This is a genomic window from Micromonospora carbonacea (genome assembly GCF_014205165.1).
Taxonomy (GTDB): Bacteria; Actinomycetota; Actinomycetes; order Mycobacteriales; family Micromonosporaceae; genus Micromonospora; species Micromonospora carbonacea.
This window is the reverse complement of the sequence record NZ_JACHMZ010000001.1, coordinates 4,829,726-4,887,396: the sequence shown is the minus strand read 5'-3', so window position 1 is coordinate 4,887,396 and position 57,671 is coordinate 4,829,726. Positions and strand designations below refer to the sequence as shown.

Sequence of the window (57,671 nt, the reverse complement as noted above, 5' to 3'; positions counted from 1 at the left end):
TTCACGCTGAAGAACGTCGCGACCGACGCCGACGGCACCGAGCACGTCCGGCTGCACCGTTACCTCGACGGGCTGCCCGTGCTCGGCGGCGACCTGGTCGTGCACCTCGGCAAGGGCGGCGCCTGGCGCGGCGCCAGCCAGACCCTGACGGCCGCCCCGCGCCGCGCCGCCCGCGCCGCCCGGCCCGCCGTCGGCGAGGCCGCCGCCGGCCGCGCCGCCCTCGCCGCCTCCACCGCCACCGCCCGCCGCGTCGACGGCACCCAGCTCGTGTACGACGCCGACGGCGCGCGCACCGCCCTCGCCTACGAGGTGGTCGTCGGCGGCGTGTACGCCGACGGCACCCCCAGCGAGCTGCACGTGCTCGTCGACGCTGCCAGCGGCGGGGTCCGCAGCTCCTGGGAGGGCGTGCAGCGCGAGGGCACCGGCAACACCCTGCACTCCGGCACCGTGCCGCTGGGCACCACCGCCTCCGGCAGCACCTACCAGCTCACCGACGGCGCCCGCGGCGGCCACAAGACGTACGACCTGAACGGCTCCACCAGCGGCACCGGCACCCTCGTCGCCAGCGCCACCAACGTCTTCGGCAACGGCACCACCTCCAACCGGCAGACCGCCGCCGCCGACGCCCACTACGGCGCGGCCGTCACCTGGGACTACTACAAGAACACGTTCGGCCGCAACGGCATCCGCAACGACGGCGTGGCCGCCTACAGCCGGGTGCACTACAGCACCAACTACGCCAACGCGTTCTGGAGCGACTCCTGCTTCTGCATGACCTACGGCGACGGCGGCTCCGGCTTCGCCCCGCTGACCTCCCTGGACGTCGCCGGCCACGAGATGACCCACGGCGTCACCAGCAACACCGCCGGCCTGGTCTACAGCGGTGAGTCCGGCGGCCTCAACGAGGCCACCAGCGACATCTTCGGCACCCTCGTGGAGTTCTCCGCCGCCAACGCCAGCGACCCCGGGGACTACCTCATCGGTGAGAAGCTGCGCAGCACGCCGCTGCGCTACATGGACAAGCCCTCGAAGGACGGCTCCTCGGCCGACTGCTGGTCGACCACCCTGCGCTTCAAGGACGTGCACTACTCCTCCGGCGTGGCCAACCACTTCTTCTACCTGCTCGCCGTCGGCAGCGGCTCGTCCTCGTACGGCAACAGCCCCACCTGCGACGGCAGCACCATCACCGGCATCGGCAACGCCAAGGCCGGCGCGATCTGGTACCGCGCGCTGACCACCTACATGACCTCGCGGACCAACTACTCGGGGGCCCGCACCGCCACCCTGTCGGCCGCCGCCGACCTGTACGGCGCCAGCAGCGTCGAGTACCGGACCGTCGCCGCCGCCTGGACGGCGGTGAAGGTCGCCTGACCTGACCGGAGCACGGCGGGGCGGACGTCCCCGCCGTGCCGGCAGCCCCGGCCCCGCGCCCCCGCCCCGCCTACGGAGCGGCGGCCGGGGCCGGGGCTGTGTCGGCGTCGGCGGTGGTGTCGGTGTTGGCCTCGCTGTCGCCGTCGCCGTCGCCGTCGCCGTCGCCGTCGGCTTCGGCTTCGGCTTCGCGGGCGTAGCGGAGCATCAGCACGCCGTCGGCGGCGGCCAGCACGTGCCGCAGCGGCAGCTCCCGGTGCCCGCCGGCGGGACCGGCGGTGATCCGCCCCGGCCCCGCCCCGGCGAGCAGCGGCGCGACCGTGAGGCAGACCTCGTCGACCAGGTCGGCGGCGGTGAGCGCGCCGAACAGGTGCGGGCCGCCCTCGCAGAGCACCTGCCCGAGCCCGCGCCGGCGCAGCGCGGCGAGCCCGGCGGCGAGATCCACTCTGTCGTCCCCGCAGCGCACCAGGTCGGCCACCCCGGCCAGGCCCGGCGGGGCCTCGGCGGCGGCGCGGGTGAGCACCACCGGGCGCACCGGCGCGTCGGCGAAGGCGGCCTGCGCCGGGTCCAGGTCCAGCGAGCCGGAGACCACCACCAGGGTCGGATACTCGGCCAGCCCGTGCGCGCGCCGCCAGGCCCGGCGCGTCGCGTCGAGCCGCACCGCGCCGTACCCCTCGTGCCGCAGCGTCCCGGCCGCCACCAGCAGCCCGTCGCAGAGCATCCGCAGCAGGCCGAAGACCCGCTTGTCCGGTGCGCCGGACAGCCCCGCCGAGTAACCGTCGAGCGAGACCGCGCCGTCGACGCTGGTCACGAAGTTGACCCGCAGGTGGGGACGGTCCGCCCGGCCGTACAGCGCGGCCAGCTCCGCGTCGTCCAGGCCGCCCGCCGACGGGGCCGGCCAGAGGCGGGAAATCGCGGCTCCGGCGCTCATTCGCCGGCCGGACCCGTGACCGGAGGGGTGGGTTCGGGGGTACGGTGCTGGCAGTCGCACCACTTCCGGCCCGGGCATTCGTCGTGCCGCCGTTCCCGGCAGGCTCGGCAGATCATGCCGGCAGCCTATGTCGTGAAGGAAGGGGCCAGCACATGCCACGTCAGATATTCCAGCTGAAGGTGTCCCTCGTCGGAGTCCACCCCCTCGTCTGGCGGCGGGTGCTGGTCCCCGCCGGATACACGCTGGACCGGCTGCACCGGGTCGTGCAGCATGCGATGGGCTGGCGCGACTGCCACCTGCACTCCTTCGAGATCGACGGCACGCAGTACGCCGAGCCCGACCCGGACGGGGAGCTGGCCGTGCGCGACGAGCTGGACGTCCGGCTGGACGCGGTCGCCGGCAAGGGCAGCCGCCTCCACTACACCTACGACTTCGGCGACTGGTGGGAGCACGACATCGTCGTCGAGGACGCCGTCACCGCCGACCCGGACGAGCGGTACCCGACCTGCCTGGCCGGCGAGCGGGCCTGCCCACCGGAGGACGTCGGCGGCCCCGCCGGGCACCAGGTGCTGCTGGCGGCGCTCGCCGACCCCGCCCACCCCGAGCACGAGCGGCTGCGCGACTGGGCCGGCGAGTCGTACGACCCGGACGCCTTCGACCCGGCCCGCGCCGCCACCCTCCTCCGCCACCTCTGCTGAGGTGCAAGGAAGGGCCCCTTGTTAACGCTTTCTGTATAGGAGGGGCCCCTTCATAACGTTCCTCGGCTGTCTGGGGATGGGGATGCCGCCGGCCGAGGCCCTGGTGTTCGGGGTCCGGCTGGTGGGTGGTGCGTGTGTGTGGGTGTGTTCAGTCTCAGCTGTTGTTCCAGTGTTGGGTGACGAGGTCGGCGGCCTGCTGTTCCCACTGGGCGTAGGCGTCGGGGTAGGCGGAGACCTGGACGGTCTGGGCGGCGTCGGTCAGGGCCATGTCCTGCCAGCCGTCGACCTGTCGGAGGCCCTTGAGGAATGCGGTGGTGGCGTACTGGGGGTCGGTGATCTGCTCCGGCGAGCCCCAGCCGCTGGAGGGGCGCTGCTGGAACAGGCCGAGGGAGTCGTGGTCGTTGCGGTCACCCAGGTGGCCCAGGTTCTCCAGCTTCGACTCCTGCAGGGCGGTGCCGATCGAGATCACCGCGGCGCGCTCGTCCAGGCCCGCCTTCTTCGTGGCGGCGATGACGGCCTTGACGTTGGCGGTCTGCTCCGGGTCGAGGTCGATGCGGGACTGCGCGCCCTGCACACCGTGGGGGATGAGCTTCCCGGCGTCCACGCCAGCGGCCTTGTCGGCCTGGACGGCGGCGACGGGCCGCGCGTCAACAGTGTCGGTGGTGGCGTGGTTCAGGGGGCCGGCGGCGAGGCCACCGGCGAAGGCGAGTCCGGCGATGCCGAGGACGCTCTTGCGCAGGATGGTCGTGTTCATGAGGGGGTGACTCCAATCCGGGGGTCGGCACACCCACCTGCGCCGGGGAAGGCTCAGGGGTGTGCGAGCACCACGTCGAGGCGCCCGAACAACGAAGCAAGAAGCGGGGAAGAAGAAGACCAGGCGAGGGGGAGGATCTCCGGGGCGGCTGCCGTGTGTGGTGCCGGGCCGGGTCCGGGTGTAACGACCGGCGACCCGTCCCCATTCCCGGCGGTTGCCTCGCCTTGGCGAGTGTGGTGCCGAGTCGGCCGGGCGGTCACCCGGGGCGATTGCGGGGCTGGTGGGGCCGGCGGCTGAGCCGGCACGTGAGCGGCCTGAGGAGGCCGGGGCCCGGGGGGTCTGCTGGATCGGGGGAGCCGGGGTGGTGCTTCGGTCGTGCGTCAGGTGTAACGACCCCGGCCCTGGCGGGATTCCGGCCCGGGAGTGCCGCCGGTCACCCCGCGCCCGGGCGGTCCGGCCTGCCTCGTCGCCCCATACCGAACCCATCCCCGGCCAGGGTCGGACAATCCTCCCATTCGGGTGGAGGGGCGACGGGATGTCGGGCAGGTGGGGGTATCCCGCGCGATTGATACCCCCACCTGCCCGACATGAAGTTGATCAAGCCGGCCGTGTCCGCCTCGGTCTGGCCCGACCCAGATCGCCTGCCTCGTCTCGTCGCCCGGCCCACATCGAACCCCACCCCGTTGCGGCGAGCGGGTGACGGGGTGTCGGGCAGGTGGGGGTGTCAGCGGCGCCGGATGCCGCCATCTCCCCGGGGTGACGTTCCGGGGAGGTGGCGGTGCGCTAGGCGGGTCGCGCCGCCTCGGACGCGCCGTAGCGATAGTTCCGACACACGGCGGTAACGATCTGGGAACGCTCCCAACGGCTTATTGACACCTTGGGGACTCTCCTCCAGTCTCATGGGAGCGCTCCCGGGGCTGTGTTGCGGATCTCTTCGTAACGGCGCCGGGCATCGACCGTGGGCTCCGGCCGTCGGCCGCGAGCGCCTGCACAGCACCCCCCACCACATGACACAGCCTCACCACCGAAAGAGGGGTCTCGGATGAGCGTCCCAATCCGTCGCCGGCGGCTCGCGGCCATCGCGCTCGCGTCCGTCGCGATGATCGCCACCACTTCCGCCTGCGGCAGCGACGACGAGGGCTCGGGCAGCAGCAACGACCCGATCAAGCTCGTCGTCGACGTCTTCGGCGACCAGGGCTTCGGCTACGACGAGCTCTACAAGCAGTTCGAGGCGGAGCACCCGAACGTCAAGATCGAGCAGCGCGGCAAGGGTCTCGGCCTCGGTGACTACAACACCCGCCTCACCCAGCAGATCACCGCTGGCGCTGGCGCCGGCGACGTGGTGGCCCTCGAAGAGGGCACGATCGTCCAGTTCTACGCCCAGGCCGGCAAGTTCGTGAACCTGGCCGACCACGGCGCGAACGACCTCAAGAGCAACTTTTTGCCGTGGAAGTGGGAGCAGGGCACCACCCCGGACGGCACCGTCCTCGGCCTCGGCACCGACGTCGGCTCGATGGCGCTGTGCTACCGCAGCGACCTGTTCAAGGCCGCCGGCCTGCCGACGGACCGCGAAGAGGTCGGCGCCCTCTGGCCGACCTGGGACCAGTTCATCGCCACCGGCCAGAAGTTCGTCGCCGCCGACAAGAAACACAAGTTCGTCGACTCGGCGACCAACTTCTACAACGTCGTGCTGATGCAGACCGCGGGCAACGGCACCGGCTACACCTACTACGACAAGAGCAACAAGCTGGTCATCGGCGAGAACCCGGACGTGCGGACCGCGTACGACCTCTCCACCAAGATGATCGCCGCCGGCCTGTCGAACAACCTCCAGTCGTTCTCGAACGAGTGGAACGCCGGCTTCAAGAACGGCACCTTCGCCACCATCGCCTGCCCCGCCTGGATGACCGGTGTCATCAAGGGCCAGGCCGGTGACTCCGCCGCCGGCAAGTGGGACGTCGCGAAGGCGCCCGGCAACGGCGGCAACTGGGGCGGTTCCTTCCTGGCCGTGCCGAAGTCCAGCAAGCACCCCAAGGAGGCCGCCGAGCTGGTGAAGTTCCTGACCAGCGCCAAGGGCCAGATCGAGGCGTTCAAGAAGGTCGGCAACCTGCCGTCGTCGCCGCAGGCCCTGACCGACCCGGCCGTCGCCGACTCGACCAACGAGTACTTCACCAACGCCCCGGTCGGCAAGATCTTCGCCGCCGGCGCGAGCGACCTGAAGCCGGTCTACCTCGGCCCGAAGAACCAGGCGGTCCGCACCGCCGTGGAGAACACCCTGCGCGCCGTCGAGCAGGGCAAGCCCGCCGCCGAGCAGTGGGAAGCAGCGCTGAAGAACGGTCAGGCCGCCGGTAAGTGACCGGCCGGACCGACCACGGGTGGCGTCGACAGGCGACTGTCGGCGCCACCCGCGGTGCCCGGTAAGCCCGGTGCGCCCGCGTGGCCGGGCCGGCAATCCTCCGGCGCCGCCCGCGCGGAAGGCCGGCAACTCCCCGGCCGCCCGCGCGGAGGGCCGGTAACCCCCCGGCGCCGCCCGCGCGGACGGGTCGCGCCGACCGACGAGAAGGACCGTCGATGAGCCTGGACCTCCACACCACAGCGCCCCCCGGCGGGGGCGGGGACCCCGCCCGCCCCGCCCGTGCCACGCACCGCCGCCCGGCCTCTTTCACCAAGCTGGACCTGAAGTTCTCCCCGTACCTGTATGTCCTGCCGTTCTTCGTGATCTTCGCGGTCTTCAGCGCGTACCCGATCATCTACACGGTCTGGATCGCGCTCACCGACCGGTCGCCGCTGAACGCCACGATCAGCTTCGTCGGCCTGGACAACTTCGTCGAGCTGCTGACCAACGACCCGCAGTTCTGGAACGCGGTCGTCAACACGTTCGGCATCTTCCTGCTCTCCACCGTGCCGCAGCTGATGCTGGCGCTGGTGCTGGCCAACGCGCTGAACCGGAAGCTGCGGGCGCAGACCTTCTTCCGGATGGCCATCGCGATGCCGATCATCACCTCCACCGCCGTGGTGGCGCTGATCTTCTCGATGATCTACGCCAAGGAGTTCGGCCTCGCCAACTGGCTGCTCGACCTGGTCGGCATGGAGCCGATCGACTGGCGGGCGAACCGCTTCGCCTCCTGGTTCGCCATCTCCACCATGGTGGACTGGCGCTGGGTGGGCTACAACGCCCTGATCTACCTGGCCGCCATGCAGTCGATCAGCAAGGACATGTACGAGGCGGCGGCGCTGGACGGCGCGTCGCGGCGTCGGCAGTTCTGGTCGATCACCATCCCGCAGCTCCGTCCGACGATCATCTTCACGCTGATCGTCTCGACCATCGGCGGGCTCCAGCTTTTCACCGAGCCGCTGATGTTCACCAGCGGCGCGGGGGCGCTCTCCGGCGGCTCGGAGGGGCAGTTCCAGACCATCACCATGTACCTGCTCGACGTGATGAACACGCGGTTCCGCTGGGGGTACGCCGGCGCGGTCGCCCTCGTGCTGTTCCTGCTCATCGCGCTGGTGTCGCTGGTGAACTACCTGCTCGCCCGCCGCATCAGTTCCGACAAGTGAGGGTTGCGCCCAGATGACGACCACGACGCTCCGCCCACCCGCGCGCCCGGCCGGCAGGCCGCCGCGTGACGCGCACAAGGCCGACCGGATCTGGAAGGCGACCCCGTTGACCTGGGTCGGCCTGGTCTTCGGCGTGATCCTCTCGCTGTTCCCGTTCTACTGGATGATCGTCATCGCGTCCCGGACGAACGACGCGGCCAACTCCTGGCCGCCGCCGTTCCTGCCCGGCGGCAAGCTCGGCGAGAACATCCAGCGGGTGCTGGAGAACGGCGACGCCAACATCGTCAAGGGGCTGATGAACTCGTTCCTGGTCTCCGGGACGATCACCATCGCCACCGTCTTCTTCGGCTCGCTGGCCGGTTTCGCGTTCGCCAAGCTGCGCTTCCGCGGCAAGAACGCGATGCTGCTGATCATCCTCGCCTCGATGATGGTCCCGATCCAGCTCGGCGTGCTGCCGCTCTACATCCTGATGGCCAAGCTCGAGTGGCTGAACACCATGCCGTCGGTCACCATACCGTTCCTCATCGGCGGCTTCGGCATCTTCATGATGCGCCAGTACGCCGAGCAGGCCGTGCCCAACGAGCTGATCGAGGCGGCCCGGGTGGACGGCTGCTCCACCTGGCGCGTCTACTGGCACGTCGTCGTTCCCGCGCTGCGGCCGGCGGCGGCGGTGCTGGGCCTGCTCACCTTCATGGAGCAGTGGAACCAGTTCTTCTGGCCCTTCGTGGTGCTCGCCGACCCGGCCAACCCGACCGTGCAGATCTCGCTGCGCAGCCTCAACACGGCCTACTTCGCCGACAATTCGCAGATCTTCGCGGGCACCCTGGTCGCCACGTTGCCGCTGTTCGTCGTGTTCGTCCTGTTCGGCCGCCAGATCATCGGCGGGATCATGGAAGGTGCCGTCAAGTCGTGAGCGATCCGACCCGTCCACCCGCCGTCGGCGTTCTCGACCAGGGCGCGGCCCTCACCTTCCCGCCGGGCTTCCTGTGGGGCGCGGCGACCGCGGCGTACCAGATCGAGGGCGCGGCCACGGCGGGCGGCCGCACCCCCTCGATCTGGGACACCTTCAGCCACACGGAGGGGCGGACCGTCGGCGGGCACACCGGCGACGTGGCCTGCGACCACTTCCACCGGATGCCCGACGACGTGCGCCTCATGGCGGAGCTGGGCCTGAAGTCCTACCGGTTCTCGGTGTCCTGGCCGCGCGTGCAGCCGGGCGGGTCGGGCGCGGCCAACGCCGAGGGCCTGGACTTCTACCGGCGGCTGGTCGACGAGCTGCTGGGCCACGGCATCGAGCCGTGGCTGACCCTCTACCACTGGGACCTGCCGCAGCCGCTGGAGGACGCCGGCGGCTGGCCGGTCCGGGACACCGCCGGCCGGTTCGCCGACTACGCCCAGCTCGTCGTGGACGCGCTCGGCGACCGGGTGCGCTACTGGACGACGCTGAACGAGCCGTGGTGCTCGGCGTTCCTGGGGTACGGCTCGGGCGCGCACGCGCCGGGGCGTACCGACGGGGCGGACGCGGTCCGGGCCGGGCACCACCTGATGCTCGGGCATGGCCTGGCGGTCCAGGCGCTGCGGGCGTCCCGGCCCGACGCCCAGCTCGGCATCACCGTCAACCTGTACCCGGTGACCCCGGCCACCGGCTCGCCGGCCGACGCGGACGCCGCCCGTCGGATCGACGCGCTGGCCAACCGGTTCTTCCTCGACCCGGTGCTGCGCGGGTCGTACCCGGCGGACCTCCGCGCCGACCTGGCGTCGGTGACGGACTTCGGGCACGTGCGCGACGGCGACCTGAAGATCATCTCGACGCCGCTGGACCTGGTCGGGATCAACTACTACAGCCGGCACGTGGTGGCCGCCCCGGTCGAGGGCGAGCAGCCGGAGGCGTACTGGCGGGCGCCGACGTGCTGGCCGGGCAGCGAGGACGTCCGGTTCGTCACCCGGGGTGTCCCGGTGACCGACATGGACTGGGAGATCGACGCCCCCGGGCTCGTCGAGACCCTGGAGCGGGTCCACCGCGACTACACGGACCTTCCGCTCTACGTGACCGAAAACGGTTCCGCTTTCGTCGACGCCGTGGTCGACGGTCAGGTCGACGACACCGACCGGTTGGCCTACTTCGACTCGCACCTGCGGGCGGCACACGCGGCGATCGGTGCAGGGGTGCCCCTGCGGGGCTACTTCGCGTGGTCGCTGATGGATAATTTCGAGTGGGCCTGGGGTTACACCAAGCGTTTCGGCATGGTGTACGTCGACTACGACAGCCAGGTCCGCATCCCCAAGTCCAGCGCCAGGTGGTACGCCGAGGTGATCCGACGCAACGGTCTGGCCGCACAATAGGGCACACGGCCAGCGAGTGACGGGTGGTCCCGGTGCCCGTCCCCCAACCCGGGGGCGCACCGGGCCACCAATGTCGGAGGAGCAGACGATGACAACGCAGCGCACCCGGTCGCTCGGGCGCCCGACCCTTGACGCGGTCGCCGCGCGCGCCGGCGTCGGGCGCGGCACCGTTTCCCGGGTGGTCAACGGCTCACCCCAGGTGAGCCCGGAGGCGCGGGCGGCCGTGCAACAGGCCATCGCCGAGCTGGGGTACGTGCCGAACCGCGCCGCCCGGGCCCTGGTGACCCAGCGGACGGACTCGGTGGCGCTGGTCGTCTCCGAGTCCGGGGACCGGGTCTTCACCGAGCCGTTCTTCGCCGGCATCGTCCGGGGGATCAGCTCGGGCCTGCTGGAGACCCCGATGCAGCTCTGGCTGGCCATGGCCCAGTCGCCGGTGGAGCGGGAACGCGTCGAGCACCACCTCACCAACCAGCACGTCGACGGCGTCCTGCTGCTGTCGCTGCACGACTCCGACCCGCTGCCCACCCTGCTGGAGGAGCGGGGCCTGCCGACCGTGCTGGGCGGCCGGCCGGCCCGGATGCTCCAGCCGGGCGCGCAGCCCGCGTACTACGTCGACGTCGACAACGTCGGCGGCGCCCGGCACGCGGTGGAATACCTGTTCGCCCGGGGGCGGCGGCGCATCGCCACCATCGCCGGGACCCAGGACATGGGCGCCGGCCTGGCCCGGTTGACCGGCTACCGGGAGGCCGTCCAGGCCACCGGGGCCGGCCTCAACCCCGACCTCATCGCGTACGGCGACTTCAGCGAGGGCAGCGGGGCGGCCTGCATGCGCCGGTTGCTGGAGGTCTGCCCGGATCTCGACGCGGTCTTCGTCGCCTCCGACCTGATGGCCTTCGGCGCGCTGCGGACGCTGCGCGAGGCCGGCCGGCGGGTGCCGGACGACGTGGCGGTGATCGGCTTCGACGACGCGCCGGTGGCCCGGCAGGCCGAGCCGCCGCTGACCACCATCTTCCAGCCGGTCGAGGAGATGGGCCGGCAGATGGCCCACCTGCTGGTGTCCCGCATCCGGGGCGAGGACATCCCGACCAACCACATCCTCCTCGACACCCACATGGTCCGCCGCGCCTCCGCCTGAGCGGTCCCGCGGCCGGGGGGAGGGCGCGCTGTCTGATTGATCCGGCCTGGCGTCATCTGGGAGTTCCCGGGTCGTCGGCCGGTATCACCGCGCCCCGCGCCGGCTCCTGCCATCAGGACCATGCCGGCGCGGGGGCTCCGTGCCGGCGTCACCGTCGATGGGAGACCCCGCATGGCAACCCTCGGAAGCCGCGCCCGCCGCCTGGCCCTTGCCCTGTGCGCCGGCCCGGTGCTCGCCGGCCTGCTGACCGGCGCCACCGCCACCGCCGCAGTCGCCGGCCCGGCGGCGGGCGCCACCTCGGCCGCGAAGCCCGCCCGGAGCATGACGGTCACCGACGTGTGGATGCGGGACACCGTCTCCGACGTCGGCATCCAGCCGCACTTGACCAACCCCCTCTGGGCCAGCCCGGACATCAAGGTGTGCCCGACGACGGTGGAGTGCGCGACCAGCACGTTCCCGGTCGCCGGCTCGACCAGCTACATCTTCGTCAAGCTGCGCAACCCCGGGCCGTACGGGTCGGGCACCGACAGCGGGACGCTGCGGTTCTACCGGACGACCCCGGGTGGCGGCCTGTCCTGGCCGCTGGACTGGGTGCCGGTCACCTCGCGGGTCCTCATCGTTCCTCCAGGCGTGACGACGGTGCGGGCCGAGTGGCCCGCGGTGCCCGGCCCGGGGCACTTCTCCCTGCTGGCCATCTGGGATTCGCTGACCGACCCGTTGCCGTTCATGAGCACCGACATCGGGACCAACGTCCGCTACAACAACAACATCGCCTGGCTCGACCTGGTGTCGGTCTGACCCCGCGCGCCGGCGGCCCGGCGCGGCCCGGTCAGGCCCAGCGGCGCAGCTCCCGCTTGGCCAGCGACGACCGGTGGACCTCGTCCGGGCCGTCGGCGAGGCGCAGGGTGCGGGCCTGGGCCCAGAGCCCGGCGAGCGGGGTGTCCTGGCTGACGCCCGCGCCGCCGTACCCCTGGATGGCCTTGTCGATCACCCACTCCGCCATCGCCGGGGTGGCGATCTTGATGGCCTGGATCTCGGTGTGCGCGCCCTTGTTGCCGACGGTGTCCATCAGCCAGGCGGTCTTGAGCACCAGCAGCCGGGCCTGCTCGATGCGGACCCGGGACTCGGCGATCCACTCCCGCACCACGCCCTGCTCGGCGAGGGGGCGGCCGAACGCGATCCGCTGGTTGGCTCGGCGGCAGAGCAGCTCCAGGGCCCGCTCGGCCATGCCCACCAGCCGCATGCAGTGGTGGATGCGCCCCGGGCCGAGGCGGGCTTGGGCGATGGCGAAGCCCGCCCCTTCCGCGCCGACCAGGTTCTCCGCCGGCACCCGGACGCCCGTGAAGTCGATCTCCGCGTGGCCGCCGTGCGGGGCGTCGCTGTAGCCGAAGACCGTCAGGCCGCGCCGCACCGTCACGCCCGGCGTGTCCCGGGGGACCAGGACCATGCTCTGCTGGCGGTGCCGGTCGGCCCCGGGGTCGGTCTTGCCCATCACGATGAAGATCTCGCAGCGCGGGTCCATCGCCCCGGACGACCACCACTTCCGCCCGTCGATCACGTAGGAGTCGCCGTCGCGGACGATCCGGGTGGCGATGTTGGTGGCGTCGGAGGAGGCGACCTCCGGCTCGGTCATGCAGAACGCCGAGCGGATCTCCCCCTCCAGCAGCGGCTTGAGCCAGCGCTCCCGCTGCGCCTCGGAGCCGAACTCGGCGAGCAGCTCCATGTTGCCGGTGTCCGGCGCGGCGCAGTTGACCGCCTCCGGGGCCAGGTGCGGGCTGCGCCCGGTCAGCTCCGCCAGCGGCGCGTACTGGAGGTTGGTCAGGCCCGCGCCGTAGCGGGGGTCGGGCAGGAAGAGGTTCCACAGGCCGCGCCGCCGCGCCTCGGCCTTCAGCTCCTCCAGCACGGGGGAGCGGGCCCACGGGTCGCCGGCCGCCGCGACCTGCTCGGCGTGCACCGCCTCCGCCGGGTGGACGCACTCCTCGAGGAACGTGCCGAGGCGCGCGCGCAGCTTCTCGGTGCGGGCGTCGAACTGGAAGTCCATCACTGCTCCCTGACTGCGCGCAGACCGTGCTCGACAAGCGGCGCGACCATGTCGCCGATCCGGTCGAAACCCCCGCCGAGCGTCTGCCCGAGGGTGTGCCGGTAGTGGATCCCCTCGCAGATCACCGCGAGCTTGAAGCAGCCGAGGGCGACGTGCCAGTGCAGCGGGCCGACGTCGACGTCGCCGCGCCCGGCGTACCGCTCGATCAGCTCGCGCCCGGCGGGGAAGCCGGCGCGCGGGCCGAGCCCGTCGGCGACGGGGTTGCCGGCGGCGACGTCGCTGTCGCCGAGCACGTCCCAGTACGTCAGCAGGAGCCCGAGGTCGGCCAGCGGATCGCCGAGGGTGGCCATCTCCCAGTCCAGCACCGCCCGCACCGCCACCGGGCCGCCGGTGTCGGCGGGACTGCCGGGGCTGGCGGGGTTGCCGGCGGTGGCGGGGTTGCCGGCGGTGGCGGGGTCGGCGTCGACCGTGGCGAGCAGATTGTCCAGCCGGTAGTCGCCGTGCACGATCCGGCCGGCGTTCGCGCCCTCGGGCACCGAGCCGGCGAGCGCGTCGCGCAGCTCGTCGATGCCGGGCAGCGGGCGGCTGCGGGACTGGTCGAGCTGGCCGGCCCAGCGCCGCACCTGCCGGCCCAGGAAGCCCTCGGGACGGCCGAAGTCGGCCAGCCCGACGGCGGCCGGATCGACCGCGTGCAGGTCGGCGAGGGTGTCCATCATCGCCATGGCCAGGCCGCGGCGCTGCCCGGCGGTCAGCGCGTCGGTCTGCGACCGGCTGCGGAACACCTCGCCGTCGACCTTCTCCATCAGGTAGAACGGCGCGCCGATCACGTCGGTGTCCGGGCAGAGCAGCAGCGCCGCCGGGACCGGCACCGCGGTCGGGGCGAGCGCCGAGATGACCCGGTGCTCCCGGGCCATGTCGTGCGCGGTGGCGAGCACGTGGCCCAACGGCGGCCGGCGCAGCACGACCTCCCGCCGGGTCGCCCCCGCGCCGGCCCGCAGGGCGTACGTCAGGTTGGACTTGCCGCCGGCGATGAGCCGGGCCCGCAGCGGCGGGGCGGCCAGCTCGGGGCGGTGCACGGCCAGGTGGGCGGCGAGCCGGTCGAGATCCAGACCTTTCGGGGCGTCCGCGTCCGCACCGGGGCCGGTGCGCGGGTCGACGACGGCCGGATCGGTCATCCGACTAGTTGATGGCAGCTCACGCACCTTGTCAAGGTGGGATTTTCCCCTGGGACACGGCGCGGCAACAGGGACGAAATGGTCAACGGGCAGGCTGGTGCCCAGCCTGCCGGCCGCCCTGCGCCGGCCTGCCGAGCGGAGGGACGATCATGTTGCTGAGAGTTCGGGTGACCCTGCCGGACCGTCCCGGCACCCTCGGCCAGGTGGCCCGCACGCTCGGCGTCTCCGGTGCCGACATCGTCCAGGTCGTCGTCCTGGAACGGCTCGGTGGGCGGGCGGTCGACGACTTCACCGTGGTGTGGCCGGGCGCCTCCCGGGTCGAGCGGCTGCTGGCCGGCCTGGCCGCCATCCCCGGCGTGCGGGTCGACGGCGTGTGGCGGGCGATCGGCGCGCCGACGACCACCGGGCAGGACGCCGAGCTGCTCGCCCAGGTCGCCGGCAACCCGGCCGACGGCCTGGCCACGCTGGTCGACGCGGTGCCGGGGCTGCTCGCTGCGGACTGGTCGGTGGCGGCGGTGGTCCCGCTGGACTGGGCCTCGCGCACCGGCGGCGGGGGCGGCGACGCCACGGTGGCGCAGGCGAGCTGGCGGGTGCCGGTCCCGCCCAGCCTGCCCGAGATCACCCCGTTGCGGGCCCGCGCGCTGACCGGGGCCGACGGCACCCACTACGCGATCGCGCCGTTCGGCCGGGCCGGCCTGGTGCTGGTGGTGTCCCGCGACCAGACCGAGGCGCTGAGCCCCGCCGCGTTCCACTCCACCGAGGTGGACCGGCTCGCCCAGCTGGTCCGGGCCAGCGCGGTGATCCTCGGTGACCGGCTGGACCTGGTGGGCGCGCCGCCGGTGGTGGCCGGCGGCTGAGACTGTCGGGCCCCGGTGCGGGGCCCGTCGGCCGGAGTCGGGCCCCGGTGCGGGGCCCGCCCGGCGGCACCAGTGCGGGCCCGGCCGATGCGGCCGGGCCCGCACTGCCGTTCTCCCGCCCGGCGCCGACAGGGCGTGGCCAGGGTCACCACCTGTGGTGATGGTCATGCGCACGGTTCCCGCGCCGTCACCACCGGGCAACGGGCCCGCAACAGCCGGCCGGCATCGTCGTAGGCGGGTGAAGGGAGACAACCATGGCGCTGTGGCGGATCCGAGCCACCGTGGACGACCGGCCGGGCTACCTGTCGGTCCTCACGGCGAGCCTTGCGTTGCGCGGGGTCAACATCCTCACCGTGCAGGTGCACACCACCGAGGTCGGCGCGGTCGACGACTTCCTCGTCGACGCGCCGGACACCCTCGACGAGGCGGAGCTGATCGCGGCCGTGGAACGGGGCCGGGGCCGGGACTGCTGGGTGGCGCGCAGCGAGGCGCGCGGCCTTGCCGACCAGCCCACCCGGGTGCTCGGCCTGGCCACCCGGCTGGTCCGCGACCCCGACGCGGCGGGGGAGGCGCTGCGCACGCTGCTCGGCGCCGACGAGGTCACCTGGCGGCCCGCCGCCGTCGCGGGGGGCATCACCGGCACGACGATGACCCTGCCCGACCCCACCGGCGGGTCGTACGAGCTGCGCCGGACCGCGCCGAGCTTCACCCCGGCCGAATACGCCCGCGCCCAGGCGCTCGCCGAACTGGCGGCGACCGTGGGCCGGCGGGAGGCCGACCAGGTCACCCTCGTCCTGCCCGACGGCGCGGAGGCGGTCGTCCGCCCGGCGACCGCCGGCGACCTCACCGCCGTGGTGGACCTGCACCGGGCCTGCTCGGCGGACACCCTGCACCGCCGCTACCTCGGCGGGGCGGCGCAGCCCGCGGCGGCCCGGCTCGGCCGGCTGCTGGAGCCGGCCCAGGGCCTGACCCTCGTCGCGGCGGTGGCCGATCCGGCGGGCGCGGTGGTGACCGGTCCGGGTTGGCCGACGTCGGCCCCGGGCGGGGCGCTGGACGGCTTCGCCGGGGCGGTTGCCGGCTCCGGCGGGGCGGTGGACGGTTTCGCCGGGGCGCTGGATGGTTCGGCCGGGGCGGTTGCCGGCTCCGGCGGGGCAGCGGGTCCGGGCGGTGCGGCGGTCGGTTCCGGCGGGGCGGCGGAACCGGTCGTCGCGATGGCGAACCTGCTCGTCGAGGGCGACGAGGCCGAGGTGGCGCTGCTGGTGCGCGACGACTGGCAGCGGCGGGGGATCGGCACGGCCCTGCTGCGCCGGCTGGTCCGGCACGCCGAGCGGGCCGGTCTGGCGGCGCTGGTGCTGCACGTCCAGGCGGAGAACACGCCGATGCTGCGCACCGTGCGCCGGCTGGCCCGGCCGACGGTGACGGAGCGGGACGGCACCCTAATCACCGTCAGCCTCGCGGTGACCGGAGCCCCGGCCGGGGTGGTGCCGGCCCAGCTGCGCCGCCGCTGACCCCGCGCCGCAACTGACCCTGAGTCCGGCCGGCGGCTGATCAGCGGGCGCGCCGTCGGCCGGCGACGCAGAACCGGTTGCCCTCGGTGTCGGCGAGCACGACGTACGGGGAGGCGCCCGGTTCGAGCTGCGCCGGGTAGTGCGGCCAGTCCACCCGCCGCGCGCCGAGCCCGACGAGGCGGTCCACCTCGTCGTCGAGGTCCCGTCCTCCGGCGGTCAGGTCCAGGTGCACCCGGGGGAACGCCTCGGCCGGGCTCTCGCTGAGGTCCATCGCGAGCGCCGTGCCGGGCACCCCGGGCGGCGGCGCGAGCACGATCCACCCGTCGCCCGGATAGCGCGGCGGCCGGCGTACGTAGCCCAGGGCGGCGGCCCAGAACCGGGCGGCCCGTTCGCAGTCGGAGACCCCCAGGGAGACCTGCGTGATCACTGCCATCCGGTGACCGTACCGCCGTGCCGGGTGCTAACAGGGGGCCCCTGCTCTACCGAATGCGTTAACAGGGGGCCCTTCCTTACCCCGCAGACCGGCCGCCGGACGGAGGTCCGGCGGCCGGTCGCGGGCGCCTGCCCGAGGGGGTGCGGGCGGGCCCGCTCGGGGTCAGCCCGTGAAGGTGATGCGGTCCCGGCGACGGCGCAGCGTCATCAGGGCGACGCCGCCGCCGATCAGCGCGACACCGGTGAGCGCCATGCCGGTGACGGCCACGCCGGTCAGCGGCAGGTCACCGCCCCCGCCGGTCCCGCCCGACGGTGAGGTCGTCGGCGACGCCGAGTCCGACGGGGTGGGCGACTCGGAGGTCGACGGGGACTCCGAGGCCGACGGCGACTCCGAGGGCTCCGGGGACTCCGACGCCGACGGGGACTCCGACGGTTCCGGCGACTCCGAGACCGACGGCGTCGGGGTGGGGGTGGGCTTGGGGACCGTGCCCTTGCAGGTGTGGCTCACGTTGAAGTCGTCGCCGGTCCCGCTGATCGTGGCGGACCCGTCGACCAGCTTCCACCCGGCCGGGGTGAACAGGTAGGCGTGGATCTGCCGGGGGTCCTTGCCTCCGGTGGAGTAGAAGAAGTCCGGGTACGCGTCCGAGCCGTCCGGGATGTTCACCGTGACGTCGTTCGTGCCGTCGGAGAAGGTCAGCGTCAGGGTCTCGAAGCTGCCGCTGTTCTTGCCGGGCAGGACGAAGTGCCAGCCGTCGTGGTCGTCCGGCAGGTTCGCGAAGCGCTCGTCGTCGCACTGCTGGGTGAAGTAGCCCGCCTTCTTGCCATGGTGGGCCGACTTGAGGCCGATGGTGGACGACGCCCACGCCGGGGTGGCGAGGGCGAGGCAGGCCGTGGCGGCGGTCGCGGAGAAGGCCGCGCGCGCCACGCGCCGACGCTGTGACATGAGGATTCCTCCGAGGGGGAGTCGAGGGGACGCCACATGATCGCCTCGGCGCGTTCCGGCGTGGCATCGGATGAACGGCCTGAGCTGGGCGGACTCCGCGCCCAATCCCCCTTCCGGGAGGGGATTACCGCCGTCGGGCGGCGTGTCGGCGTAACGCTTGCGGACGGCGCGACGCCCGGATCCGGCCGGCGAGCGGGCGCAGGCTCGCGGTAGCGGGGTCTTCCCAAGTGTGCAATCCGCTGGATACATTGTCGGACATCCATGGGAGCGCTCCCGCGCCTCCTCGGAGACCCCCACCACCCGCCTCCGCCGGCCCCGACCCCTCAGACGCCGTCCCGCGTCCGGTCGGGGCCGCCGGGCGCCATCCGTCAGGAGCTCGCAGATGCGTCACCCGAACCGGCCGTCCCGGCCGTCGCGCGGCCGCCCCTGGCTGCGCCGCCTGCTCGCCGCCGGCGCCGCCCTGGCCAGCGGCCTCGCCATGGGCGTCGTCGCGCCGCAGGCCGCGCCCGTCGCCGCCGCGCCCGCCTTCAACTACGCCGAGGCGTTGCAGAAGTCGCTGTTCTTCTACGAGGCGCAGCAGTCCGGCAAGAAGCCGGCCTGGAACCGGGTCTCCTGGCGCGGGGACTCGGCGCTCACCGACGGCGCCGACGTCGGGGTGGACCTCACCGGCGGCTGGTACGACGCCGGCGACCACGTCAAGTTCGGCTTCCCGATGGCGTTCAGCGCCACCATGCTCGCCTGGGGCGCGGTCGAGTACCGCGATGGCTACGTCGCCTCCGGGCAGCTCACCCACCTGCTCAACAACCTGCGCTTCGTCAACGACTACTTCGTCAAGGCGCACCCCGCCCCGAACGTCCTCTACGGACAGGTCGGCAAGGGCGACGACGACCACAAGTGGTGGGGCCCGGCCGAGGTGATGCCGATGGCGCGTCCCGCGTACAAGATCGATTCAAGCTGTGGCGGCGCGGACCTGGCGGGGGAGACGGCGGCGGCGATGGCCGCGTCGTCGATGGTGTTCCGGCCCACCGACGCCGCCTACGCCGACAAGCTGCTCACCCACGCCAAGCAGCTCTACACGTTCGCCGACACGGTGCGCAAGAGCTACCACGAGTGCATCACCGACGCGACGAGCTTCTACAAGTCGTGGAGCGGGTGGCAGGACGAGCTGGTCTGGGGCGCGATCTGGCTCTACCGCGCCACCGGCGACGCCGCCTACCTCACCAAGGCCGAGAGCGAGTACGACAAGCTCGGCACCGAGCCGCAGTCCACCACCCGGTCCTACAAGTGGACGATCGCCTGGGACAACAAGCAGTTCGGCGCGTACGTGCTGCTGGCCAACCTGACCGGCAAGCAGAAGTACGTCGACGACGCCAACCGGTGGCTCGACTACTGGACCGTGGGCGTCAACGGCGCGAAGGTGACCTACTCGCCGGGCGGGATGGCGGTGCTCGACTCGTGGGGCGCGCTGCGCTACGCGTCCAACACCGCGTTCGCCGCGCTGGTCTACAGCGACAAGACCACCGACGCCACCCGCAAGACCCGCTACCACGACTTCGCCGTCCGGCAGATCAACTACGCGCTCGGCGACAACCCGCGCAAGTCCAGCTACCAGATCGGCTTCGGGGCCAACGCCCCGAAGAATCCGCACCACCGCACGGCGCACGGCTCCTGGTGGGACAGCCAGACCGTGCCCACCGAGACCCGGCACGTGCTCTACGGCGCGCTCGTCGGCGGCCCGTCGTCGGCCAACGACGCCTACACCGACAGCCGGTCCGACTACGTGATGAACGAGGTCGCCACCGACTACAACGCCGGCTTCACCTCCGCCCTGGCCCGGCTGTCCTCCGAGTACGGCGGCACCCCGCTCGCCGGCTTCCCGGGCACCGAGACGCCGGACATCGACGAGCTGACCGTGGAGACCACGGTGATGCAGGCCGAGCCCCGCGCCACCGGCCTCAAGGCGATCGTCTACAACAAGTCCGCGTTCCCGGCCCGCGCGCTGACCAACGGGAAGTTCCGCTACTACTTCCGCCCCGAGGGCAGCACCGCCGTCCAGGTCACCCCCGGCTACACCCAGGGCTGCCCGTCGCCGTCGGCGGCCAAGCAGCTCAGCGGCGACATCTGGTACGTCGAGGTCGACTGCACCGGTTACACCATCGCCCCCGCCGGGCAGTCGCAGCACCGGATGGAGGTGCAGTTCAAGATCGGTGTGCCGGAGGGCGGCACCTGGGACCCGACCAACGACCCGTCGTACCAGGCCACCGCCGGGCCGAACAAGAAGGTGCCGCTGTACGCCGGCAGCACCCTCGTCTGGGGCGCGGAGCCGACCTCGACGCCCACCGACACCACCCCGCCGACCGTCCCCGGCGCGCCGACCGTCTCCGCCGTCAGCCCCACCTCGGTCACGCTGACCTGGCCCGCGTCCACCGACACCGGGGGCAGCGGCCTGGCCGGCTACGACGTCACCCAGGAGATGATCGGCAGCGACGCGCTCATGCTGCACCGCACCGCCACCAACAGCGTGACCGTGGCCAACCTCTCGCCGGCCCGCAACTACCGGTTCTGGGTGCGCGCCCGCGACGGCGCGGGCAACAACTCGCTGTCCTCGCCGGTGCTGCCGGTGGCCACGCCGGCCGGGACCGGGTCGGACACCACCGGGCCGACCGCGCCCGGCACCCCGACCGCGTCCGACATCACCTCGACCGGGGTGAAGCTGTCCTGGTCGCCGTCGACCGACAACGTCGGCGTCGTCGGCTACCAGGTCTGGAAGGTCACCTGGCCGCTGCACTCCGTCGTCGCCACGGTCACCGGCACCAGCCACACGGTGACGGGGCTGACCCCGGACACGTCGTACCCGTTCTACATCGTTGCGCTGGACGCCGCCGGCAACCCGTCGGTGGTGTCCCCCAGCATCTCGGTGCGCACGCTCCCCGGGACCGACCCGACCCCGACCCCGACGCCCACCCCGACCCCGACGACCCCGGCCGGGGCCTGCAAGGTCGCGTACACCACCAGCGACTGGAGCACCGGCTTCAGCGCGAACATCACCATCACCAACACCGGCTCGACGGCGCTCAACGGCTGGAGCCTCGCGTTCACCTTCGGAAACGCCGGGCAGAAGGTCACCCAGGGCTGGTCGGCCAACTTCACCCAGACCGGCACCGCCGTGACCGCGTCGAACGCCCCCTACAACGCGGCGCTCGCGCCGGGCGCGTCGGCGACCCTGGGCTTCAACGGCACCCACACCGGCGCCAACCCGAAGCCCACCGCCTTCACGCTGAACGGCTCCGCCTGCACCGTCTCCTGACGTCGATGCGGCGTGGCGTGGCCGGTGCCGCACCCGGGCGACCGGCCACGCCACGCCCCGCTCGGCCAGACCTTTTCAGAAACGTTTCCGAAACACCATTGTCCGGATCGACGGGTGATGGAAACATTGACGAAGTTAGATTCCCCAACTTAGACGTCCAGCCGTCCCGCCCCGACGTCCTGGGTGTTGGCCAGCAAGGAGGCCACGATGGCAACGAGCCCATCCCTCTATCGCGGCGGGAGTCGGCAACGGCGATCGCCCGCCGTCCGAGCGCTGCTCGCCGGTGCGCTCAGCGCTGTGACGGTGGCCGCCGTCGCGGTGGTGATGCCGGCGGCGAACGCCGCCGCGTCCACGCTCGGCGCGGCCGCGGCGCAGTCGGGTCGCTACTTCGGCACCGCCATCGCCGGGGGCCGGCTGAACGACTCCACGTACAGCACCATCGCGGCGCGTGAGTTCAACATGATCACCGCCGAGAACGAGATGAAGCCGGACGCGACGGAGCCCAACCAGGGCCAGTTCAACTTCTCGGCCGGAGACCAGATCTACAACTGGGCCACCCAGCGTGGCCTGAAGGTCCGGGGGCACACCCTGGCCTGGCACGCCCAGCAGCCGGGCTGGATGGAGCGCATGAGCGGCAGCGCGCTGCGCAGCGCCATGATCAACCACATCAACGGCGTGATGGCCCACTACAAGGGCAAGCTCGCCGCGTGGGACGTGGTCAACGAGGCGTTCAACGAGGACGGCAGCCGCCGCCAGTCGAACCTCCAGGGCACCGGCAACGACTGGATCGAGGTGGCGTTCCGCACCGCCCGGGCCGCCGACCCGTCGGTCAAGCTCTGCTACAACGACTACAACATCGAGAACTGGAGCTACGGCAAGACGCAGGGCGTCTACCGGATGATCCAGGACTTTAAGTCCCGCGGCGTGCCGATCGACTGCGTCGGCCTCCAGACCCACTTCACCGGCGGCAGCTCCCTGCCGAGCAACTTCCAGACCACGCTGTCGAGCTTCGCCGCGCTCGGTGTCGACGTGGCGCTGACCGAGGTCGACGTCACCAACGCGTCCACCACCCAGTACGCCGGGCTCACCCAGGCCTGCCTGAACGTGCCCCGCTGCATCGGCATCACCGTCTGGGGCGTCCGCGACAGCGACTCCTGGCGCTCCAACGAGAACCCGCTGCTGTTCGACGGCGGGGGCAACAAGAAGGCCGCGTACACCTCGGTCCTCAACGCCCTCAACGCGGCGCCCCCGACCTCCGGGCCGACCACGGGCCCGCCCACCACGCCCCCGCCCACCACGACCCCGCCGCCGAGCGGCGGCGCCGGCCGGATCGTCGGCGTGCAGTCGGGCCGGTGCATCGACGTGCCGAACTCCACCCAGACCAACGGCACCCGGGTGCAGCTCTACGACTGCAACGGCCAGACCAACCAGCAGTGGACGTACACCGCGAGCAAGCAGTTGATGGTCTATGGCACCAAGTGCCTGGACGCCAACGGCGCGGCCACCGCGAACGGCACCGGGATCATCATCTGGGACTGCAACAACGGGCCGAACCAGCAGTGGAACGTCAACTCCAACGGCACCATCTCCGGCGTCCAGTCCGGCCGCTGCCTCGACGTGTGGGGCACCGGCAACGGGCAGCAGGTCCAGCTCTACGACTGCCACGGGCAGGCCAACCAGCAGTGGCGGACCGACTTCGGTGGTGGCACGCCGCCCACGTCGACCCCGCCGACCACCACGCCGCCGCCGACGGGCGGCTGCGCGCTCCCGTCGACCTACCGGTGGTCGTCGACCGGCGCGCTGACGAGCCCGAAGAACGGCTGGGTCTCGCTCAAGGACTTCACCAACGTCGTCTACAACGGCAAGCACCTGGTCTACGGCTCGTACGTCAACAGCAGCGGCCAGTACAGCTCGATGAACTTCAGCACGTTCACCAACTGGTCCGACATGGCCTCGGCCAGCCAGAACGGGATGAGCCAGGGCACCGTGGCGCCCACGCTGCTGTACTTCGCCCCGAAGAACATCTGGGTGCTGGCGTACCAGTGGGGACCGACCTCGTTCAGCTACAAGACGTCGAGCGACCCGACGAACGCCAACGGCTGGTCCTCGGCGCAGACGCTGTCCACCGCCACCCTCCCGGACGCCCCGTACGGCGTGATCGACCAGACCCTCATCGGCGACGACCAGAACATGTACCTGTTCTTCGCCGGGGACAACGGCAAGATCTACCGGTCGAGCATGCCGATCGGGAACTTCCCGGGCAGCTTCGGCTCGAGCTACACGACGATCATGACCGACTCGACGAACAACCTGTTCGAGGGCGTCGAGGTCTACAAGGTGGCCGGACAGAACCAGTACCTCATGATCGTCGAGGCGATCGGGAGCCAGGGGCAGCGCTACTTCCGGTCGTTCACGTCCAACAGCCTGAGCGGCTCGTGGACCCCGCAGGCCGCCAGCGAGAGCAACCCCTTCGCCGGCAAGGCCAACAGCGGCGCGACGTGGACCAACGACATCAGCCACGGTGACCTGGTCCGCACCAACCCCGACCAGACCAAGACCGTCGACGCCTGCAACCTGCAGTTGCTGTACCAGGGCAAGGACCCCAACGCGAACACCGACTACAACCTGCTGCCGTGGCGGCCGGGTGTGCTGACCCTCCAGCGCTAGGCAGCACCGCACTCGCGCAGAACCGAAGCGTGCCCGGCACCGCACGGTGCCGGGCACGCCTGTCGGCGGACCCTGCCCGAGCCCGGCAACAACCTGCTGGGGGCCGGCTGACTCAGCCGGACAGGTCCTCCGCGAGCAGGTCCATCAGCAGCGCGTCGTGCCAGCTCCCGTCCGCGCCACGCTCGTAGCGGCGCATGATGCCCACCGGACGGAACCCCACCTTCGCGTACGCCCGGATGGCCGCCGTGTTCGCCGCCGCCGGGTCGATGGTGAACCGGTGATGGCCGTACTCGTCGATCAGGTGCCGGGCCAGCGTGCGGATCGCGTCCCCGCCCAGCCCGACGCCGCGTACCGCCGGGTCGAGGAAGACGTCCAGGCTGGCGTGGCGGTAGTCCGGGTCGGTCTCGGCGTACCACTGGATCGCTCCGACCAGCCGCCCGTCGTGCTCGACGGCATAGATCGTCAGCGCGTCGTCGGCCAGATCGGCCCGCATCGACTCGGCCAGGTCGTCGCCGCCCCGCCACCACCGGCGTACCTCGGGGGTGGCCCGGATCGCGGCCAGGGCGGGCACGTCGTCGTCGGTCACCGGTCGCAGTGTCACCGCTTGCCCGCGCAGCACGCCTCAGCCCCGCCGCTCGCCGTGCTCGACGCAGACCGCCGACCAGCCGACCGGCACGACCTGCACCTTCATCCGCCGCCGGCAGGACGCGCACCAGCGTGGCGGCTCCCATGCGCGGGCCGCCTCGCACGCCGGGTGCGCGCCGGCCGCGACCGACTTGCCGCACCTGTCACACCAGCGCGCGGCGGACGGCGCCGTGGTGGGGATGAATCCGGTCACCGCTGCCTCACAGGGTCGCCGAGAGCGCCTTCACCGGCATCTTCAGGTCTTCCAGCAGCTCCAGGTCGGCCGTCGCCGGCCGGCCCAGCGTGGTGAGGTAGTTGCCGACGATGACCGCGTTGATGCCGCCGAGCAGGCCGTCGCGGGTGCCCAGGTCGCCGAGGGTGATCTCCCGGCCGCCGGCGTACCGGAGGATGGTGCGCGGCATGGCCAGCCGGAACGCGGCGATGGCCCGCAGCGCGTCCTTGCCCTCGACCACCGGGCGGTCGCCCAGCGGGGTGCCCGGCCGGGGGTTGAGGAAGTTCAGCGGCACCTCGTGCGGGTCCAGCTCGGCCAGTTGCGCGGCGAACTCGGCCCGCTGCTCCACGGTCTCGCCGAGGCCGAGGATGCCGCCGCAGCAGACCTCCATGCCGGACTCGCGGACCATCCGCAGCGTCTCCCAGCGCTCCTCCCACGAGTGCGTGGTGACCACGTTGGGGAAGTAGGAGCGGCAGGTCTCCAGATTGTGGTTGTAGCGGTGCACGCCCATGTCGACCAGCTCGTCGACCTGCTCCTGGCTGAGCATGCCGAGCGACGCGGCGACCTGGATGTCGACCTCGGCCCGGATCGCGGCGACGCCCTCGCGCATCTGCGTCATCAGCCGGGCGTCGGGGCCGCGCACGGCGGCCACGATGCAGAACTCGGTCGCCCCGGTCGCCGCCGTCTGCTTGGCCGCCTCCACCAGGGAGGGGATGTCCAGCCAGACCGAGCGGACCGGCGAGGCGAACAGCCCGGACTGCGAGCAGAAGTGGCAGTCCTCCGGGCAGCCGCCGGTCTTCAGCGACACGATGCCCTCGACCTCGACCTCCGGCCCGCACCAGCGCATCCGCACCTCGTGGGCCAGCTGGAGGGCGGCCGGGAGGTGCTCGTCGGGCAGGTTCAGCACCGCGAGAACTCCGGCCTGGTCGAGGCCGACGCCGTTCTCCAGCACCTGCTTGCGGGCCTGGTCGAGGATCTCTGGCATGGCTCGTACCCTACAAGGCGCCCGGCGACGAAGAAACGCCCGAGCGCGCGGCCGGGCCACCCGCGCCCGGGTGCGGCCCGACCCCCGCGTCCGACCGGCGGCGGCGTCGCGCGCCGGCCCGCGCCACGCCGCGGCGCGGCCGACTGGTGGTAACTTCGCCCGGCGGAGACGGAGGGGGAGGGGAGCGTGGCGGTGGCGGACTGGCTGGCGGCGCTGCACCGCCGCGCCGAGCTGCGGGCGAAGGCGGGGCTGACCCGCCGGCTGCGCCCCCGCGCCGCGGGCGACGCCGTGGTCGACCTGGCCGGCAACGACTACCTCGGCCTGGCCGCCCACCCCGAGGTCACGGCCGCGGCCGGGCGGGCCCTCTCGGCGTACGGGCTGGGCGCGACCGGTTCCCGGCTGGTGCGCGGCTCCACCGACGCCCACCACGGGCTCGAGGCGGCCCTCGCCGACTGGCTCGGCGTCGACGGCAGCCTCGTCTTCTCCTCCGGCTACCTGGCCAACCTCGGCGCGGTCCGGGCGCTGACGCGGCCGCGTACCCTGCTCGTCTCCGACGCCCACAACCACGCCTCGCTGATCGACGGCTGCCGCATCTCCGGCGCGGAGACCGTGGTGACCCCGCACGCCGACCCGGCGGCGGTCGCCGCCGCGCTGGCCGCCGCGCCGGGCCGGCCGGCGGTGGTGGTCACCGAGTCGGTCTTCTCCGTCGACGGCGACCTCGCGCCGCTGGCCGAGCTGCACGCCGTGGCCCGCCGGCACGGCGCGCTGCTGCTCGTCGACGACGCGCACGCGCTCGGCGTGCTGGGGCCCGCCGGCGCGGGCGGGGTGGCCGCCGCGGGGCTGGCCGGCGAGCCGGACGTGGTGGTCACCGCCACCCTCTCCAAGGCGCTCGGGGGCGCGGGGGGTGTGGTCGCCGGCCCGGCCGAGTTCGTCCGGCACCTGGTCGAGACAGGCCGGACCTTCATCTTCGACACCGCCCTGCCGCCCGCCGTCGCCGCCGGGGTGCGCGCCGCGCTCGACCTGGCCCGCGTCGGCGACGACCTGCGCGCCGAGCTGGCCGGGCGGACCGCGCTGGCCGTCCGCCGGCTGCGCGCCGCCGGGCTTGAGGTCTCCGCGCCGGACGCCGCGGTGGTCTCGGTGACCGCGCCGGGCCCCGAGGCGGCCACGGCCTGGGCCGCCGACTGCGCCGACCGGGGGGTGGCCGTGGGCTGCTTCCGCCCGCCGTCGACGCCGGACAGCCGGTCCCGGCTGCGGCTGACCGTCAACGCCGGGGTCGGCCGGGCGGACTTCGAGCGGGCCCTCGACGTGATCGTGGAATGCGCGCCGTGACCGGCGGCGCGCACGGGTGGACGGGCGGAGGTGACGCCGTGGGCGCGGCGTGGACCGGGCCGGTGCTGATCACCGGCACCGACACGGGGGTCGGCAAGACGGTGGTGACCGCGGCGGTGACCGCCGCCGCCCAGGCGGCCGGGTTGCGGGTCGCCGTGGTCAAGCCCGGCCAGACCGGCACGGCCACCGGCGACCCGGGCGACGTCGACACGGTGACCCGGCTGGCCGCCCCGCTCACCGGCCGCACCCTGGCCAGCTATCCCGACCCGCTGGCCCCGCTGGCGGCGGCCCGGGTGGCCCAGCTGGAGCCGCTGGAGCTGTACGCCGCCGTCGACGCGATCCGCGAGGAGGCCGACAAGCACGACCTCGTGCTGGTCGAGGGGGCCGGCGGGCTGCTCGTGCCGATGGGGCTGCGCCCCTCCGGCGAGGCGTGGACGCTGGCCGACCTGGCGGTGTCGCTCGGCGCGCCCGCCGTGGTGGTGGCCCGTGCCGGCCTGGGCACCCTCAACCACACCGCGCTCACCCTGGAGGCCCTCGACCGGCGCGCCGTGCCGGCCGGCGTGGTGATCGGCGCGTGGCCGGCGGAGCCGGAGCTGGTGCACTGGGCCAACCTGACCGAGCTGGTGCCGCACCTGATCGGCGCGCTGCCGGCGGGCGCCGGGGCGATGGACCCGGGGGTGTTCCGCCGGTCCGCGTCGGGCTGGCTCACCCCCGCCCTCTACGGGGTGCTCGACGACTGGCGATCCTGGGCCGAGGACGCCGGCTGACCGCCCGCGAGCAAGGAAGGGCCCCCTCTTAACGCCTGGGGTAGAGAAGGGGACCCTTCTATACCGTATGCGTTAACAAGGGGCCCTTCCTTACCGGGCGACCACGAAGGCGTCGGGCATCCGGAAGGTGAGGTTGTCCGGGCACCACGGCGGCCGGAGCACGCGTACGCCGTCGAGCAGCGGCGCGGCCTCGGCGACGACCACGGCGGCCTCCAGCCGGGCGAGCTGCGCGCCGACGCAGCGGTGCGCGCCCGCCCCGAACGCGAGGTGCCGGCGCGAGCCGGGCTGCCCGGGGCGGAACTCGTCGGGGGCGGCCACGACCTGCGGGTCGCGGCCGGCGCGAGCCAGCCACAGCACGACGCTGGCGCCCGCCGCCACGGGCCTGCCGCCGAGCGTGGTGTCGACGGCGGCGACGCGCCGCCAGGTGACGATCGGCGGTTCCAGCCGCAGCCCCTCCTCGACCACGTCGGCGACGTCGACGGTGCCGGCGCGCAGCCCGGCGCGTACGGCCGGCTCGGCGGTGAGCCGGTGCAGCAGCAGGGTGAGGAACTGCGAGGTGGTCTCCTGGCCGGCGACGAGCAGGAAGAACAGCGCGCCCACGACCACGTCGTGGGAGTGGCCGGCGGCGCGCAGCCGGGCCGCGAGCCCGCCGCCGGTGGCGGCGAACGCCCGCAGCACCCGGTGGAACCGGCCCACCTCGGCGGCGAGGGCGGCCTGCCGGTCGGCGTCGAGCGGGGCCCAGAACAGCTCCAGGGCCGCGCGGGCGAACTCCTTCACCGCGCCGACCGGCGCGTCGGGCAGCTCGACGAGCCGGGCCAGCACGAGCAGCGGCAGGTCCGCGGCCAGGCCAGCGTACAGATCGACGGGTACGCCCGCGTCCAGCTCCGCCCGCAGCCGGGCGACCCGGTCGCGGACGAGGTCGGTGAGCCAGGGCCGCTGGGCGGCGACCCGGCCCGGGTGCAGGGCGTCGGCGACGATGCCCCGGATCTGCGGGTGGCTGGCCCCGCCGTTGTTGGCCAGGGTCGGCGGCAGCCGGAACCGGTGCCCGGCGAGCACCCGCAGGGCGGCCACCGGGATCGGGGTGACCGCGTCGAGGGCGTTGTCGGGCCGGAAGGTCACCGGGTCGGCGAGCACCCGCCGCACCAGCGCGTGCCGGGTCACCACCAGGTGCGCCGCGCCCACGTGGTCGGTCACGGTCGCGATGTCGGGCCACGGCCCGTCGACGGCATCGCCCCAACCCCGGAACAGCACCGGGTCAACCTAGCGGGCGGCCCCGGGCGGCGCGGGGTCCAGTTCCCACACGGTGGTGTGCTTCACCCGGACGCTCTCCAGGGCCTCGGGCACCGGCACGTCGTAGGCGGCCAGCTCGCGGAACCGCTCGCGGGGCAGGAACGCCCGGCCCGGGTCGCCGACCAGCACCCGCGCGCCGGAGCGGGCGGCCCGCAGCAGGAAGCGCAGCATCCGCCGGGCCATCGCCTCGCTGTAGAAGACGTCCCCGGCGAGCACCACCTCGGCGTCGCCGGCGTCGCCGTCGAGGACGTCGCCGAGCGCGGCGTCGACGCGTACCCCGTTGGCCTCGGCGTTGAGCGCGACGGCGGCCACGGCCCGCTCGTCGATCTCGGCGGCCCGCACGGCCGCAGCGCCCGCGCGGGCGGCGGCGACGGCGACCAGGCCGGAGCCGGAGGCGAGGTCGAGCACCCGGCGGCCGGCGACGACCTCGGGGTGGTCGGTGACGTACCGGGCGAGCGCCTGCCCGCCGGCCCAGGCGAACGCCCAGAACGGCGGCGGCTGGGAGCTGCGGAACTCGCCCTCGGTGAGCTCCCACAGCCCGATCGGCTCGTCGGCCTGGTGCAGCCGGACCTCGGGGACGAAGGCCACCGGGGCGAGCCGCGCGTGCAGCCTCACGAAGGCCGCGGAGAGATCGGACACGCCACCGATTGTCCCTGTCCCGCGATCCCGGGCGTGTCGCGGGTGGGCGGTCACCGGTTCACCACTGTCGGTGAGATGACCCCCCAGGGTTGGCGGTCCGTGCGAACACGCCCGTCTACCCGGTTGTCCGGTTCGCCCATAGCGTTGCCGGATGGATGGATCCGACGGGAGGCGAGGGCGGTGGTGACGGTGGTGCGGTACGCGCTAAGGGTCGGGGTGGTGCTGGCCTGCCTGTCCGGAGCGGGGGTCGGCGTCGCCGCGCCGGCTCGGGCGGCGGCGGCCGGGTTCGCCACCGAGTTGAGTGGCCTGCCGACGGAGTTCACGGCGGGCGACGGGGTGCAGACGGTCTCGGCGGTGGTGTCGCGCCGCGACGGCGGCTGCGTGAAGGTCCGCTGGTCGATGGTGCTCACCGTGCAGGGGATGCGGCTGGACCAGGTGAAGATGGACCGGATCGAGGAGACCGGGCTGTTTCCCCTGGAGATCCGCACCCAGGGCAGCACGGCCCGGCTGACCGACCGGCAGCTCGACCCGGGCACGCTCTGCCCGGGCCGCACGGTGACCGCCCGCTACCGGGTGGCCTTCGCCGAGGACGTCGCCCGGGGGCGGGTGACGCTGGCCGCCGAGGCGTACGACGCGCAGTCGCGGCTGCTGGCCCGGCAGGCGGCGACCCGGGAGGTGATCGGGACGGAGGTCGAGGCGACCCCGACCGCCGCGGCCCCGACGGCCGGGCCGTCGGCGGCCCCGACGGACGAGCCGCTGGAGCCGGCCGGGGTGGACGAGGAGGTCGAGCCGAGCGAGGAGGTGGTGGCCGAGGTGCCGCCGGCCGCGTCGGGCGGGCGTCCGGTGTCGTCGTCGGGCGGCTTCGGGGTGGTGCAGGCGGCGTTCCTGCTCGGCGCGCTGCTGTTGTCGCTCGGGGTGGGGCTGCTGCTGCGGCTGCGGCACCTCACGAAGGCGGCCGACGAGGGCGAGCCGGCTGTGGGGCTGGACTTCGAGCGGGCCGCCCCGCCGCAGCGGGGGTGGGGGCTGCTCCGCCGCTGATGGACTTTACAAAACTCCGTCTCTTGTAAAACGCCGTGACGCGTGCCACAGTCAGGGCGTACCCGGGAGATCGGAGACCGGCGATGACCGCTGACGCGCCCGCGACCGCCCCGCCCGCCGCCTGGCGCGACCCGCGCCGGGCGCTCTGGCCGCTCGCCCTGCTGGTGCCGGCGCTGCCCTTCGCCTCCTGGCTGGCCTGGCGGGGCGGCGCCGGCTCGTGGGCGTGGTGGCTCGCCCCGGCGGTGGTCTTCGGGGTGATCCCGGTGGTCGACCTGCTCGTCGGCGACGACCGGCGCAACCCGCCGGACGAGGCGGTGCCGCGCCTGGCCCGCGACGGCTACTACCGCTGGCTGACCTACCTCTACCTGCCCGCCCAGTACGCCGGCCTGGCGCTCGGCTGCGCCGTGTGGGCCTCGGGCGGGCTGCGCCCGCTCGGCGCGGCCGGGCTGGTCGCCACCCTCGCCGTGGTCGACGGCATCGCCATCAACACGGCACACGAGCTGGGGCACAAGCGGGAGAAGCTGGAGCGCTGGCTGTCGAAGGTGGCCCTCGCCCCGACCGGTTACGGGCACTTCCACGTCGAGCACAACCGGGGCCACCACGTCCGGGTCGCCACCCCGGCCGACCCGGCCAGCTCCCGGCTCGGGGAGAGCTTCTACGCCTTCTGGCCGCGTACCGTGGCCGGCAGCCTGCGCTCGGCGTGGCGGCTGGAGGCCGGCCGGTTCCGCGTCCGGGGCCGCAGCCCGTGGACGCACCGCAACGAGATCCTCACCGCCTGGGCGATGACGGTGGCGCTGTTCGCCGCCCTGGCCGCCGCGTACGGGCCGGGGGTGCTGCCGTTCCTGCTGCTCCAGGCCGTGTTCGGCTTCTCCCTGCTGGAGGTGGTCAACTACCTGGAGCACTACGGCCTGGCGCGGCGGCGCACCCCCGCCGGCCGGTACGAGAAGGTGGACGCCCGGCACAGCTGGAACAGCGACCGGACGGTCACCAACGTCTTCCTGTTCCAGCTCCAGCGGCACAGCGACCACCACGCCAACCCCCTGCGCCGCTATCAGACGCTGCGCAGCTTCGACTGCTCGCCGCAACTGCCCGCCGGGTACGCCACGATGGTCGTGGCGGCCCTCGTGCCGCCCGTGTGGCGGCGGATGATGGACCACCGGGTGCTCGCCCACTACGGCGGCGACCTGGAGGCGGCGAACGTCCACCCGCCGGCGCGGGCCCGGCTGCGCCGGCTAGCCGGCTGACGAGGCCGGGCCGGCGGGGCTGGGCCGTGGGAAAGCGGGTCAGCTCACCGCGTCGGGCTGTGGCTCGGGCTGTGCGGCGCGGCGCGAGCGGTCCTGTGCCGGGGCGGACCAGTCGAGTTGGGCCGGCTCCAGGCCGAGCTCGCGGGCGGCGGCCAGGCGGATCCACTCGGCGAACTGGCGGCGCGAGATCACCCGTTCGTGCACGGCGAACTGCACGGCGAGGCCGTCCATCATGGCGTTGATCCGCCACGCCGCCCCCGCCGGGTCGGCGCACTCGAAGACCCCCTCGCGCACCCCGTCGGCGATCACCGCGGCGAGATCCTCCCGCCAGCGCAGGTCGAGCCGGCGGGAGACCTTCTCCAGCTCCGGGACGCGCAGCGACTCCGACCATCCGTCGATCCACATGGACCACGAGGTCGGCCGGCCGGTCGGCGCGTAGAGCTTGAGCATCCGGCGGAGCTTGACCAGGGGCGAGGCGGCGGACCGGACCACGGCGTCGAGCCGGGCGAGGTCCTGCTCCACCGCGTAGGCGAAGGCCTGGGAGAGGAGTCGCTCCTTGGTGGCGAAGTGGTAGAAGACCAGCGCCTGGCTGACCCCCGCGGCCTGCGCCACGTCGGCCGTGCGGGTGTTTGCCAAGCCCCGTTCCGCGATCACGTCACAGGCCGTGCGCAAGAGGGCATCCAGGCGGATCTCGGCGGCACGTCTCGTCACGTCGCTACCGTAACCTATCCGTTCGTGCACAAACAGTTACCGCTCCGGCGGATTCGGCCCCCCAGAGTCGGAAGTAAGACAATTTCCCCGTCATTGTCGGCCATGTCCCCCGTGTGGTGGGCAGTCCTGTCCAGTCTCCTAGGATGATCTGCGCGGTGTGCCGGAGCCTGCGTCGGGGCCGGGCGGGGGCGCGCCGCCTCGTGCCGGGGTCGCGCGGGCGGGGCGCGACGGAGTCCAGTCAGAGCGGGGGCTGGCCGGGGCCGGGTCGGGACGTCGCGCCGCCATGCCGGCGACATGGTGGTGTCCCCGAGGTGGGGAAGGCCCCATGCCGGCGACACGGTGCGGCGGGGGCTGCGGCCTCGGCGGACGCGCCGGGCGGACCCCGATTTGGCAACCGCTCGCGGGCTCGGCTAAAGTTCTCATCCGTCACCGGGAAACGCCGGGGGCGTGCGGACGTAGCGCAGCTGGTAGCGCATCACCTTGCCAAGGTGAGGGTCGCGGGTTCGAATCCCGTCGTCCGCTCGGATCTGCCGCCACGCATGTCGGGGGCAACCTCGGTGGAGTGGCCGAGAGGCGAGGCAACGGCCTGCAAAGCCGTGTACACGGGTTCAAATCCCGTCTCCACCTCGGCAGTTGACGAGGGCGATTGGCGCAGTGGGAGCGCGCTTCCTTGACACGGAAGAGGTCACTGGTTCAAACCCAGTATCGCCCACCACGGGTAACGGCCCGGCACCGCACAGGTGCCGGGCCGTTTCGCCATCGAGTCCGCCGCCCGGTTCGCCGTGCGGAAGCGTGCGCGGCGGAGAGGGCGAGATCTCGGCGGGCTCGCCTACAGCGGCGGCGCGACGTCCCGACGCTCCTCGACGCGGCGGTACTCGACCGGCTCGGTGGTGGTGACCACCTCGCGACGGCGGCCCCAGACCAGCGTGGTCATGACGAGGCCGAGCGCGCCGGCGGCCATCAGGATCCAGCCGACGACGTCCAGGTCGACGCCGCCGACGGTGGCGTCCATGGCGAACGTGAGGATCGCGCCGACCGCGATCAGGAAGATGCTCGTACCGATACCCACGACAGCCTCCTTCGGGGGATGCAGTGTGCTGTCGAGGTGGACAAGTACCCCGCCGGTGAACTGCGTAATCGGCGGCGCTCGCCGCGTACGCGAGGGGAGTTTGTTCGGCGATCTTGCCATCGGGTACAGTTCACCCCGTCGCCGGCGAACGCCTGCGGCACGCGGACGTAGCGCAGCTGGTAGCGCATCACCTTGCCAAGGTGAGGGTCGCGGGTTCGAATCCCGTCGTCCGCTCGCGATCCGCCCTCCGGGGCCGACCGCAGCCGGGCCGGCATCTGCCGCGGGCCGGTGAGCGCGGGCGATTGGCGCAGTGGGAGCGCGCTTCCTTGACACGGAAGAGGTCACTGGTTCAAACCCAGTATCGCCCACCATCCACGTGTGCTGCGCAGTTGGTCCGTTGCCGGATGCCCGGCAACGGACCTTGGTGTTTCTTGCTCCTTACGTTGCGGGCGGGTGGGAGCACATGATCGTTCAGCTTCCCGCGGGGACCGGTCTGCGGTGTGGGTGGGGACCGGACGCCGGGGTCGCCAACCGTCCATGGCGTCGAACCAGCATCGACGTTACTCAATGGGCAGGCCGCTGACCTGCGGAAATTGTCGCTCCCGTAGTTCGTGGGATTGGCATGGACCGTATTGCCGCAGAGAAATCCCATGTACGGACGTCAATAGAGATCTCTTGCGATTCGCTCTACACCGGTGTAGGAAATGTAGTGCCGCTGGTGTGGATGTGGGCCGTCGTGGCTGTCGGGAGCGTCTCGATAGTCGATCTCGATGGTGAGGCGCGTGCCTTCGCTGCGGCAGGCCTTGACGCTCTGAGAGGAGCAGCAACGCGATGTCACACAGCAGTGGCCCCCGAATGACCAGCCTTGTCGCAGCCGCGGCTTTGGTGACGTCGGCAATCGCGGCCGCCCCGGCGGCTGCCGCGACCGACACATGGCATTCGCACGACGACGTCTATCACTACTTCAAGGTGCCGCAGTCGCAGGTCAGCAGCATCGTCGGCGGCACGCCGGCGACGCTCGAACTGGAGGCGAACATCGGCCCGAGCGGCACCTGGTCGGCGCTCGTGCTCGACCCGAGTGGCTCGGACTACGCCGCGAACGTCGGTCCGCTGGAGCCCGGGCTGTACTACTACCAGTACACCGCGACCATGCAGGACAGGTCGAAGGTGTCCTTCCGCCAGCCTGGCAGCCCGGTGGCGGTGACGTCGAAGCCGAACTGGAACACCTTCTTCGTGCCGGGTGAGTCGGTCGAGTGGATGGACGACGTCGCCGCGGGCGGGACGGTGGAGGAACTGCCCTACCCGGGCGCGACGGCGGCGCAGCACCGCACCGCCCTGGTGTGGACGCCGCCCGGCTACGACGCCGCCCGGGCCGAGGCGTACCCGGTCCTGTACCTGCTGAGCGGCGAGGGCCAGACCGCTCGTGAGTGGCTGGAACTCGGCCGGGCGAAGCAGATCCTCGACAACCTGGTCGCCGGCAGGGACGCCAAGCCGATGGTGGTCGTGATGGCCGACGCCGGTTCCGCCGACCCCCGCGCCGAGCTGCTCGACGCCATCGTCCCCGCAGCGCGGGCCGGCTACAACGTCTCGTCTCGGGCCCAGGGCCAGGCGCTGGCCGGGGTCGCCACGGGTGCCGAGCAGGCGATGAGCATCCTCCGCAGCGATCCCGGCGCATTCGCCTACGTCGGCTCCTTCTCCGGCTCCGTCGACGGCTCGATCACCAGGGCGGAGGCCAGAGCGATCAACAAGGGCACCGAGCTGCTCCGGGTATACGTCGGCGACACGCTCGACCCGTCCTACAACGACAACTACGACCTGCTGGTGGACCTGAAGAGGTCCGGAGTGAAGTTCGAGTTCGACGGCGTCAACCCCGACGACGGCGCCACCTGGGACGCGTGGCGGGAGAACCTGCGAGACTTCGCCGCTCGGCTCTTCGGGCAGAAGGTCGTCTCCCACGGCGCCAGCAAGGGACACCGTGCGCTGACCCGGCCGTACGCGCCCCCTCCGGCCGGGTCGATCACGACCCCGCACATCGACCCGCACGGCATCGTCACGTTCGAGACCGGCACCCAGTGGGCCGGTGCCAGGGACGTCACGATCTGGGGCAACTGGGCCCCGAACGGCCAGTGGTTCCGGATCCCGATGGACAAGCAGCCCGACGGCCGCTGGCGCAGCACGATCGGGCCGCTCGACGGCTACCACTACTACCGGTACGTGGTCGACGGCGTCGACAAGAAGGACCCCGCCGACACCGTCAACACCCATGTGATGGAGTCGCAGCTCTTCGTGCCGGGCAAGTCCGACGCGATGCTGGCCGACGTCCCCGAAGGCAGGGGCGGCACGGTCTCGCTGATGACCTACGACGGCGGCCAGGGCGCAGAGCGCTACGCGTACGTCTGGACGCCGCCCGGCTACGATGCCGACCGCGCAGCTGCCTACCCGGTGCTGTACCTGTACCACGGCGGGGGCCAGAACTACGGCAGCTGGATCGAGACCGGGCGTGCCCGGCAGATCCTCGACAACAATTACCTCAACGGAACAATGGCGCCGATGGTCGTGGTCATGCCCGACCAGAATGGCGTCGACTTCTGGACCGACCTCAGCCAGCACGTGATGCCGACCGCGGCGGAAAAGTACAACATCTCGACTGATTCGGATGAGCAGGCGCTCGCCGGTCTGTCGTGGGGGGCCATGAACACCCTCGGCACGTGGCTCAATCACCCGGGCGAGTTCGCCTACATCGGTGCCTTCTCCGGGGGCCTGCTCTCCTATCCCACCGTCGACGCCCGGGCGGTCAACGAAAGCACCAAGCTGGCAAGGCTGTACTCCGGTGACGTCGACTTCACGTACTCGTTCACGCAGGAGGCGATGAAGTGGCTGACCGCCCAGGGCATCGAGTACGAGTACGCCGGCACCTGGGTCGGACCGCATGGCTTCGACATCTGGATGGCGAATCTGATCGACTTCGTGCCGCGGCTCTTCGCGCCTGAGTACCGGTTCGGCGGGGTGCGGCCACCGCTGGCCGGCGACGGCTCCGACGTCGTCGAGGCCGGACGCCCCGTGCCGGTCAAGTTCACCGTGACCGACGCAGCCGGCGAGGCGGTCACCGACGCGGAGCCGCGCATCTACCTCGTGAAGAAGACCGACGGCGTGGCCGGCCACCGGGTTCCGGCCACACCTGTCCGGGAGAGGGCGGACAACACCGCACGCTACAGCGCCGCGAGAGACCAGTACGTCTTCGACTGGGACACCACCGGGCTCGCCCGGGGCGCCTACGAGCTGCAGATCGACCTGGTCCGCGGCTCCGTGCACACCATCGCCCTGACCGTCAGCTGACCTTGCGTCATGCGGCCGGCCCGCCCCGGAGCGGGTGGGTCGGTCGCTGCGTCCGGGGTCGTGAAGGGGGCAGGCGGCCGACGATTCGAGGAGCGGCGGGAGGGGCTGTGGCACGCAAGACCAACGGGTCGGCGACGATGCGCGACGTCGCCCGACTCGCCGGTGTGTCGATCAAGACGGTGTCCAACATCCTCAACGGCTATCAGTACGTGCGCCCGGAGACCCGCGAGCGGGTGGACGACGCGATCCGTGAGCTGGGCTACCACGTGAACGTGTCGGCGCGGAACCTGAGCCGAGGCCGGACGGGGGCGATCGCTCTGGTGCTGCCGGCGCTGCGCGGTGTCTACTTCGCCGAGCTCGCGGACGCCGTCATGCGAGAGGCGTCCAGGCGGGGCCTGACCGTCTTCATCGAGCAGACCAACGCCGAGCGCGACCGCGAGTTGCGGGTCCTGGACGGCAGCTACCGGTCACGCTTCGACGGCGTGCTGTACTCGCCGCTCGCGCTGGGCCAGCACGACCTCCCGCTGTTCGACGTCGACTTCCCCCTCGTGCTCCTGGGTGAGCGGGTGTTCGATGGCGGCGTCGACCACGTCACGATGAGCAACGTCGAGGGAGCGCGTGCGGCGACCGAGCACGTCCTGGACCGCGGGGCGACCACGGTGGTTCCCCTGGGAGTCAAGGACGACCCGTCGCCGAGCAGCGGGACGCTGCGGTTCCAGGGCTTCCGGGACGCCCTCCGGTCGCGGGGGTTGGACGTCGACCCACGCGCGGTCATCGGTGTGCCCGACTACTTCCACGCCACCGGCGCCGCGGCGATCGCTCGTATCCTGGACAGCGGCGTCGAACCCGACGCGGTCGTGGCGTTCACCGACACACTCGCGCTGGGCGCGCTCGCCGCCCTTCAGGACCGCGGTCTACGGGTTCCCGAGGACGTCCTGTTGATCGGCTTCGACAACATCGACGAGGCGAACTACTCCCGTCCTCCGCTGAGCACCATCGATCCCGGACGCGACGTGATCGCACACCGGGCGGTCGCGCTGATGGAGGAGCGGATCCAGCTCCAGTTCGACGGCGTGCCGCGAGAGGAGCGGCCGGCGCCCCGGCGGATAGTCATCGACTTCGAACTGATTCAGAGGCAGTCGACGCTGCGCTGAGGCCGTCCCGCCACGCTCCCTGCGGTGACGGTATGGGGCATCGACCCCGCGAAGTCATCGATAGATTCGAGCTCTTCAACGTGAAGGGGAGGGGACCCTCGATGGTGAAGACCAGTTTCGCGCCCTCGCGCGCAAGGGGGCACGGCAGAGGCGTCAGGAGCCCAGGACGCAGGTCCTTGGCGTTCGGGCTGGCGTGTGCGGTGGCGGCGAGCGGGCTCGCCGCGTTCACGCGGCCGGCTTCGGCCTCGGCCGAGGACCCGCCGGCGTACCGGAACACCTCGCTTCCATTCAGTGTCCGGGCGGCGGACCTGGTGTCGCGCATGACGCTGGAGGAGAAGTACGACCAGCTCATAGCGATGCAGCCGCATGCGACCTGGCGTCCGAAGCCGAAGGCGATCGACCGGCTCGGCGTGAAGTCGTACGGATACTGGGGAGAGGCGAACCACGGGATCTACTTCCCGACCGTCCCCGGCAACAGCAACTACACGCAGTACCCACAGAGCACCTCCATCGCATCGACGTGGAATCCGGGCATCACCCGGGAGATCGCCGGCGGTATCGCTGACGAGGCCCGCGTGACCTACAACACGTCCTGCCCGCCGGGCGTGCCGAACCCCGACCCCGCCGGTGGTGCCTGTCACGGCCTCACCTACTGGTCGCCGAACCAGAACCTCAACCGCGACCCCCGGTGGGGGCGGGCGGACGAGTCCTACACCGAGGATCCCTTCCTGGCAGGCCAGGTGGCCGGCGCCTTCGTGACCGGTCTACAGGGCGACACCGCGTCACGTCCCGACACGGTTCCCACCGGTGCGGCCGACTACATCCAGGCGGTCGCCACGCCCAAGCACTACCTGGCGAACAACTCCGAGGCGAACCGCGACTTCGGCACGTCGAACATCACCGAGCGTTCGATGCACGAGTATTTCCTGCCGCCCTTCGCGGCCTCGGCCGGCGAGGCGGGTGCGCGGTCGCTGATGGCCGCCTACAACGCCTTCTCCGTGGTGGAGGACTACACCACGGACTACCCGTCCGCATCGAGCTACCCCACCCTGTGGAGCCCCCGCGACGATGTCACACCCGGCGGTACGCCCGGGACGCCGGCCGCGGCGAGCCGGTACGCCATCGAGACCATGCTGCGCAGGTCGTACGGCTTCGACGGTTTCGTCGTCTCCGACTGCGATGCGATCACCCGCGTGCACGGAACCGGGACGTCAGGACACTCGTGGCACCCCGTCCAACTCGGCGGGCAGACGCAGATCAGCAAGACCCTCGGCAACGCCTGGGCGCTCAAGGCCGGCACCGATCTCGACTGCTCGGGCGGCGACTACCCGACGGCGAGCGGACTCCCGGCAGCTCAGAGCCAGGGCTTCGTCAGCGAGGCCGACGTCGACATCGCGCTCGTGCGCGCCTTCACCGCGCGGTTCCAGCTGGGCGAGTTCGATCCCGTCGCCTCGGTCCCGTGGAACAGCGATTCCTACTCGCTGTCGGAGGCCGGCGACCCCGATGTGAAGCTGGCCTCGCCGGCGCACCGTGCGGTCGCGCACGAGTCCGCCCTCGAGGCACCCGTGCTGCTCAAGAACGCCGGCGGGGCGCTCCCGTTCGCGGGCGCGGCGTCCGGCAAGACGGTCGCCCTCGGGCACGTGGACACCCTCAACAACTTCCAGTCGGGCTCCTACTCCGGGCCCACGGCGGTCGACACCACCTTCGCCCAGGCGTTGGCCGAGCGGACGGGGTCGGCTCCCTCGGCCGTGACCGCGGGCTCCACGACGCCGTTCCTGTCCAGCCACCTTGCGGTGTTCCCCGACGTCCTCGACGCCGACGGCACCGCGATCACCACCTCCGGGTGCGCCAGCAGCCCCTGCGATCCCGTGGCGGACGCGGCGACCGCCGAATACCAGATCTCACAGGCTGACAACGTCGTGGTCGTCGTCGGTCACCGGAACAACGACGGCGGAGAGGGCACGGACCGCTCGACGGTCGTTCTGCCGCGCATGCAGGCCGAGCTGATCCGGGACTCGATCGCCCCGCTCGCACAGAAGTACGGCAAGAAGATCGCGGTGTGGATCCAGGCCAAGACCATGGTCGACGTCAGCGCGTTCAAGGACCTGCCGAGCGTGGGGGCGATCGTCTGGTCGTCCTTCAACGGCATGTACCAGGGCAAGGCGATGGCCGAGTTGCTGTTCAACGACGCGGTGGCGCTGGAGGACGGGCGTACCGCGGTGGCCAACTTCTCCGGCAAGCTGCCGCTGACCTGGTACTCCGACGTCGACGCGCAACTCGGGCCGGCGGCCGCTCCGGACCGCGCGGTCGAGGACTACCGGATGACCAGGGCGGAGGGCGCCAGGTGCGGCCGGACCTACCTCTACTACCAGGTCGGTCCTGGTTGCGCGGCTCCCCACTACGTGTTCGGTCAGGGCCTGTCCTACTCGCCCTTCGGCTACGGCACGCCGAGACTGTCGTCGTCGAAGATCACTCCCGACGAGTCGGTGACGGTCTCGGTGCCCGTGTCGAACCGGGCCGCCGATCGCCCGGGCAAGGCTGTCGTGGAGGTCTACGCCAGGGCCCCGCAGGGCGCCGACGGTAGCCAGCGCCCGCTCAAGCAGCTGAAGGGTTTCGTCAAGAGCGACCTGGTCGCTGCGAAGACCACGACGGTGAAGGTCACCATCGACGCCGGTGACCTGTGGTTCTGGGACGACGTGAAGCACAGGAAGGTGTTTCCCACGGGCGACTGGACCATCCTGGCCGGGCCGAGCTCGGCCGACGCCGACCTGAAGTCGGTGAAGCTGCGGGTGACCGGACGCCGGACGCCCGGCGTCGAGGTGGTCTCGGCCCAGCCGGACGCCACCGAGTTGAGCCTGGACACCCCCGACAACCGGATCAATGCGCGACTGTCGGTCACCAGGCACGACATGACGTTCTGGAAGCTGTCCGATCGGGCGCTCAAGGTGACGTACGCCTCCTCCGACCCGTCGGTCGCGACGGTCGACGCCCGCGGCTCGGTCAGGCCGGTGTCCACCGGCGCCGTCCTGATCACGGCCAGGGCCACCGCCAACGGGGAGAGCAGGTCGACCACGTTCCCGGTCGTGGTGACCTCCGGCGCACCGGACGCCACCGGCTCGGCGTTCCCGAACGCCTACCTGTCGCGGGTCGACTTCGGCGACCGGGCAGTCAGGCTCGACCAGGCATCCTCGGGGACGCAGCTGTCCGCGCGGGTGTTCCCGGCGGACCCGACGGCGACGTACAGCTACCAGATCGCCCCGATGGACACCAACACCGCCGGTGCGAGCGTCACCCCGGCGGGAGTCCTGACCGCGGCGAGGACCGGGCACGTGCGGGTGACCGTCACGGCAACCGGTGCCGGCGTGCAGACGTCGGAGTCCGCCCTGATGACGATCACACCCGGGCGCCGGTGGGACACCACCGGGGTGGCCCCGGCCCCTACGAGTTGGAGATCGACCCGGGCGACGGCTCCGTTCACGCCGTCGCCCTGACCATCGACCGACCTCGCGTCACGCGGCCGGCCCGCCCGATCCGGGGCGGGCCGGCCGGGTCCGGCGACGGTGTCGGGGCGCCCTCGTAGACTCGCCGGATGACTTCCCCCAGCGACACGCTCGCCGAGACTCCGCTGGGCGTGCTCCGGCGGGTCTTCGGCTACGACGCCTTCCGGGGCGAGCAGCAGGAGATCATCGACCACGTGGTCGGCGGCGGCGACGCCCTGGTCCTCATGCCCACCGGCGGCGGCAAGTCGCTGTGTTACCAGATCCCCGCGCTGGTGCGCGACGGCGTCGCGGTGGTCGTCTCCCCGCTGATCGCCCTCATGCAGGACCAGGTGGACGCGCTCACCGCCGTCGGGGCGCGCGCCGGCTTCCTCAACTCCACCCTCGACCCCGACGCCCGCCGCCTCGTCGAGGCGCAGTTCGTCGCCGGGGAGCTGGACCTGCTCTACCTCGCCCCCGAGGCGCTGGGCAGCGCGGGCACGCTGCGACTGCTCGACCGGGGCCGCATCGCGCTGTTCGCCATCGACGAGGCGCACTGCGTGGCGCAGTGGGGCCACGACTTCCGCCCCGACTATCTCGCGTTGTCGATGCTGCACGAGCGCTGGCCCGACGTGCCGCGCATCGCGCTGACCGCCACCGCCACCGCCGAGACCGCGAAGGAGATCGCCACCCGGCTCGACCTCACCGGGGCGCGGCACTTCGTGGCCAGCTTCGACCGGCCCAACATCCAGTACCGGATCGTGGCCAAGCGGGAGCCCCGCAAGCAACTGCTCGACCTGATCCGCGCCGAGCACCCGGGCGACGCCGGGATCGTCTACTGCCTGTCCCGCGCCTCGGTCGACAAGACCGCCGAGTTCCTCGTCGCCAACGGCGTCGCCGCGCTGCCCTACCACGCGGGGCTCGACGCGGCGACCCGCGCCGACCACCAGAAGCGGTTCCTGCGCGACGACGGCCTGGTCATGGTCGCCACCATTGCCTTCGGCATGGGCATCGACAAGCCCGACGTGCGGTTCGTCGCCCACCTCGACCTGCCGCGCTCCGTGGAGGGCTACTACCAGGAGACCGGCCGCGCCGGCCGCGACGGCCTGCCGTCGACGGCCTGGCTGGCGTACGGGTTGCAGGACGTGGTGCAGCAGCGCAAGATGATCGACTCCTCGGAGGGCGACGCGGCGCACCGGCGGGTGCTCGCCGCCCACCTCGACGCCATGCTCGCCCTCTGCGAGACCGTCGAGTGCCGCCGGGTGCGGCTGCTCAGCTACTTCGGGCAGGCGAGCGGGCCGTGCGGCAACTGCGACACCTGCCTGGAGCCGCCCGAGTCGTGGGACGGCACGATCGCCGCCCAGAAGCTGCTGTCGACGGTGCTGCGGCTGCACCGCGAACGCAACCAGAAGTTCGGCGCGGGCCAGTGCATCGACATCCTGCTCGGCCGGCGCACCGAGAAGGTCGTCCAGCACCGGCACGACTCGCTGACCGTGTTCGGCATCGGCGAGGAGCTGAGCGAGGCCGAGTGGCGGGGCGTCGTGCGGCAGCTCCTCGCGCAGGGCCTGCTGGCCGTCGAGGGCGACTACGGCACGCTCGTGCTCACCGACGCCAGCGCCGAGGTGCTGGGCCGCCGCCGGCCGGTGCCGATGCGCCGGGAGACCGTCCGGCCGCCGAAGGCGCGGTCGGCGGCGAAGGCCCGCCCCGGCGCGGCGGCGGTCGTCGAGCTGTCCGCCGAGGCCGAGCCCGTGTTCGAGCGGCTGCGCGCCTGGCGGGCGGCCACGGCCAAGGAGCAGGGCGTGCCCGCGTACGTGGTGTTCCACGACGCCACGCTGCGGCAGATCGCCGCCGATCCGCCGTCGACGCTGGACGAGCTGGCCCGGGTCAACGGCGTCGGCGAGGCCAAGCTCGCCCGCTACGGCGAGCAGCTCCTCGCCGCGCTGGGGTAAGGAAGGGCACCCTGTTAACGCATTCTGTAGAGCAGGGGCCCCCTATTAACGCTCGCTTCTAGCTGGGCTCAGCCCCGCCACCGCCAGGCGGAACAGCCGATCCGCCTGGGCGGCGGGGTCGGGGTGGTGCTCGGTGGCCAGGGCGATGCCGACGGCGAGCGCGATCAGATCGGCGGCGGTGACGTCGGGCGCCACCGCGCCGTCCTGCGCGGCGCGGCGCAGCAGCGGGTCCACCGCCTCCTGGATCGCCGTCGCACACGTGTTTCCGTGCACCGGGTCCGGCGGGACGTCGCCGTAGGCCAGCGTGGCCGCCAGCCCTCGGGCGGTGACGCAGTAGGCGACGACGTCGGACAGCCAGTCCAGGAGGGCGTCCCGGCTGTCGCCCCTGTCGGCCAGGTCGCGGGCGCGGGCGCTCAGGGCGTCGATCCGGCTGCGGGAGACGGCTTCCAGCAGCGCGCGGCGGGTGGGGAAGTGCCGGCGCACGGTCGCCGAGCCGACGCCGGCGGTGCGGGCGATCTGCTCCAGGGACGCGCCACCGCCGTGGGCGGCGACCTCCTGCTCGGCCACGGCGAGGATGCGCGCGTAGTTGCGCCGGGCGTCGGCGCGCTGGTGATCGACGCGCTGGGCGTGGACGCGGCGGGTATCGGCGGCGTGCTGGTGGTCGGGCATGGCGTCAGCTCCGAGCTTGCTAAGTGGCGGGCCCCGCCGTATCGTACCGGCTTATAAACGGCGGGCCCCGCCGTTTAAGGTCGAGCGTTCAGGAGCGACATGTCCGCAGATTCCGCACCCGTCCTGGTCACCGGCGCCACCGGCCGGCAGGGCGGCGCGACCGTCCGTGCCCTGCGCGCGGCAGGCGTGCCCGTGCGCGCACTGGTGCGCGACCCGCACACCGACCGGGCCAGGGCCGTCGAGGCGCTCGGCGTCGAACTGGTCACCGGTGACCTGCGCGACCGCGACTCCGTGACCCGCGCCGCGCAGGGCACCCGCGCCGTCTTCTCCGTGCAGATGCCCGACATGAGCACCGGGGTCCCCGACTTCGCCGGGGAGGTCGTCCAGGGCGTCAACCTCGTCGAGGGCGCGAGAGTCGCCAGGGTGCCGCAGTTCGTGCACACCTCCGTCACCGGCGCCGGCCAGCACACCGAGGCCCCCGGCTGGGCCGAGGGGCGCTGGGCCATGATGGAACCCGTCCTGGGCGCCAAGAGCGAGATCCAGGATCGGGTACGCGAGGCCGGCTTCCCCCACTGGACGCTGCTCAAGCCAGGCTTCTTCATGGAGAACTTCCTGCCGTCCATGGCGTACCTGTTCCCGCGCGGCATCGCGGGCGGCCTGGTCAGCGTCCTGCGCCCCGAGACCCGGCTGTCCCTGGTCGCGGTGGACGACATCGGCCGGGCCGCCGCGGCGGCCATCGCCGACCCGGAGCGCTTCGACGGGGTCGAGCTGGAGCTGGCCAGCGACCACCTGTCGATGACGGAGATCGCGCAGACCCTCTCCCGTGTGCTGGGCACGCCGCTCGCCGCGCCGGACATGACCGAGGAGGAGGCCATCGCCGCCGGCATGCCGCCGATGGGCGTCACGCACGAGTGGATGAACGCGGTCGGCCAGCCGGGCCGACCGGAGTACGCGAGGGACCTCGGTATCCCGCTCACCAGCTTCGCCGCCTGGGCGCGGGAGCACCTGGGCTTCCACGGGTGACCTGGACGGCCCGGGTTCTGCCGTCGGCAGATCCGCCGGGAGTGAACACCCGTCGCGGCCGGGCCCCCGACCGGGGCAGGGTGGAGCGATGAGACTCCTGGTGCTGGGCGGGACGGGTTTCGTGGGCGGTGCGACGGTCGCCGAGGCGGTGCGCCGCGGCTGGTCGGTGACGGTGTTCAACCGGGGGGTGAGCGGCGCGCTGCCGGCGGGCGTACACCGGTTGCGGGGCGACCGGGACGCGCCCGGCGGCCTCGCCGCGCTGGCCGGCGGCGAGTGGGACCTCGTCGTCGACACCTGGGACGGCACGCCCCGCGCGGTCGGCGACGCCGCCCGCGCCCTGCGCGACCGGGCCGGCTGGTTCGGGTACGTCTCCAGCGGCTCCGTCTACGCCCGGCCGGTCCCGCACGGCGTCGGCGAGGACGCGCCCACCGTCGCCGCGGAGCCCGACGCCGTCGACGGCTCCTACGCGCAGTTCAAGGCCGGCGGGGAACGGGCCGCGACGGCGGTGTTCGGCGACCGGGCGTTGCTGGCCCGCGCCGGGCTGATCCTCGGCCCCGGGGAGGACATCGGCCGGCTGCCCTGGTGGCTGCACCGGGTCGCCCGGGGCGGCGACGTGCTCGCCCCCGGCCCGGTCGACCTGCCCCTGCAGTACGTCGACGTCCGCGACCTGGCGGCGTGGCTGCTGGACCGGGGCGTGGCGGGCGACGGTGGGGCGTACAACGTGCTGTCGCGGACCGGGCACGCGACGATGGGTGAGCTGCTCGACGCCTGCGTCGCCGCCACCGGCTCGACCGCCCGGCTGCGCTGGACCGACCCGGACACGATCCTCGCCGCCGGGGTGGAACCGTGGAACGACCTGCCGATCTGGGTCCCCCTCGGGCACGAGTACCGCTGGTTGCAGGAGCGCGGGGTGCAGCGGGCGCACGCGACGGGGCTGACCTGCCGGCCGGTGGCCGAGACCGTCGCCGACACCTGGGCCTGGCTGCGCGCGGTCGGTGGCGTGCCGCCGCGCGCCGGTCGTCCGGCCCGCCCGCCGGTGGGCCTGGACCCGCAGCGGGAGGCCGCCCTGCTCGCCGCCGCCGGCTGATCCCGGAGGCCGAGGGCCCTGCGCGTCGGCGGAGGGCCGCTACCTCTCGTACCGGGCCGGCTGACCGGTGCTTCCGGTGGTCGTTCGCGGCGCGACGATCTGGAATGCTCCGGCCATGCCTTCCTTTCCACCCACCTTCGCCGACCAGGTCATCGCACAGCCGGCCCGGGCCCAGTTCGAGGCGTTCATCGACGAGCACCGCAGTGCGCTCCACCACTGCCTGGACGGGCTGACGGAGGAACAGGCGCGCCGGTCGCTGGTGCCCTCCCGGACCACGCTGCTGGGCCTGGTGAAGCACGCGACCTTCGTCGAGAGGGTCTGGTTCGACGAGGCCGTCACGTGCCGGCCGCGCGTCGAGCTCGGCCTCCCCGCGGCCTCGGAGGACTCGTTCCTCCTCGACGACGGTGACACGATCGCCAGCGTCCAGCAGGCGCACCGCGAGGCCTGCGAGGCGGCCCGCCGGGCGACGTCGTCCCTGGACCTGGACGACGTCCTGCGCGGCAACCGGCGGGGCCCGCTGCCGCTGCGGTGGGTCTATCTGCACGTGCTGCGCGAGCTGGCCCAGCACTGCGGCCACGCCGACATCCTCCGGGAGCAGATTCTCGACGACTAGGGCACGAACGCCGCCGGGGGCGTCGGCGGGTCGCGGCCGTCCCACACCGACGGCCGCGACCCGCCGCACCCGGGGCGGGGCCGGTCCCGGTGACCCCGCCACGGGTGCCGCCGCACCACGGACCGGGGCCCGCCGCAGGCCGACTCCGCCCCCGGGTGCCGCCGCGCCACGGACCGGGGCCCGCCGCAGGCCGACTCCGCCCCCGGGTGCCGCCGCGCCACGGACCGGGGCCCGCCGCAGGCCGACTCCGCAACGTCAGCCGCCGGCGGCGCACCCCGGTCCGGGCGGTCAGGGGTGGGTGCCGATCTGGTCGGCCTCGCCCTCGCCGATGCCGTACTGCCGCTCGGCGGGCGGGATGCCGTAGAAGCAGACGCTGTCGATCTGCCCGGCGGTCTCGTTCGCCACCGACGAGCCGAAGCTCACGTAGCGGTAGCCCCGGTCGGACTTCGCGCCGTCGATCCCGGCCTCGGTGACCTTCATGCTGATCCGGTTGTTCCAGCCCCGCACGTAGTCGATCATCTTGTACGGGTTGCGCTCGCCGCCGCCGTCCGCGCCGCGCGTGAGGTACGTCGAGCTGTAGCAGTGCACCGTCACCACGTCCGGCTGGTACGGGCCGGAGAGCATCCCGCCCAGCCCGTCGCCGGTGTCCCGGACGAACGAGTCGAAGTAGCCGCCGGAGCTGCCGGTGAAGCCGGTGCCGTCGCCGGCCCACCGCCCCGCCGGCATGTTGATCGCCCAGAGCAGGTTGCCCCGGTCCTGCGACGGCTTGTTGTCCCGGATCGTCGCCAGCCGGTTCCACCGGGCCAGCCACGGGTTGGTCGGCTGGTGCCAGTCCGGCTCGTTGCCGAGCTCCCACACGAACAGGGTGTTCGGGTGCGCGTCGATGTAGGGCAGCAGCAGGCTGAGCTGGTGGCGGGCCAGGTTCGGGTCGGGGTCCTCCGACGACTGGATGATCATCTCGGTGAGCCCGGTGCCGCGCAGCGCGTCGAGCTGCGAGTCGCTGAACCGCCGGTTGTACGGGTCGCCCCAGAACATCGAGATCCGGGCGGTCTGCGGGCGCATCCGGCGCAGGATGTCGACCTTGCGGCTGAAGTCGATGTTGTTGCTGGCGTCGCCGGGCGAGACGACGGCCCCCCACTTCATGTAGTAGGCGGCCGAGGCGGGCTGGGCGTCGCCGAGGACGCCGCCGACGGTCAGCGCGGCGGCGGACGCCCCGACGCCACCGAGGAAGCCGCGCCGGGACAGCCCCGGGCGGTCCCCGGCGGGGATGGAATGGTCGGTCATTGGAGCCTCCCCAGGTCCGGTGGGCACGACACGCGCCCGCCGTCCACCCTCCCCGGCGGACGGTCCCCGGCCCTCTCAGCCCGCTCTCACCCCGCTCGCACGGCCCCCCGCCCGGGCGAGAGCCCCCGGCCCGCAGGACAGCCCCCGCCTCAGCCGGCCCGTACTTCGCCGAGCAGGCGCAGCGCCCGCTCCCGTTCGCCGTCCTCGCCGTGCTCGCGGCACAGGGCGAGGCAGTAGCGCAGCGCCGACCGGGCCGCCGGCAACCGGCCCAACGCCAGGTACGCCGCGCCGAGGCGGCGCAGCGCGATCAGCTCGCCGATGCCGTCGCCGACCTCCCGGGCCCCGGCGACCGCCTCCGTCAGCTCCGCCACCGCCCGCTCGTGCGCGCCCGTACGCAGGTGCAGCTCGCCCAGGTGCCCCAGGGAGATCGCCTCGCCCCGCCGGTAGCCCAGCTCCCGGCACAGCCCGAGGGCCCGCGCCAGCAGCGCCTCGGCGTCGGCGTCCGCGCCGCGCCCGCCGAGCACCAGGGCCAGGCTCGTCGACGTGTACGCCTCCCCGAACCGGTCGCCCAGCTCCCCGAAGATCGCCAGCGCCTGCCGGAACGCCGCCTCCGCCGGCCCGGGCCGCCCGGCCACCCGGTGCGCCGCGCCGACGCCGAACAGCACCTGCGCCTGGCCGGCCCGGTCGCCGAGCTCCACCGTGATCGCCTTCGCCCGGCTCAGCGCGGCCATCGCCTCGGCGTCGCGCCGCTGGAGCCGGTAGGCGGTGCCCGCCGCGCGCAGCGCCAGCGCCTGCCCCCTGCGCTCGCCGAGCCGCTCGAAGCGGGCCAGCGCCGCGTCGAAGCAGGCCAGCGCGTCGTCGAGGCGGTCGAGGTTGAGGTGCCGCTCGCCGAGGGACCGCAGCAGCCAGGCCCGGCCCGCGTCGGCGTCGGCGGCCACGCAGGCGTCCAGGGCCGCCGTCGTCGCGCCGGCCCAGTCGTCGAGGTGTTCGCGCAGCTCGAACAGCCGGCCCAGGGTGTTGGCGAGGTTCCACGCCGGCTCGACCAGCCCGGCCGCCGCGGCCCGCCGCACCGTCCCGACCAGCATCCCTCGGGACGCCTCGAACCAGGCCACCGGGTCGCCGAGCACGGCGTCGCGTTCGGCCGCCGTCCACCGCGACCAGCGCGGGGCGGCGCCGGCCACGCCCCGCCGGAAACCCCCGCCGGTACGCCGGTACGCCTCGTCGGCCAGCGTCAGCCACCCGCCGGTGAGCCGTCCCAGCGCCGCCGTCCGCTCACCGGGCGCGCCGTCGGCGTCCAGCAGCTCCCGCGCGTACGCCCGGACCAGGTCGTGCAGCCGGTAGCCGCCGCCGTCGGCATCCACCAGGCGGGCCTCGACGAGCCGCTCGGTCAGCTCCTCGCCCTCGGTCGGCGAGCGGTCCAGCAGCGCGGCGGCCGCCCAGCCCGGCACCCGGGGCAGGTCCACCCCGCCGAGCAGCCGCAGCAGCCGCCGCTCGGTCGGGTCCAGCTCGTGGTAGCTGGTGGCGAGGCTGGAGCGCACCGCCAGGTCCCCGGTGCGCAGCACGTCGAGGCGGGCCCGCTCGTCGGCGAGCTGCCCGGCCAGCTTCGCCACCGGCCAGTGCGGCCGGGCGGCCAGCCGCGCCCCGGCGATCCGGATGGCCAGCGGCAGGTATCCGCAGCGTTCGGCGACCCGCAGGCAGTCGGCGTGCTCGGCGGCGACCCGGCCGTCGCCGATCGCGTGCCGCAGCAGGTCCACGGCCTCGTCGGCGGCGAACACGCCCAGGTCGACGTGGTGCGCGCCGGGCAGCGCGGTGAGCCGGCGACGGGCGGTCACCAGCACCGCGCAGCCCGGCTCGGCCGGCAGCAGCGGCCGGAGCTGGTTCTCCCCGGCGGCGTTGTCCAGCACCACGAGCAGCCGTCGCCCGGCCGTGCGGGCCCGGAACAGCGCCGCCCGCTCGTCGGTGTCGGCCGGCACCGCCCGGGGGTCCTCGCCGAGCGCGTGCAGGAACCGGCCCAGCACGGTCGACGGGTCGTGCGGCTCGCCGCCGCCGCGCAGGTCGACGAAGAGCTGCCCGTCGCCGAACCGGTCCCGCACCAGGTGCGCGACGTGGACCGCGAGGGTCGTCTTGCCGCTCCCGGCCGCGCCGGACACCACCACGACCGGCGGCGCGGCCGCCTGCCCGGCGTCCGCGGCGGGGCCGCCGGCCGGTGGCGCGGCCAGCAGGGCGGCCAGCCGGGACGCGAGGTCGTGCCGGCCGACGAAGTCGGCGGCGTCCATCGGCAACTGGGCCGCCGGGGGCGCGGGCGGGGACGCCGCCGGGGCGGGTTCGGCGGCGTCCAGCAGCGGGTCGCCGTCGAGGATGCGCCGGTGCAGCTCCCGCAGCCCCCGACCGGGTTCCAGGCCCAGCTCTGCCACGGTCGCCGCCCGGCCCCGCCGGTACGTCTCCAGCGCCTCGGCCCGCCGGCCGGTGCGGTGCAGCGCGAGCATCAGCCGTTCCCGCAGCTCCTCCCGCAGCGGCTCGGCGTCGACCATCCGGTGCAGGGCGGGGATCAGCTCGGCGTGCCGGCCGAGGGCGAACTCGACGTCCACCCGGTCGCGCTCCACGGCCAGGCGCAGCTCGGTCAGCTCCGCCACGGCGGCGGGGAACCCGGCGGCGTGCGGGTCGCCCGGCAGGCGCACGTCGGCCAGGACCGGGCCGCGCCACAGGGCCAGCGCCTCGCCGTAGCGGCGGGCCGCCTCGGCCGCCCGGCCCGACCGGGCCAGCGCGGCGGCCTCGGCCGCGCCGGCGGCGAACACCCGCGCGTCGAGGTCGGCGTCGGCGACGGTGAGCCGGTACCCGCCCGGGCGGGTGGCGATGGCGTCGTCGCCGAGCACCCCGCGCAGCCGCCAGATCAGCGTCTGCACCTGCCCGACGGCCGTGTCGGGCGGCGCGTCGCCCCACAGCGCGCCGAGGATCTGCGCCAGCCCGGTGTCCCGGCCGGCGTTGACCAGCAGGACGGCCAGCAGCGCCCGCTGCCTGCCGCTGCGCGGGGTGACCGTCCGCCCGGCCACGGCCACCTCGAGCGGCCCGAGTATCGCGAAGCTGGCCATCGGCCGGCACCGTACCACCGCCGGCCCAGCCGGGGGTGGGGGTCGCCGGCGGGCGGCGCACGCCCCCGGCGACCCCGGCCTCAGGCCCGGACGACCGGCACGTCCAGCACCTCGTCGACGCTGCGGCGGGGGGTCGGCGAGCCCGGCTGGCCGTAGCCGACCCGCATCACCATCTGCGGGGTGCCGAACCGGCCCAGGGACAGCCGCAGGGCCTCCCGCGCCCCCGGCACCTCGATCGGCTGGGACATCATCGACACGCCCAGCCCGGCGTCGGTGGCGGTGAGCAGCACCCGTTGCAGGGCCTGCCCGGCCACGACCTGATCGGTGGTGGTGTTGCCGGCGGTGCCGAGCACCGCCACCAGCGGCTCCGGCTCGAAGTCGCGCCCCGGCGCGCGGCTGCGCCCGCCGAAGCCGCGGCTGGGCAGCAGGTCCTGCGGCTCGCCCAGCGGGCCGCCGGCGGCGGCCGGGATCCCGTCGGACGCGGGCGCGCTGCGCACCCACTCGGCCAGCTCGGCCCGGTAGGCGGGGTCGCGCTCCAGCACCCGGTTGGCGCTGCGGGCGACCTCGGCGAACGCGTTGACCGCGCTCACCCCGATCACCAGCTCCAGCCAGCCCTGCTCGGCGCGGGCCGCCTCGCCGAGCCGCCACCGCACGTCGGCCGGCACCGGGTCGGGCCAGAACGGGGCCCGGTTGCTGAACCGGTGCGGGATGACGCCGTACAGGGTCTGCTCGGCCGGGGTGGGCCGGCGCGGCACGTCCGGGACCAACCGGGCCAGCACGTCGGGTTCCGCCGGGTACGGGCGCAGCCGCACCGTCGCCGGGGTGCCCGCGACGGCCAGCGCCAGCCGCAGGTTGAACAGGGCCGCCCCGCAGGCGATCCGGGCGCCCCAGCCGCTCGGGTCGGTCGCCGGCAGCCGGCGCTCGCGGTCCAGCAGCACCTCGATGCCGCCGTCGCGCAGCCGGAACCGCCACGGCTGGCTGTTGTGCAGCGACGGCGCCCGCACGGCGTCGGTGGCGGCGGTCCTGAGCTGCTCGACGGTGAAGCCGGTCTCCATCATGATCCCCTCCCGTGGCAGTCGTGCCGCCCCGTCTGGTCCTCCTCCACGGTGCGTGACCAGGGCGGTCGGCGGGCAGGGCCGGACGTCCCGTCTGCGCCGGGACCCCCAGCCCACCGCCGCGCGGCGGCGGTAGGGACCTTCGGCCCGTGCGGGCACCCGGCCCGAGGGGGTAGAAACGAGGGATGATCCGGGTGTTCCTGCTCGACGACCACGAGGTCGTCCGTCGTGGCCTTGCCGACCTGCTCACCAACAGCGGCGACATCGAGGTGGTGGGGGAGTCGGGCTCCGCCCAGGAGGCGGCCCGCCGCATCCCCGCGCTGCGGCCCGACGTGGCGATCCTCGACGCCCGGCTGCCCGACGGCAACGGCATCGACGTGTGCCGCGACGTCCGCGCCGTCGACTCGTCGATCAAGGGCCTGATCCTCACCTCGTACGAGGACGACGAGGCGCTGTTCGCGGCGATCATGGCCGGCGCGTCCGGTTACGTGCTCAAGCAGATCCGCGGCACCGACCTGGTCGACGCGGTGCGCCGGGTCGCCGCCGGCCAGTCCCTGCTCGACCCGGCGATCACCACCCGGGTGCTGGAGCGCATCCGTAGCGGCGTGGAGCAGCCCCGCGAGCTGAAGACCCTCACCGAGCAGGAGCGGCGCATCCTGGAGTACGTCGCGGAGGGCCTGACCAACCGGGAGATCGCCGGCAAGATGTTCCTCGCCGAGAAGACGGTGAAGAACTACGTCTCCAGCGTGCTGGCCAAGCTGGGCCTGGAGCGGCGCACCCAGGCGGCCGTGCTGGCCACCCGCCTCCTCGGCAAGGCGCACTGACCGGACGCCGGCACCCGTCGGGCCGGCCGTCGCGCAGCGGCCGCGCCGTCGGACAGGCAGCCCGGGCCAGCGGTCGCGCAGCGGCGCCGCCGCCCGGCAGGGCAGCGCGAACCGGTCGTCGCGCCGGGTCAGTCGTCGCGCAGCGGGGCCGTCCAACGCAGCTCGGTGCCGTGCGGGGTCACCGGGCGCACCTCGAACTCGCCGCCGTGGCGTTCGGCGCGCTCGCGCAGGTTGACCAGACCGCCCCGCGCGGCGGCCGGGTCGCAGCCCCGGCCGTCGTCGGCGACCGTGACCGTGACCCAGCCGCCCTCCACCCGCACGCCCACCGCGACCCGGCTCGCCTCGGCGTGGCGTACGGCGTTGGACAGCGCCTCGCGGAGCACGGCCGTGAGGTCGGGGCGGACCGGCTCGGGCACGGCGCTGTCGATCGGGCCGGTCAGCTCCAGCGACGGCCGGAAGCCCAGCGACTCGGCGGCCAGGTCGACGGCCTCGCGGATCTCGGTGCGCAGCGCCGCGCTCATCGGGGTGCGCAGCTCGAAGATCGTGCGCCGGATGTCCCGGATGGTGGCGTCGAGGTCGTCGACGGCCGCGTTGATCCGCTTGGCCACCTCGGGGCGGGCGTTCATCGCGCCGCTCTGTAGTTGCAGGCCGGTGGCGAACAGCCGCTGGATCACCACGTCGTGCAGGTCCCGGGCGATGCGCTCGCGGTCCTCCAGGACCACCAGCAGCTCCCGCTCCTCCTGCCCCCGGGCCCGCTCCATGGCCAGCGCCGCCTGCCCGGCGAAGCTGCCGAGCAGCGCCACGTCGTCGTCGGTGGCCCCGCCCCGGTCCGGCGGGTAGGCGATCACCAGGACCCCGTGCAGCGTGTCGGCGGCGGCCAGCGGGGAGACCACCGCCGGCCCGGCGGTCACCGGCGTCGGCCACGGCGCCGACTCGGCCAGGTTCTCCACCAGCGTGTGCCGCCGGTCGGTGACCGACTCGGCGAAGCTGGTCTCGCCGGCGGGCAGCAGCGCGCCGACCAGCCCCCGGGTGGACCCGTCGGCCCCGCCCGGCGCGTCGACGCCGTCGACCACCTCGACGGTGAACTGGCCGGCGTCCTCGTCGTAGAGCAGCACCACGGCCAGCTCCGCCTCGGCGACCTCCCGGGCCCGCCGGGCCACCAGCGCCAGCGCGTCGGTGCGCCGCACCTCGCCCAGCAGCACCGAGGTGATCTCGGCGGTGGCCGCCAGCCAGCGTTCCCGGCGGTGGGCCAGCGCGTAGAGCCGGGCGTTCTCGATCGCGACGCCGGCCGCGGCGGCCAACGCCACCACGATCTCCTCGTCGTCCTCGGTGAACTCGGGCGCGCCCTGCTTCTCGGCCAGGTAGAGGTTGCCGAAGACCTGCTCGCGGATGCGCACCGGCACCCCGAGGAAGCTGTGCATCGGCGGGTGGTGCGGCGGGAAACCGTACGACTTGGGATGCTTGGTGATGTCGGGCATCCGCACCGGGCGGGGCTCGTCGATGAGCAGGCCGAGCACGCCGCGGCCGTGCGGCAGGTCGCCGATCTTCGCGTGCAGCTCGGCGTCGATGCCGTGGGTGATGAAGTCGTGCAGCAGCCGGTCGGGGCCGATCACCCCGAGCGCGCCGTACTTCGCGCCGACCAGCTCGCATGCCGCCGCCACGATCCGTTGCAGCGTGCTGCGCAGGTCGAGGTCGGTGCCGATGCCGACCACCGCGTCGAGCAGGGCCCGCAGCCGCTCCCGGCTGGTCACCACCTCGCCGACCCGGTCCAGCATCTCCTGGAGCAGCTCGTCGAGGCGGACCCGGGACAGCGGGCTCAACCCCAACGACGGCGCGACCGGCTCATTTCTCGGGTTCGGTGCGTTCACCCGGCGATGCTATCGCCCGGCAGACGCACCGGCCCAGCCTCGCTCACGCATCCTGTCCGCTTGTTCACCCACCCTGTCCGCGGACCGCGGACGTGTCGACGACCTGCTCCGCGGGGAGCCGGGGGGTGTGCGGCGGGCCGGCGTGCGCCGGGTCCGCGATCCCCATCCGCAGCACGAGGTACGGGTAGCCGAGGCCGGCGAGCACCTGCCGCAGGGTCTGCCGGGTGCCCTCCACCTCGACGACGCCCGACAGCGGCACCATCGACACACCCAGCCGGGTCGCCGTCAGCCACCCCGCCGACAGCGCCTCGCCGGCCCGCAGCCAGCTGTCCGGCTCGTCCTCGTCGCCGAAGAGCACCCCGTAGGCCGCGGCCCGGTCGTGGCCCGCCCCGATCGGCAGGGTGCCCGGGCGGCCGAAGTCCCGGCCCGGCACGGTGGTCTGCTGCGCCTGCTCGGGCAGCACCTCCGGCGGCAGGCCCGTGCCGGTGCCCGCCCGGCTCGTCCAGTAGTCCAGCTCCTCGCTCAGCTGCGAATCCTCCGCCTCCACCGTCGCGGCGTGCGAGGCCGCGGCGGCCAGCTCCATCACCTGATCGAAGTTGAGCACCTGGAGCCGCGCGCCCTCGGCGGAGACCGCCGCGGCGATGTCGCCGAGCGCGGCCGTCGGCACCGGCTCGTCGCTGACCGGGCGGCGGTCGGTGTGCCGCACCTGCATGCACTGCACCACCCGCATGGCGTCGGGGTCGGCCTCGACGCGCTTGAGGTCGCCGATCCGGGCCAGCAGCTCCGCGTCGCCCGGGTCGGGCAGCCGCTCCACCACGAACGCCCAGCCCTCGGCGGCGAGGGCCACCCGGGCGTGGTGCAGCGCCGCGCCGCAGCTCACCGCCAGCAGCCGGCCCTCCGGGTCGGTGGCGGCGAGCTGACGGTCCCGCACCACGCGCAGCTCCAACGCGTCGGGCAGCACCCGCCAGCGCCACGGCTGCGTGTTGTGCACCGAGGGCGCGTGGCCGGCCGTCGCGGCGGCCTCCGCCAGCGCGGTGGTCAGCGGGCGGTCCGTCGCCGGCGTCTCGTGGCTCATCGTCACGACCTTTCGTCTCAGCCCATCGTGCCCCACCGCGCGGTGCCCCGGGCGGGGTTGCCGCTCCATCCTGCGGCACCGGCACCCCCGGACGCACGGTACGCAGGTCCCGTCGCGCCCAGGTCGTTCGCCTCCAACGATCATGACAGGTGGCGGGCGCGATTCGGTCGTTGGCCGCCTCGCCGACCCCGCCCGTTGAGAGGATCCGCAGGTGGGCACCGAGGCGCGGGAGTGCGTACCGCAGCGGCCGGTGCGGCAGCGCTGGGCGCGCGGGCTCCAGTGGGCGCCGCTGGCCGCGCTGACGCTGGCCGTGCCGGCCGGGGCGGGGCTGTGGCTCGCCGGCCGCCGCACCTGGGCGGACTGGCTGTGGGCGGCGGCGACCGTGGCCGCGCTGGCCCCGGCGGCCTGGTCCATGCTGCGTCGGCTGTGGGCGCGGCAGTTCGGGGTGGACGTCATCGCCGTCCTCGCGCTGGCCGGCGCGCTCGTCGTCGGGGAGTACCTGGCCGGCGCGGTGATCGCGCTGATGCTCGCCACCGGCCGCGCGCTGGAGGCGTACGCCCAGCGCCGGGCGACCCGCGACCTGCGCGCCCTGCTGGAACGGGCCCCGCGCACCGCGCGGCGGCGGGTCCCCGGCGGCGGCATCGAGACGGTCCCGCTGGACCGGGTCGCGGCCGGCGACCGGCTCGTCGTCGGCCCCGGCGACGTGGTGCCCGTCGACGGGACCGTCGAGGAGCCCGCCACCCTCGACGAGTCGGTCGTCACCGGCGAGTCCCGGCTCGTGCAGCGGGCGGCCGGCGAGCAGGTGGCCAGCGGCGTGGCCAACGCCGGGGCCGGGTTCGGGCTGCGGGCGACGAGGAGCGCGGCGGCCAGCACGTACGCGGGGATCGTCCGGCTCGCCGAGGAGGCCACCGCGCGCAAGGCCCCGATGGTGCGGATGGCCGACCGGTACGCGGCGGCGTTCGTGCCGTTCACGCTGGTGCTGGCCGGGCTGGGCTGGTGGCTCTCCGGCGAGTTCGTGCGGGCCGTGGCGGTGCTGGTGGTGGCCACCCCCTGCCCGCTGCTGCTGGCCACCCCCATCGCGATCGTCTCCGGGCTGTCCCGGGTGGCCCGGCGGGGGGTGCTGGTGCGCGACGGCGGCTCGCTGGAGGCGCTGGGCCGGGCCCGGACCCTGCTGGTCGACAAGACCGGCACGCTCACCGCCGGTCGACCCCGGGCCGCCGAGACGGTGGTCGCCCCCGGCGGCGACCGGGACGAGGTGCTGCGGCTGGCCGCCTCCGTGGAGCAGCTCTCCCCGCACGTGCTGGCCGCCGCCCTGGTCCGGCAGGCCCGGGGGCGGGGCCTGGCGCTGGCCGACCCGACCGACGTCACCGAGGAACCGGGGCGCGGCGTCACCGGCCGGGTCGACGGGCGGCTGGTGCGGGTCGGCCAGCTCGGCGGGGAGCTGCCGCAGTGGGCGGCCCGGGCCGCCGAACGCGCCGAACTGGCCGGCCGGTCGGCCGTCTGGGTCAGCGACGAGCGGGAGCC

At 73.5% G+C, this 57,671-nt stretch carries 43 protein-coding genes, 5 tRNA genes and 1 pseudogene (2 of these 49 running past the window's edge); 30 read left to right on the top strand and 19 right to left on the bottom strand.

Going from position 1 to position 57,671, the window contains the following annotated elements; genetic code table 11:
• A protein-coding gene (locus HDA31_RS33095) for a M4 family metallopeptidase (protein WP_074479407.1) crosses the window boundary here: on the top strand, nt 1–1,371 show its 3' portion. It extends 174 nt beyond the left edge of the window; only the last 1,371 of its 1,545 coding nucleotides appear in the window; its start codon lies beyond the left edge, outside the window; its stop codon occupies nt 1,369–1,371.
• Between the two features lie 184 nt (nt 1,372–1,555).
• Here the strand turns inward: HDA31_RS33095 and HDA31_RS20275 are convergent.
• A pseudogene (locus HDA31_RS20275) lies at nt 1,556–2,299 on the bottom strand (pyrimidine reductase family protein); the annotation flags it as partial.
• Nucleotides 2,300–2,451: 152 nt separating this feature from the next.
• Between HDA31_RS20275 and HDA31_RS20270 the strand changes: the two are divergent.
• Nucleotides 2,452–2,997 carry a plasmid pRiA4b ORF-3 family protein gene (locus HDA31_RS20270; RefSeq protein ID WP_178063967.1) on the top strand — a complete coding sequence of 182 codons (546 nt, stop codon included), beginning with the start codon at nt 2,452–2,454 and terminating at the stop codon, nt 2,995–2,997.
• 154 nt (nt 2,998–3,151) lie between these two features.
• Here the strand turns inward: HDA31_RS20270 and HDA31_RS20265 are convergent, their stop codons facing one another.
• Entirely contained in the window at nt 3,152–3,751 is a 600-nt protein-coding gene (locus tag HDA31_RS20265) for a hypothetical protein (RefSeq protein WP_178063968.1), read from the bottom strand.
• 1,042 nt (nt 3,752–4,793) lie between these two features.
• Here HDA31_RS20265 and HDA31_RS20260 point away from each other — a divergent pair.
• The 6 genes from HDA31_RS20260 (at nt 4,794) to HDA31_RS20235 (ending at nt 11,585) form a co-directional block, all read left to right on the top strand.
• On the top strand, nt 4,794–6,107 hold the full coding sequence (locus tag HDA31_RS20260) for an ABC transporter substrate-binding protein (protein WP_178063969.1): 1,314 nt from the start codon (nt 4,794–4,796) through the stop codon (nt 6,105–6,107).
• 215 nt (nt 6,108–6,322) lie between these two features.
• A complete protein-coding gene (locus tag HDA31_RS20255; protein ID WP_178063970.1) occupies nt 6,323–7,309 on the top strand; it encodes a carbohydrate ABC transporter permease in 987 nt (328 codons plus the stop codon).
• Between the two features lie 13 nt (nt 7,310–7,322).
• On the top strand, nt 7,323–8,222 hold the full coding sequence (locus HDA31_RS20250) for a carbohydrate ABC transporter permease (protein ID WP_178063971.1): 900 nt from the start codon (nt 7,323–7,325) through the stop codon (nt 8,220–8,222).
• The gene (locus HDA31_RS20245; RefSeq protein WP_178063972.1) at nt 8,219–9,652 is read left to right on the top strand and encodes a GH1 family beta-glucosidase; all 1,434 of its coding nucleotides are present in this window, start codon (nt 8,219–8,221) and stop codon (nt 9,650–9,652) included. Before HDA31_RS20250 ends, HDA31_RS20245 begins: the two co-directional genes overlap by 4 nt.
• Before the next feature lie 88 nt (nt 9,653–9,740).
• Complete coding sequence (locus HDA31_RS20240; protein ID WP_074479427.1) at nt 9,741–10,787, top strand: LacI family DNA-binding transcriptional regulator; 1,047 nt, start codon at nt 9,741–9,743, stop codon at nt 10,785–10,787.
• Nucleotides 10,788–10,958: 171 nt separating this feature from the next.
• The gene (locus HDA31_RS20235; RefSeq protein ID WP_178063973.1) at nt 10,959–11,585 is read left to right on the top strand and encodes a hypothetical protein; all 627 of its coding nucleotides are present in this window, start codon (nt 10,959–10,961) and stop codon (nt 11,583–11,585) included.
• Between the two features lie 31 nt (nt 11,586–11,616).
• Here HDA31_RS20235 and HDA31_RS20230 read toward each other — a convergent pair whose 3' ends face one another.
• Nucleotides 11,617–12,828 (bottom strand): acyl-CoA dehydrogenase family protein, encoded by a 1,212-nt coding sequence (locus HDA31_RS20230; protein WP_178063974.1) that lies wholly within the window; start codon nt 12,826–12,828, stop codon nt 11,617–11,619.
• Complete coding sequence (locus HDA31_RS20225; protein ID WP_178063975.1) at nt 12,828–14,003, bottom strand: phosphotransferase family protein; 1,176 nt, start codon at nt 14,001–14,003, stop codon at nt 12,828–12,830. The genes HDA31_RS20230 and HDA31_RS20225 overlap by 1 nt, the downstream gene beginning before the upstream one ends.
• A gap of 149 nt (nt 14,004–14,152) precedes the next feature.
• On the opposite strand from HDA31_RS20225, the gene HDA31_RS20220 reads away from it, so the two are divergent.
• Both HDA31_RS20220 and HDA31_RS32380 read left to right on the top strand, forming a co-directional pair.
• Nucleotides 14,153–14,860 carry an ACT domain-containing protein gene (locus HDA31_RS20220; protein WP_178063976.1) on the top strand — a complete coding sequence of 236 codons (708 nt, stop codon included), beginning with the start codon at nt 14,153–14,155 and terminating at the stop codon, nt 14,858–14,860.
• A gap of 254 nt (nt 14,861–15,114) precedes the next feature.
• Nucleotides 15,115–16,368: a GNAT family N-acetyltransferase gene (locus tag HDA31_RS32380; RefSeq protein WP_246384510.1), complete on the top strand. Its 1,254-nt coding sequence runs from the start codon at nt 15,115–15,117 to the stop codon at nt 16,366–16,368.
• A 40-nt stretch (nt 16,369–16,408) separates the two neighbouring features.
• Here the strand turns inward: HDA31_RS32380 and HDA31_RS20205 are convergent, their stop codons facing one another.
• Nucleotides 16,409–16,801 (bottom strand): VOC family protein, encoded by a 393-nt coding sequence (locus HDA31_RS20205; RefSeq protein WP_178063977.1) that lies wholly within the window; start codon nt 16,799–16,801, stop codon nt 16,409–16,411.
• Nucleotides 16,802–16,963: 162 nt separating this feature from the next.
• The gene (locus tag HDA31_RS20200; protein ID WP_311774366.1) at nt 16,964–17,725 is read right to left on the bottom strand and encodes an LPXTG cell wall anchor domain-containing protein; all 762 of its coding nucleotides are present in this window, start codon (nt 17,723–17,725) and stop codon (nt 16,964–16,966) included.
• A gap of 400 nt (nt 17,726–18,125) precedes the next feature.
• Here HDA31_RS20200 and HDA31_RS20195 point away from each other — a divergent pair, with 400 nt between their 5' ends.
• Together HDA31_RS20195 and HDA31_RS20190 are read left to right on the top strand one after the other, a co-directional pair.
• Complete coding sequence (locus HDA31_RS20195) at nt 18,126–21,050, top strand: glycoside hydrolase family 9 protein (RefSeq protein ID WP_178063979.1); 2,925 nt, start codon at nt 18,126–18,128, stop codon at nt 21,048–21,050.
• A gap of 207 nt (nt 21,051–21,257) precedes the next feature.
• Nucleotides 21,258–23,717, top strand: a complete 2,460-nt coding sequence (locus HDA31_RS20190; protein ID WP_178063980.1) for a non-reducing end alpha-L-arabinofuranosidase family hydrolase — start codon at nt 21,258–21,260, stop codon at nt 23,715–23,717.
• A gap of 112 nt (nt 23,718–23,829) precedes the next feature.
• Here HDA31_RS20190 and HDA31_RS20185 read toward each other — a convergent pair whose 3' ends face one another.
• Genes HDA31_RS20185 through bioB form a run of 3 tightly spaced genes read right to left on the bottom strand, consistent with a single transcriptional unit; the run spans nt 23,830 to nt 25,558 of the window.
• On the bottom strand, nt 23,830–24,336 hold the full coding sequence (locus HDA31_RS20185) for a GNAT family N-acetyltransferase (protein ID WP_074479143.1): 507 nt from the start codon (nt 24,334–24,336) through the stop codon (nt 23,830–23,832).
• A 3-nt stretch (nt 24,337–24,339) separates the two neighbouring features.
• Complete coding sequence (gene bsaP, locus HDA31_RS20180) at nt 24,340–24,555, bottom strand: biotin synthase auxiliary protein BsaP (protein ID WP_178063981.1); 216 nt, start codon at nt 24,553–24,555, stop codon at nt 24,340–24,342.
• Nucleotides 24,556–24,562: 7 nt separating this feature from the next.
• Nucleotides 24,563–25,558 carry a biotin synthase BioB gene (gene bioB / locus HDA31_RS20175; RefSeq protein WP_074479145.1) on the bottom strand — a complete coding sequence of 332 codons (996 nt, stop codon included), beginning with the start codon at nt 25,556–25,558 and terminating at the stop codon, nt 24,563–24,565.
• Between the two features lie 192 nt (nt 25,559–25,750).
• Between bioB and HDA31_RS20170 the strand changes: the two genes are divergently transcribed.
• Nucleotides 25,751–26,887 (top strand): 8-amino-7-oxononanoate synthase, encoded by a 1,137-nt coding sequence (locus HDA31_RS20170; RefSeq protein ID WP_178067210.1) that lies wholly within the window; start codon nt 25,751–25,753, stop codon nt 26,885–26,887.
• 62 nt (nt 26,888–26,949) lie between these two features.
• Complete coding sequence (bioD, locus tag HDA31_RS20165; RefSeq protein ID WP_178067208.1) at nt 26,950–27,654, top strand: dethiobiotin synthase; 705 nt, start codon at nt 26,950–26,952, stop codon at nt 27,652–27,654.
• A gap of 90 nt (nt 27,655–27,744) precedes the next feature.
• On the opposite strand, the gene HDA31_RS20160 is transcribed toward bioD, so the two are convergent.
• Both HDA31_RS20160 and HDA31_RS20155 read right to left on the bottom strand, forming a co-directional pair.
• Nucleotides 27,745–28,905, bottom strand: coding sequence for a cytochrome P450 (locus HDA31_RS20160; RefSeq protein WP_178063982.1), 1,161 nt, complete (start codon nt 28,903–28,905; stop codon nt 27,745–27,747).
• Nucleotides 28,906–28,914: 9 nt separating this feature from the next.
• Nucleotides 28,915–29,583, bottom strand: coding sequence for a class I SAM-dependent methyltransferase (locus HDA31_RS20155; protein WP_074479147.1), 669 nt, complete (start codon nt 29,581–29,583; stop codon nt 28,915–28,917).
• A gap of 180 nt (nt 29,584–29,763) precedes the next feature.
• On the opposite strand from HDA31_RS20155, the gene HDA31_RS20150 reads away from it, so the two are divergent.
• Nucleotides 29,764–30,621 (top strand): hypothetical protein, encoded by an 858-nt coding sequence (locus tag HDA31_RS20150; RefSeq protein WP_246384511.1) that lies wholly within the window; start codon nt 29,764–29,766, stop codon nt 30,619–30,621.
• A gap of 83 nt (nt 30,622–30,704) precedes the next feature.
• Nucleotides 30,705–31,865: an alkane 1-monooxygenase gene (locus tag HDA31_RS20145; RefSeq protein WP_178063984.1), complete on the top strand. Its 1,161-nt coding sequence runs from the start codon at nt 30,705–30,707 to the stop codon at nt 31,863–31,865.
• Nucleotides 31,866–31,904: 39 nt separating this feature from the next.
• On the opposite strand, the gene HDA31_RS20140 is transcribed toward HDA31_RS20145, so the two are convergent.
• Nucleotides 31,905–32,576, bottom strand: coding sequence for a TetR/AcrR family transcriptional regulator (locus HDA31_RS20140; protein WP_178063985.1), 672 nt, complete (start codon nt 32,574–32,576; stop codon nt 31,905–31,907).
• A gap of 449 nt (nt 32,577–33,025) precedes the next feature.
• Between HDA31_RS20140 and HDA31_RS20135 the strand changes: the two genes are divergently transcribed.
• The 3 genes from HDA31_RS20135 (at nt 33,026) to HDA31_RS20125 (ending at nt 33,291) form a co-directional block, all read left to right on the top strand.
• Nucleotides 33,026–33,098 (top strand) — tRNA-Gly (locus tag HDA31_RS20135).
• A 34-nt stretch (nt 33,099–33,132) separates the two neighbouring features.
• Nucleotides 33,133–33,203 (top strand) — tRNA-Cys (locus tag HDA31_RS20130).
• A 13-nt stretch (nt 33,204–33,216) separates the two neighbouring features.
• A tRNA-Val gene (locus HDA31_RS20125) sits at nt 33,217–33,291 on the top strand.
• 114 nt (nt 33,292–33,405) lie between these two features.
• On the opposite strand, the gene HDA31_RS20120 is transcribed toward HDA31_RS20125, so the two are convergent.
• Nucleotides 33,406–33,645 (bottom strand): DUF6458 family protein, encoded by a 240-nt coding sequence (locus HDA31_RS20120; protein WP_043962588.1) that lies wholly within the window; start codon nt 33,643–33,645, stop codon nt 33,406–33,408.
• Between the two features lie 161 nt (nt 33,646–33,806).
• On the opposite strand from HDA31_RS20120, the gene HDA31_RS20115 reads away from it, so the two are divergent.
• The 6 genes from HDA31_RS20115 (at nt 33,807) to recQ (ending at nt 43,560) form a co-directional block, all read left to right on the top strand.
• Nucleotides 33,807–33,879, top strand: a tRNA-Gly gene (locus tag HDA31_RS20115).
• A 62-nt stretch (nt 33,880–33,941) separates the two neighbouring features.
• Nucleotides 33,942–34,016 (top strand) — tRNA-Val (locus HDA31_RS20110).
• Nucleotides 34,017–34,530: 514 nt separating this feature from the next.
• Nucleotides 34,531–36,981, top strand: a complete 2,451-nt coding sequence (locus HDA31_RS20105; RefSeq protein ID WP_178063986.1) for an alpha/beta hydrolase-fold protein — start codon at nt 34,531–34,533, stop codon at nt 36,979–36,981.
• Nucleotides 36,982–37,118: 137 nt separating this feature from the next.
• Nucleotides 37,119–38,135: a LacI family DNA-binding transcriptional regulator gene (locus HDA31_RS20100; RefSeq protein ID WP_178063987.1), complete on the top strand. Its 1,017-nt coding sequence runs from the start codon at nt 37,119–37,121 to the stop codon at nt 38,133–38,135.
• A gap of 176 nt (nt 38,136–38,311) precedes the next feature.
• On the top strand, nt 38,312–41,626 hold the full coding sequence (locus HDA31_RS20095) for a glycoside hydrolase family 3 C-terminal domain-containing protein (RefSeq protein WP_178063988.1): 3,315 nt from the start codon (nt 38,312–38,314) through the stop codon (nt 41,624–41,626).
• Nucleotides 41,627–41,724: 98 nt separating this feature from the next.
• Nucleotides 41,725–43,560 carry a DNA helicase RecQ gene (recQ, locus tag HDA31_RS20090; RefSeq protein ID WP_178063989.1) on the top strand — a complete coding sequence of 612 codons (1,836 nt, stop codon included), beginning with the start codon at nt 41,725–41,727 and terminating at the stop codon, nt 43,558–43,560.
• A 45-nt stretch (nt 43,561–43,605) separates the two neighbouring features.
• Here recQ and HDA31_RS20085 read toward each other — a convergent pair whose 3' ends face one another.
• Nucleotides 43,606–44,229: a TetR/AcrR family transcriptional regulator gene (locus HDA31_RS20085; RefSeq protein WP_178063990.1), complete on the bottom strand. Its 624-nt coding sequence runs from the start codon at nt 44,227–44,229 to the stop codon at nt 43,606–43,608.
• Between the two features lie 99 nt (nt 44,230–44,328).
• Here HDA31_RS20085 and HDA31_RS20080 point away from each other — a divergent pair, with 99 nt between their 5' ends.
• The 3 genes from HDA31_RS20080 to HDA31_RS20070 all read left to right on the top strand — a co-directional run bounded on the left by HDA31_RS20080 (nt 44,329) and on the right by HDA31_RS20070 (nt 46,952).
• Nucleotides 44,329–45,252 (top strand): NmrA/HSCARG family protein, encoded by a 924-nt coding sequence (locus HDA31_RS20080; protein ID WP_178063991.1) that lies wholly within the window; start codon nt 44,329–44,331, stop codon nt 45,250–45,252.
• Nucleotides 45,253–45,340: 88 nt separating this feature from the next.
• Complete coding sequence (locus tag HDA31_RS20075; protein ID WP_178063992.1) at nt 45,341–46,339, top strand: Rossmann-fold NAD(P)-binding domain-containing protein; 999 nt, start codon at nt 45,341–45,343, stop codon at nt 46,337–46,339.
• A gap of 115 nt (nt 46,340–46,454) precedes the next feature.
• A complete protein-coding gene (locus tag HDA31_RS20070) occupies nt 46,455–46,952 on the top strand; it encodes a DinB family protein (protein WP_178063993.1) in 498 nt (165 codons plus the stop codon).
• Between the two features lie 288 nt (nt 46,953–47,240).
• On the opposite strand, the gene HDA31_RS20065 is transcribed toward HDA31_RS20070, so the two are convergent.
• The 3 genes from HDA31_RS20065 to HDA31_RS20055 all read right to left on the bottom strand — a co-directional run bounded on the left by HDA31_RS20065 (nt 47,241) and on the right by HDA31_RS20055 (nt 52,380).
• The gene (locus HDA31_RS20065) at nt 47,241–48,236 is read right to left on the bottom strand and encodes a twin-arginine translocation signal domain-containing protein (protein WP_178063994.1); all 996 of its coding nucleotides are present in this window, start codon (nt 48,234–48,236) and stop codon (nt 47,241–47,243) included.
• A 149-nt stretch (nt 48,237–48,385) separates the two neighbouring features.
• The gene (locus HDA31_RS20060; RefSeq protein WP_178063995.1) at nt 48,386–51,325 is read right to left on the bottom strand and encodes an AfsR/SARP family transcriptional regulator; all 2,940 of its coding nucleotides are present in this window, start codon (nt 51,323–51,325) and stop codon (nt 48,386–48,388) included.
• An 80-nt stretch (nt 51,326–51,405) separates the two neighbouring features.
• The gene (locus HDA31_RS20055) at nt 51,406–52,380 is read right to left on the bottom strand and encodes an Acg family FMN-binding oxidoreductase (protein ID WP_178067212.1); all 975 of its coding nucleotides are present in this window, start codon (nt 52,378–52,380) and stop codon (nt 51,406–51,408) included.
• Between the two features lie 185 nt (nt 52,381–52,565).
• Between HDA31_RS20055 and HDA31_RS20050 the strand changes: the two genes are divergently transcribed.
• Nucleotides 52,566–53,204, top strand: coding sequence for a response regulator (locus HDA31_RS20050; protein WP_178063996.1), 639 nt, complete (start codon nt 52,566–52,568; stop codon nt 53,202–53,204).
• A gap of 128 nt (nt 53,205–53,332) precedes the next feature.
• On the opposite strand, the gene HDA31_RS20045 is transcribed toward HDA31_RS20050, so the two are convergent.
• Complete coding sequence (locus HDA31_RS20045; RefSeq protein ID WP_178067213.1) at nt 53,333–55,024, bottom strand: sensor histidine kinase; 1,692 nt, start codon at nt 55,022–55,024, stop codon at nt 53,333–53,335.
• A gap of 112 nt (nt 55,025–55,136) precedes the next feature.
• A complete protein-coding gene (locus tag HDA31_RS20040) occupies nt 55,137–56,147 on the bottom strand; it encodes an Acg family FMN-binding oxidoreductase (RefSeq protein ID WP_178063997.1) in 1,011 nt (336 codons plus the stop codon).
• A gap of 211 nt (nt 56,148–56,358) precedes the next feature.
• Here HDA31_RS20040 and HDA31_RS20035 point away from each other — a divergent pair, with 211 nt between their 5' ends.
• Nucleotides 56,359–57,671: the 5' portion of a heavy metal translocating P-type ATPase gene (locus HDA31_RS20035; protein WP_178063998.1), read on the top strand. 1,009 nt of this gene lie beyond the right edge of the window; only the first 1,313 of its 2,322 coding nucleotides appear in the window; the start codon lies at nt 56,359–56,361; its stop codon lies off the right edge, out of view.

Bases quoted from the DNA above. Each gene is read 5' to 3' on its own strand.
- HDA31_RS20270 (WP_178063967.1), top strand. From the start codon at position 2,452: ATGCCACGTCAGATATTCCAGCTGAAGGTGTCCCTCGTCGGAGTCCAC.
- HDA31_RS20265 (WP_178063968.1), bottom strand. From the start codon at position 3,751: ATGAACACGACCATCCTGCGCAAGAGCGTCCTCGGCATCGCCGGACTC.
- HDA31_RS20260 (WP_178063969.1), top strand. From the start codon at position 4,794: ATGAGCGTCCCAATCCGTCGCCGGCGGCTCGCGGCCATCGCGCTCGCG.
- HDA31_RS20255 (WP_178063970.1), top strand. From the start codon at position 6,323: ATGAGCCTGGACCTCCACACCACAGCGCCCCCCGGCGGGGGCGGGGAC.
- HDA31_RS20250 (WP_178063971.1), top strand. From the start codon at position 7,323: ATGACGACCACGACGCTCCGCCCACCCGCGCGCCCGGCCGGCAGGCCG.
- HDA31_RS20240 (WP_074479427.1), top strand. From the start codon at position 9,741: ATGACAACGCAGCGCACCCGGTCGCTCGGGCGCCCGACCCTTGACGCG.
- HDA31_RS20235 (WP_178063973.1), top strand. From the start codon at position 10,959: ATGGCAACCCTCGGAAGCCGCGCCCGCCGCCTGGCCCTTGCCCTGTGC.
- HDA31_RS20230 (WP_178063974.1), bottom strand. From the start codon at position 12,828: ATGGACTTCCAGTTCGACGCCCGCACCGAGAAGCTGCGCGCGCGCCTC.
- HDA31_RS20225 (WP_178063975.1), bottom strand. From the start codon at position 14,003: ATGACCGATCCGGCCGTCGTCGACCCGCGCACCGGCCCCGGTGCGGAC.
- HDA31_RS20220 (WP_178063976.1), top strand. From the start codon at position 14,153: ATGTTGCTGAGAGTTCGGGTGACCCTGCCGGACCGTCCCGGCACCCTC.
- HDA31_RS32380 (WP_246384510.1), top strand. From the start codon at position 15,115: ATGGCGCTGTGGCGGATCCGAGCCACCGTGGACGACCGGCCGGGCTAC.
- HDA31_RS20205 (WP_178063977.1), bottom strand. From the start codon at position 16,801: ATGGCAGTGATCACGCAGGTCTCCCTGGGGGTCTCCGACTGCGAACGG.
- HDA31_RS20195 (WP_178063979.1), top strand. From the start codon at position 18,126: ATGCGTCACCCGAACCGGCCGTCCCGGCCGTCGCGCGGCCGCCCCTGG.
- HDA31_RS20190 (WP_178063980.1), top strand. From the start codon at position 21,258: ATGGCAACGAGCCCATCCCTCTATCGCGGCGGGAGTCGGCAACGGCGA.
- bioB (WP_074479145.1), bottom strand. From the start codon at position 25,558: ATGCCAGAGATCCTCGACCAGGCCCGCAAGCAGGTGCTGGAGAACGGC.
- HDA31_RS20145 (WP_178063984.1), top strand. From the start codon at position 30,705: ATGACCGCTGACGCGCCCGCGACCGCCCCGCCCGCCGCCTGGCGCGAC.
- HDA31_RS20100 (WP_178063987.1), top strand. From the start codon at position 37,119: ATGCGCGACGTCGCCCGACTCGCCGGTGTGTCGATCAAGACGGTGTCC.
- recQ (WP_178063989.1), top strand. From the start codon at position 41,725: ATGACTTCCCCCAGCGACACGCTCGCCGAGACTCCGCTGGGCGTGCTC.
- HDA31_RS20085 (WP_178063990.1), bottom strand. From the start codon at position 44,229: ATGCCCGACCACCAGCACGCCGCCGATACCCGCCGCGTCCACGCCCAG.
- HDA31_RS20080 (WP_178063991.1), top strand. From the start codon at position 44,329: ATGTCCGCAGATTCCGCACCCGTCCTGGTCACCGGCGCCACCGGCCGG.
- HDA31_RS20075 (WP_178063992.1), top strand. From the start codon at position 45,341: ATGAGACTCCTGGTGCTGGGCGGGACGGGTTTCGTGGGCGGTGCGACG.
- HDA31_RS20070 (WP_178063993.1), top strand. From the start codon at position 46,455: ATGCCTTCCTTTCCACCCACCTTCGCCGACCAGGTCATCGCACAGCCG.
- HDA31_RS20065 (WP_178063994.1), bottom strand. From the start codon at position 48,236: ATGACCGACCATTCCATCCCCGCCGGGGACCGCCCGGGGCTGTCCCGG.
- HDA31_RS20060 (WP_178063995.1), bottom strand. From the start codon at position 51,325: ATGGCCAGCTTCGCGATACTCGGGCCGCTCGAGGTGGCCGTGGCCGGG.
- HDA31_RS20055 (WP_178067212.1), bottom strand. From the start codon at position 52,380: ATGGAGACCGGCTTCACCGTCGAGCAGCTCAGGACCGCCGCCACCGAC.
- HDA31_RS20050 (WP_178063996.1), top strand. From the start codon at position 52,566: ATGATCCGGGTGTTCCTGCTCGACGACCACGAGGTCGTCCGTCGTGGC.
- HDA31_RS20040 (WP_178063997.1), bottom strand. From the start codon at position 56,147: ATGAGCCACGAGACGCCGGCGACGGACCGCCCGCTGACCACCGCGCTG.